Genomic DNA, 54,374 nt, shown 5'->3' with positions numbered 1-54,374 from the left:
AAACTCACGGCATATGGGGATACTATTTTTATAAGGGCTGTGATGCGGAGGTCGTCCACCAACTGCCAGAGGGTCTCACTGACGAGGATATCTCAAATGCGGTAATAATGCGCACATACAATAGAGGCGAAGCAAATGACTATGAGAATGCAGGCAAAAACGACTTTTTTGTGGAATCCCATTATCTTATGGGCGTGCAGAGTATCAACGATGAGACCTGCAAGGTCTATATACTGAGCAATGACGGACATTATAAAGGTGCGGGCAATATGTACAGCGGCGGTCTGGTCGTAAGAATGTTGGACTTTAAAAAGCAGGACGACAATTGGACAATGACCAAGATGTGGGAGCCAAGAGGCGGAGCAATGTATGAAGGCTCGATCAGGGAAACTATCCCCTCTGAGCTTGCTGATCTTATATTCAGCGATGAGGAAACAGAGATCAAAAAGACGATCACCGATGAAACGGAAGAGAAGGTCAAGGCGTACTATGACACTGACGAAGTGGCGTAATATAAACTTTGTATAACATGATACAGCAAAATGGGACGTCGAGGACGCTGTCCCCCTATACCATACCTCTTGTAAGGGCGACCTGTGGTCGCCCGTTCTTTTTGCGATAGCAAAATTATTGCGATAAATAGTAGCATTTTACCCTGCTAAAGCCCCGAAAAACCGACTTTTACAACGAATATGAATAAAATGTAGCGGCAAATGATACTCATAGTGAAATTTGTGCAATGTGCATATAAACACGTTGAGAAGTCAGTGAAAATTCTATATTGTAATTTGTCTGTAACCGCTTGCAAATGGGGTAAAAGTAGTGTATAATAATACTTGCGTGACTGCACAGTGTATTTAATGTACACGATGATGATATGCGATGAAGCGGAAGGTTGCTGACAGTTGGTCAGGTAATTTCCGTGGAGTATGTCCGATTTTAAACCGGGCGACTGTTAATACCGAACACAGTATGTGCTTATGCTTCTTGCGATAGCGGACAAGGTCTGCTTTAGCGTGAGTATGTGTGATGCTGTGTGCGCTGTTTTCTGAGTCCGAAAGCCTTGCGGGTTTCGGAATTTTTTATGAGAACGGCAGGGAACACACGGCAGAGTGTAAACGGGTATCAACAGAAAGCTTTTAAAGCTCGAACCTGTCAATTGCGTAAGCGATCGGCACGCCTCGATCATTTACGCAATTGACTGAGGCTTGAGTGAAAGAAAGCTGCCCCCTAAACTTTTTTAATTTGCACAAGGAGGCGATTTAAGTGGCAGTCAATGAAAAGATCAGAATCAAGATCAAGGGTTACGAGCATGCGGTTGTAGACGCAGCTGCAGCAAAGATCGTTGAGGCTGTTAAGCGTTCAGGCGCACAGGTTTCAGGTCCTATCCCACTTCCTACAGACAAAGAGGTAATCACTATCCTCAGAGCTGTACACAAGTACAAGGATAGCCGTGAGCAGTTCGAGATGAGAACTCACAAGAGACTTATCGATGTTCTGAGACCTACAAAGGAAACAACAGCAGCTCTTGAAAATCTTGAACTTCCTGCAGGCGTTAACATTGTTATGGAGATCAAGTAATCTCCAAATGAGATCGCGTGCGATCTCAAAAAACATTTAACACGCAGGTCACGTCGGACAAGTCCGACCAATAACCACATAGGAGGAAAACATAATGCAAAAGGGAATCATCGGTAAGAAAATCGGTATGACACAGATTTTCGATGAAGCAGGAAAAGTAATTCCTGTAACAGTTGTTGAAGCTGGTCCTTGCGTTGTCGTTCAGAAGAAGACAGTTGAGAATGACGGCTATGAGGCTGTTCAGCTTGGCTATGGCGACATCAGAGCGAAGAGAGTAAACAAGCCTCTTCAGGGTCACTTCAAGAAGGCTGACGTTGCAATGAAGAGAACTCTTAAGGAGTTCAGACTTGCTGACACATCAGCTCTTAATGTTGGAGATATCGTAAAGGCTGACACATTTGCTGCAGGCGACATCGTTGATGTCAGCGGTACAAGCAAGGGTCACGGATTCTCCGGTACGATCAAGCGTCACAACAACTCAAGACTTAAGGAAACTCACGGTACAGGTCCTGTACACAGACACGCAGGTTCTATGGGTGCTTGTTCATCACCTTCAAGAATCTTCAAGGGCAAGGGTATGCCTGGTCAGTACGGTAACGTAAAGGTAACTGTACAGAATCTTGAGATCGTCAAGGTAGACGCAGAAAACAATCTTATCGCAATCAAGGGCGCAATTCCTGGACCAAAGAACGGTACAGTTACAATTTGCGACTGCGTTAAGAAGGCTTAGTGGAAGGAGGAATCATAATGTCACAGATTTCAGTATTTGATATGACAGGCAAAAAGGTTGCCGACACTGAGCTTAACGATGCTATTTTCGGTATCGAGCCAAACAAGGCTATCATGCACGCTATGGTTGTAAATTATCTTGCTAACCAGAGACAGGGCACACAGTCAACTCTTACAAGAACAGAAGTAAGAGGCGGTGGTAGAAAGCCATGGAGACAGAAGGGAACAGGTCACGCAAGACAGGGTTCTATCAGAGCTCCACAGTGGGTACACGGTGGTGTTGCTCTCGGTCCTAAGCCAAGAGATTACAGCTATTCACTTAATAAAAAGGAAAGAAGACTCGGTATGAAGTCTGCACTTTCAACAAAGGTCGTTGACGAGAATCTCGTAGTTGTTGATTCAATCAAGCTCGAGAGCTACAAGACAAAGGCAGTTGTTGAGATGCTCAAGGCACTTGGTGCTGAGGGTAAGGCTCTCATCGTTACAGCAGAGTCTGACAAGACTGTTGTCAAGAGTGCAGCCAACATTCCTGGCATTAAGACAGCTACTGTAAATACTCTCAGTGTTTACGACATTCTGAACTATGATAAGTTTATCGTTTCTTCAGAGGCTGTAAAGAAGATTGAGGAGGTTTACGCATAATGAGAACTGCTCAAGATATAATTTTAAAGCCAGTTATCACTGAAGATTCTATGGACAGACTTCAGGCTAACAGATACACTTTCAAGGTCGCTAAGGACGCTAACAAGATCGAGGTCGCTAAGGCAGTTGAAGAGCTTTTCAACGTAAAGGTAGCTAAGGTAAACACGATCAGCGTTAAGGGTAAGCAGAAGAGAATGGGAAGAAGCGTAGGCTACAGACCAGACTGGAAAAAAGCGATCGTTACTCTTGAGGGTGACAAGACAATCGAATTCTTCGAGGGCTTGTTCTAAATCCTCTAAAAGAGGTGCAGCGTAAGGCTGCATTGCTCCGAAGAACTTCATGAATACCGAGAAGCCTTCGGAAAGGTCTTGCGAGGCGGCGAGGACCGCTCATCATTTCACCGCAGGACGTAAGTATGGAAGGGCGCTTGGCGTGAAAACGCTTTGACCTTTTCGCAAAACTCAGATAAGGAGTGAATTTCAAATGGCAATAAAGAGCTACAAGCCTACAACAGCCGGCAGAAGAGGTATGACAGTTACCGATTATTCCGAGCTTTCAAAGGTTGCTCCATGTAAGTCTCTGCTTGAGCCACTCAAGAAGAACTCAGGTAGAAACAGCTACGGTAGAATCACTGTTCGTCACAGAGGCGGCGGAGTAAGAAGAAAATACCGTGTAATTGATTTTAAGAGAAACAAACTCGATATGAACGCAACAGTTCTTACTATCGAGTACGATCCAAACCGTTCAGCATTCATTGCTCTTGTAGAGTATGAGGACGGCGAGAAGAGATACATCATCGCACCTTATGGTCTTAAGGTTGGTGACGTAATCAGAGCAGGCGCAGACGCAGACATCAAGCCTGGTAATGCACTTGCAATGATCAACATTCCTGTTGGTACTTTCATTCACAACATCGAGCTTTATCCTGGTAAGGGCGCACAGCTCGTTCGTTCAGCAGGAAACATGGCTCAGCTCATGGGTAAGGAAGACAACTACGCACTTGTAAGACTTCCTTCAGGCGAGATGAGAAAGGTCCCTGTAAACTGCATGGCTACAATCGGTCAGGTAGGAAACATCGACCATGAGAACGTAAATATCGGTAAGGCAGGTAGAAAGCGTCATATGGGCTGGAGACCTACCGTTAGAGGTTCTGTAATGAACCCATGCGATCACCCACACGGTGGTGGTGAGGGTCGTGCTCCAGTTGGTAGACCAACTCCAGTTACACCTTGGGGTAAGCCTACAATGGGATACAAGACCCGTGCTAAGCATCATCGCTCCGATAAGTTTATCGTAAAACGCAGAAACGGTAAGTAATGCTGAAAGGAGGCAGATGATCAATGGGTAGAAGTGTCAAGAAGGGACCATACGTACAGGAGGTCCTTTACAAGAGAGTTAAGGCAATGAACGATGCAGGCGAGAAGAAGGTGCTCAAGACATGGAGCAGAGCTTCTACAATATTCCCTGAATTCGTTGGTCACACATTCGCAGTTCACGACGGACGTAAGCACGTTCCTGTATATGTAACAGAGGACATGGTTGGTCACAAGCTGGGAGAGTTCGCTCCAACAAGAACATTCAAGGGTCATGCAGGTTCAAAGACCTCAAACAACGGTAAGTAGTGCGGAAGGAGGAATACAAATGGAAGCAAAAGCAATTCTGAGAAATGCTCGTATTGCTCCTCGTAAGGTACAGATCGTTCTCGATCTGATCAGAGGAAAAGACTATGATGTTGCAATGGCAACAGTAAAGCATACACCAAAGGCTGCAAGTGAATATCTTGAGAAGCTTCTGAAGTCCGCCGCTCACAACGCTGAGAACAACCATAACATGGATAAGAACAACCTTTACGTTGCAGAGTGCTATGTTTGTCCAGGACCGATAATGAAGAGAATCATGCCAAGAGCACAAGGCAGAGCATATAGAATCCTTAAGAGAACATCACACGTTACGATCGTTCTTAAGGAAAAGGAATAAGCTGAAAGAGGAGGTAAACTATGGGACAGAAAGTAAATCCACACGGACTTCGTGTCGGTGTGATTAAGAATTGGGACTCCCGCTGGTTTGCAGAAAAGGGTACTTTTGGCGATACACTGGTTGAGGATTACAACGTTCGTAACTTTATTCTTAAAGAGCTGAATACAAGATCAAAGAATCCAGCAGATAAGTGCGTATACGCCGGCGTTCCAAAAGTAGAGATCGAAAGATTTGCCGATAAGGACGGCGGTCAGAAGGTAAGAATCCACATCCACTGTGCAAAGCCTGGTATCGTAATAGGCAGAGGCGGCGCAGAGATTGAAAAGCTCCGTGCAAACGTTGAAAAGATGATCGGCAAGAGCGTTGCTATCAACATCGTTGAAGTAAAGCAGCCTGACATCAATGCACAGCTCGTTGCAGAAAAGATCGCACACGATCTTGAAGATAGAATCTCATTCAGAAGAGCAATGAAGCAGTCTATCGGCAGAGCAATGAAGCTCGGCGCTAAGGGTATCAAGGTTAGATGCGGCGGCCGTCTTGGCGGTGCAGAGATCGCTAGAGCAGAAACATACCACGAGGGTACAATTCCACTTCAGACGATCAGAGCTGACATCGACTATGGTACAGCTGAGGCACACACAACTTACGGTAGGATCGGCGTTAAGGTATGGATATACAGAGGCGAGGTTCTTAAGGGCGAAGTTGCTGCTTCAGACAAGAGAGAGTCAAACGACAGAAGACGCCAGAACAGAAATGGTAAGCGTGACTTCAATAAGGCTAAAAAAGAGGGAGGTAACAAGTAATGCTGCTTCCAAAGAGAGTTAAGTTCAGAAAACAGCACCGCGGCCGTATGACAGGCAAGGCTATGAGAGGTAACACAGTTTCTCACGGTGAGTATGGTCTTCAGGCTCTTCAGCCTGCTTGGATCACATCAAATCAGATCGAAGCTGCCCGTATCGCAATGACAAGATACATCAAGCGTGGCGGTCAGGTTTGGATCAAGATCTTCCCAGATAAGCCTGCAACAAGAAAGCCTCTTGGAACTCGAATGGGTAAAGGTAAGGGCGCACCTGAGTATTGGGTAGCCGTTGTTAAGCCAGGCAGAGTAATGTTCGAGATCGCAGGAGTACCTGAAGAGACAGCTAGAGAAGCAATGCGTCTTGCAATGCACAAGCTGCCTATCAAGTGTAAGTTCGTTAAAAGAGATACTCAAGAAACGGGTGGTGAGCAATAATGAAGGCTAATGAAATCAAGGATATGACAGTCGACGAGCTCAACAGCAAACTCGCTGAGCTCAAGCAGGAGCTTTTTAACCTTCGTTTCCAGCACGCTGTAAATCAGTTGGAGAATCCTAAGAGACTTCAGGCTGTGAAGAAGGATATTGCTCGTGTAAAGACATTCATTCGTAAGCAAGAGTCCAATGTTCAGTAATTTTCGAAGGGAGGATTAACTGTGAGCGAAGAGAGAAATTTGAGAAAAACCAGAGTTGGCGTTGTAGTTTCCAACAAGATGGATAAGACTATCGTAGTTGCTATCAAGGATAACGTACAGCACCCACTTTACAAGAAGATCATCAAGAGAACAGTTAAGCTTAAGGCACATGACGAAAACAATGTTTGCAATATAGGCGACAAGGTTGAAGTTATGGAAACAAGACCTCTGTCAAAGGACAAGAGATGGCGTCTTGTTAACGTTCTTGAGAAGGCTAAGTAATTAAAACGCAATAGTGCAGGTGGCAGATAACTTCTGCCGACCGCACGTTAAATTCTGAAAGGAGGAACGCACTGTGATACAAATGCAGACTTACCTGAAGGTAGCAGATAACTCCGGAGCAAAGGAGCTTATGTGCATCAGGGTACTCGGCGGAACACGCAGAAAGTATGCAAACATCGGTGACGTTGTAGTTTGTTCTGTTAAAAAGGCAACACCAGGCGGAGTTGTTAAAAAGGGCGACGTTGTTAAAGCAGTAATCGTTCGTTCAGCTAAGGGTCTTCGTCGTGCAGACGGCACATATATCCGTTTTGACGAAAACGCAGCTGTTATTATCAAAGAAGACAAGAACCCAAGAGGTACTCGTATATTTGGACCAGTAGCTAAGGAGCTCAGAGAGAAGGATTATATGAAGATCCTTTCACTTGCTCCAGAAGTTCTTTAATTGGAGGTGTCGTAACAATGAATAAGGTACACGTAAAAACAGGCGACACCGTCGTTATCCTCTCCGGTAAGGACAAGGGTAAGAAGGGCAAGGTCCTGGAAGTTTCCCCTAAGGAGGGAAAGGTAATCGTTGAGGGTCTTAACATTGCTACAAAGCACGTTAAGCCAAGACGTCAGGGCGAGCAGGGCGGCATAGTTGAGGCTGAGGCTGCAATGTACGCTTCAAAGGTACAGGCAGTTTGCCCTAAGTGCGGCAAGCCAACAAGAGTCGCTCATAAGTTCCTTGAGGACGGTACTAAAGTTAGAGTCTGCAAGAACGCAGACTGCGGCGAAGAATTTTAATTAGGAGGATATTACGATGGCTAGACTTAAAGAATATTATGTTAGCGACGTAGCTCCTGCTATGATGAAGAAATTCGAATACGCTAACGTTATGCAGATCCCAAAGCTTGATAAGGTAGTTATCAACGTGGGCTGCGGCGCAGATAAGGATAACAAGAAGGTTATCGACGCTATCATGACTGATCTGGCTGCTATCACAGGACAGAAGCCGATCGTTTGTAAGGCAAAGAAGTCCGTTGCTAACTTCAAGCTCAGAGACGGACAGATCATCGGTGTTAAGGTAACACTGAGAGCTGAGAAAATGTATGAATTCGTTGACAGACTTTTCAACGTAGCATTTCCTCGTGTAAGAGATTTCAGAGGTATCAACCCTAACTCTTTCGACGGCAGAGGCAACTACTCTACTGGTCTTAAGGAGCAGCTGATCTTCCCTGAGATCGAATACGATAAGATAGATAAGGTTCGTGGTATGGATATCAACTTTATCACAACTGCAAAAACTGATGAAGAGGCAAAGGAGCTGCTTTCACTTATGGGTGCTCCATTTGCTGATAAGTAAGAGGAGGATAAAAAATGGCTAAGAAGGCTATGATCAACAAACAGCAGGCTACGCCTAAATATTCCACTCGTGCTTACAACAGATGTAAGATCTGCGGAAGACCTCACGCTTATCTGAGAAAGTTCGGCGTTTGCCGTATCTGTTTCAGAGAGTTGGCTCACGAGGGTAAGATTCCGGGAGTTAAGAAGGCTAGTTGGTAAAAGGAGGTTAACACGCATGCAAATTACTGATACAATAGCGGATCTTCTTACAAGAATCCGTAACGCAAGTACTGCGAAGCACGCAACAGTTGACGTTCCTGCATCTAATATGAAGAAGTCGATCACACAGATCCTCGTAGACGAAGGATACGTTAAGGACTTCAAGATCATTGAAGACGGTAAGCAGGGTATCATTAGAATTACTCTTAAATATGACGAGAACAGAAATCCAGTCATCACAGGACTCAGAAGAGTATCAAAGCCTGGTCTGAGAATTTACGCAAGCTGCGAGGATATGCCAAAGGTTATAAAGGGTCTTGGCATTGCTATCGTATCTACTTCAAAGGGCGTTATCACAGACAAGAAGGCTAGAGAGCTGAATGTCGGCGGAGAAGTTCTCGCATTCATCTGGTAAGGAGGACTAAGTTATGTCAAGAATAGGTATTAAGCCAATTAGTGTTCCTGCAGGTGTAGAGGTTACTGTTGCAGACGGAAACGTAGTTACAGTAAAGGGTCCTAAGGGTTCACTCACAAAAGAGTTCCACAAGGATATGATAATAAAGTGTGCAGACGGCGTGATCACAGTAGAGCGTCCTTCAGAGGATAAGCTCCACAAGTCACTGCACGGTCTGACAAGAACACTCGTACACAACATGGTAGAGGGTGTTACAGAGGGTTTCGCAAAGAAGCTTGAGATCGTTGGTGTAGGTTACAGAGCACAGAAGCAGGGTAAGAACCTTGTTATGAACCTTGGTTTTTCTCATCAGGTAATCGTACCTGAAACAGATACTATCAAGATCGATGTACCTGACGCAAACCACATCGTAATTTCAGGTTGCGACAAGCAGGAAGTAGGTCAGTTTGCTTGTGAGATCCGTGAGAAGCGTCCACCAGAGCCTTATAAGGGTAAGGGTATTCGTTACGAAGGCGAGTATGTTATCCGTAAGGAAGGTAAGGCTGGTAAGGGCAGCAAGAAGTAATAAAAGGAGAGAATTACTATGGTTAAAAAGCTTGACAAGGCTAAGGCAAGAGCAAAAAGACATCAGAGAGTCCGCAACAAGATCAACGGAACAGCTGATTGTCCTCGCCTCAACGTATTCCGCTCCTCTAAGCATATTTATGCACAGGTTATCGACGACGTAAACGGCGTAACACTTTGCAGCGCTTCCTCAATGTCCAAGGACTTTGAAGGCAACGGCGGCAACAAGGAAGGCGCTCGTAAGGTCGGCGAAATGATCGCTCAGGCGGCTAAGGCAAAGGGCATCGAGAATGTCGTATTCGACAGAGGCGGCTACCTTTACCACGGACGTGTTCAGGAGTTGGCAGACGGAGCCCGTGAAGGCGGACTTAAGTTCTAAAGAGGAGGGTAAACATTGGCTTTAATAGATGCTTCAAACATGGAACTTACTGAAAAGGTCGTTGCAATTAACAGAGTATCAAAGACTGTTAAGGGCGGCCGTATAATGAAGTTCTCAGTCCTCGTAGTAGTAGGCGACGGAAACGGAGTAGTAGGTTTCGGAATCGGTAAATCAGGAGAAGTTCCTGACGCAATCAGAAAGGCAATCCAGGACGCCAAGAAGAACCTTATCAGAATTTCACTTAAGGGAACAACGATCCCACACGAAATTATCGGTAAGTTCGGTGCAGGCGAGGTTCTTCTCAAGCCTGCAGCACCAGGTACTGGAGTTATCGCAGGCGGCACAGTAAGAGCCGTTGTAGAAGCTGCCGGAATTAAGGATATCAGAGCTAAACAGCTCCGTTCAAACAATCCTTACAACGCAGTAAGAGCTACAATAAGCGGTCTTGCTAACATCAGAAGCGCTGAAACAGTAGCAGCTCTCAGAGGCAAGACAGTTAAAGAAATTACAGGCTAAGGAGGATAACAGTTATGGCAATAAACATCGAACTGATAAAGAGCCTTAACGGAAGAAGCGATAAGCAGGTCGCTACCGCTAATTCACTGGGTCTCAGAAAAATCGGGGATAAGACTTGTCAGCCTGACAATCCTCAGACAAAGGGAAAGGTAAAGGTTATCTCCCATCTTATTAAAGTAACTGAAGCATAAGGAGGTGCAATCTGAATGAAACTGCACGAATTATCACCTGTTGCAGGCTCCGTAAAGGAGAGCAAGCGCAAGGGCAGAGGTCACGGTTCTGGTAACGGAAAGACCGCAGGCAAGGGACACAAGGGTCAGAAGGCTCGTTCCGGCGGCGGAATAAGACCGGGCTTTGAAGGCGGACAGACAATGCTCGCAAGAAGAATCCCTAAGCGTGGATTCAACAATATTTTCGCAACAAAGTATGCTATCGTAAATGTATCTGATCTTGATAGATTTGTTGACGGCACAGTTGTTGATACTGAGCTTCTTAAAGCTTCAGGCATCATCAAGAAGGAACTTGACGGCGTCAAGATCCTCGGAAACGGCGAATTAACTAAAAACCTTACCGTTAAGGCTGCAAAGTTCTCAGCAGCTGCTAAGGAAAAGATTGAAAAGGCAGGCGGGAAGGTTGAGGTGATGTAATTGTGATAGAGACATTTCGTAATGCCTGGAGAGTTCCGGAATTAAGAAAAAAACTTCTATTTACTTTTTTCATCATCATCATCTACAGAGTCGGCGGTACAGTTCCTGTACCTTACCTTGACTCAGTCGCATTGTCAGCATGGTTTGAACAGAGTGCTTCGTCAGGTGACTTTTTTAGCTATCTGAACGTTCTGTCAGGAGGTAACTTTTCAAAAGCTACTCTCTTGGCGCTCTCCGTTTCACCTTATATCAATGCACAAATTATCATTCAGCTTCTGACCTACGCTCTCCCACCGCTGGAAAGACTCCAGAAGGAAGGCCCTGAGGGTAGAAAGAAACTTAACAAGATAACAAAATATGCGTCACTTGCTATTGCTATCTTCCAGGCGTGGGCTTATTACCTCACCATGAAGAAAGCGGGTGCTTGTGTTTACACAGAGGGCTTTAGCAAGATATTCGCAGAGATAGTTATTATCGCTTGCTTTACAGCAGGTGCGTCACTGACGATCTGGCTTGGTGACGAGATAAACGAGAAGGGTATCGGAAACGGTATCTCAATGCTCCTGTTCGCAGGTATCATTGCAAGAGGTCCTTCAGCAGTTATCGGTCTGTTCGATTACATGAAGACAGGCGAGGCTAAGAACATCATTCTCGTAATTGCTATCCTTGTTGTGTTCGTTCTGATGATAGGCTTTATCATCTTTATGAACGAGGCTGAAAGAAGAATACCGATACAGTACGCTAAGAGAGTAGTCGGCAGAAAACAGTACGGCGGTCAGAATACTTTTATTCCGATCAAGATCGCAATGAGCGGCGTTATGCCTATCATCTTTGCAATGGCTTTCATGTCACTGCCTTCAACACTCAAAATGTTCATTGAACCTAAGAGCGGAAGCTTCTACGATCACTTCCTTCACTGGTTCGAGTACACTCATCCGTTCTACGCTTGTCTGTACTTTGTGCTGATAATCGGCTTTAACTATTTCTATGTTTCAATGCAGTATAACCCACTTGAGATCGCAAACAACCTCAGACAGAACAACGGCGGTATCCCTGGTATCAGACCTGGTAGACCAACTTCCGATTATCTTAAGAAGGTTCTGTCAAAGATAACATTGGTAGGAGCTGTGTTCCTCGGAATAATCGCTATCTTCCCTATTATCTTCACTTCGATCACAAAGATGAATATTGCAATGGGCGGTACTTCGATACTCATCGTTGTATCAGTTGCTCTTGAAACTGCAAGAACTATGGAATCTCAAATGATGATGCGTCATCATAAGGGCTTCCTTGAATAAACCATAGGCTTTACGTTTGAGATAAAAAGGAGTTAAAAATGAATATTATTCTTTTAGGCGCTCCCGGTGCGGGAAAAGGAACTCAGGCTGAGGTTATCTGCAAGGCTCTGAACATTCCTACTATTTCTACAGGCAATATGCTCAGAGCGGCTGTTAAGGCTGGCACTGAGTACGGTCTCAAGGCTAAGGCTGCTATGGACGCAGGCGACCTTGTATCAGACGATATCGTAATTGGTATCCTTAAGGACAGGATCGCTGAGCCTGACGCTCAGAACGGTTTCATTCTGGACGGTTTCCCAAGAACAGTTCCTCAGGCTGAGGCTCTTGACGCTATGGGCGTTAAGATAGACAAGGTCATAGAGATATATGTTCCTGACGAGACTATCCAGCAGAGACTTTCAGGCAGAAGAGTTTGCCTCGACTGTGGCGCTACTTACCACACAGCTTTCAAGCCTTCAAAGGTAGAGGGCGTGTGCGATGTTTGCGGAAAGCCGATCGTTATCCGTAAGGACGACGAGCCTGCAACAGTTATCAGCAGACTTCAGACATATCACAAATCAACCGCTCCTCTTAAAGATTACTACGGTAAGCAGGGTAAGCTTGTTACTGTTGAGGGACAGGATAAGGTAGAGGACACTTCAAAGCTTGTTCTCGAAGCTGTTAAGGCATAGATCCGAGGCGTTTTTAATGATATGCGTTAAATCCAATAAAGAGATCGAGAAAATGCAGAAGGCGGGCGCAATAACCGCCGGAGCATTGATCGCTGCGGGCGAGGCTATCAGACCAGGTATGACTACCTACGAGCTTGATAAAGTCGTTCACAGATATATCACTTCTCATGGTGCAAAGCCAAGCTTCCTTGGCTACGGCGGATTTCCAGGCTCAGCCTGCATTTCCGTCAACGATGAGATAATCCATGGTATCCCCGGTCCACGCAAGCTTTGCGAGGGCGACATAGTTTCAGTAGACGTTGGTGCTTACATTGACGGCTATCACGGAGATTCCTGCAAGACCTTTGCTGTAGGCAAGATTTCCCCTGAGGCAGAGGCTCTGATGAAGTCCACCGAAGAAAGTCTGTATCTTGCAATAGATATGGTAAAGCCAGGCGTTAGACTTGGCGACTTGGGTGCGGCCATTCAGAAATACAATGAGGACAACGGCTACTCCGTTGTAAGACAGTTCGTTGGTCACGGTGTGGGCAAAAACCTGCACGAAGATCCAGAAGTTCCAAACTATGGCAAGGCTGGTCACGGCATCAGACTTGTGGCAGGTATGGTAATAGCCATAGAGCCTATGATAAACATGGGTACGGCTGATATCAAGACAATGCCTGACGGTTGGACTGTCAAGACAAAAGACGGAAAGTGGGCGGCTCATTTTGAGCATACAATCGCAGTTACTCCTGACGGGGCAGTTATCCTGACCAAAGTATGACGGAGAAAAGCGTTGTAGATATACCGATCGGTTCAGTGGTGCTTGCGAACGCAGGCCGTGATAAGGGCAGATATTTTGTTGCGGTAGCTGCCAGCGGCGGTTTTGTGTATATCGCAGACGGCAAGGAGCGTAAGCTTGAAAAGCCAAAGCGTAAAAACATAAAACACATTTCACCTGCGGGCGTCAACATCAGCACTGATGAGCTGACAAACAGGAAATTAAGACGGCTGATACAAGGTTTTGACCCAAACCGTGTTACAGCAGACCAAAACCTTTTAGATGGGGAGGTTTTTTAATGTCAAAGGAAGACGTTATCGAACTTGAGGGAACGGTAATTGAGGCTAAGCCAAATGCAACGTTTCTGGTAGAACTTTCAAACGGTCATAAAATCCTTGCTCATATTTCGGGTAAGCTGCGTATGAATTATATTCGTATCGTACCCGGAGATAAGGTAACGGTCGAAATGTCACCGTATGACTTGACAAAGGGAAGAATCACATGGAGAGCTAAGTAAGCTTTCCCGTAAGTTTAAGAATTTTTAATTCTTGTCGCTAAATTCAAAGGAGGTATTTCAATGAAAGTAAGACCTTCAGTTAAGCCTATCTGCGAGAAGTGCAAGGTAATCAAGAGAAAAGGCAAGGTTATGGTAATCTGCCAGAATCCTAAGCACAAACAACGTCAGGGCTAACAAACCAATAATGGAGGTGCAGCTAAATAATGGCTCGTATTGCTGGTATCGACCTGCCAAAGGATAAGAGAATTGAAATTGCTCTTACTTATATCTATGGTATAGGTCAGAAAACTGCTACTAAGATTCTTAATGAAACAGGCGTAAATCCTGACACAAGAGTTAAGGATATGTCTGAGGACGATGTAGCTAAATTGCGTGAATATATTGACCATAACATCACTGTTGAGGGTGACCTCAGAAGAAATGTTGCGCTCAATATCAAGAGATTGACAGAAATCGGTTGTTATCGTGGTCTTCGTCACAGAAGAGGTCTCCCAGTTAGAGGTCAGAGAACAAAGACCAACGCAAGAACTCGTAAGGGTCCTGTAAAGACAATCGCTAATAAGAAGAAGTAAGGAGGGTGTGAACAATGGCTCAGGCTAAGAAGAAGACTACTATTCGTCGTCGTCGTGAAAGAAAGAACATTGAACAGGGACAGGTTCATATCCAGTCTACTTTTAACAACACTATCGTAACTATTACAGATATGCAGGGCAATGCTATTTCTTGGGCATCTGCCGGCGGACTCGGCTTCAGAGGTTCTAAGAAGTCTACTCCATTCGCTGCTCAGACAGCTGCTGAAACTGCTGCAAGAGCTGCTAAGGAGCATGGCCTTAAGACAGTTGAAGTTTTTGTAAAGGGACCTGGTGCTGGCCGTGAGGCTGCAATCAGAGCTTTGCAGTCTGAGGATCTTGAAGTTAGACTTATCAAGGATGTAACTCCGATCCCTCACAATGGATGCCGTCCTCCAAAGAGAAGACGTGTATAGTTTATAAGACAATTTGAGTTTGTAGTTTACTCAAAGTCGGGTAAGCAATTCGGCTAAGACCCGATAACATTTAGAAAACGGAGGTATTTACCATGGCAGTAAATAGAGAACCAATACTCAAGAGATGTAAATCTCTCGGAATCAGCCCAGCAGTTATGGGTATCGCTAAGGAAACAAAGCGTGATCCTAACGCTAACAAGAGAAAGAAAGTTTCAGAATACGGTATGCAGCTTAAGGAAAAGCAGAAGCTCAAGTTCATCTACGGCGTTCTTGAGAAGCAGTTCCGTCACCTGTTCGAGCTTGCTGAGAAAATGGAGGGTCAGGCCGGTGCTAACCTCATTACTCTTCTCGAGTCAAGACTTGACAATGTTGTATACAGAATGGGTCTTTCAATGACAAGAAGAGAGGCTCGTCAGCTCGTTGTTCACGGTCATTATCTTGTTAACGGCAAGAGAGTTGACATCCCTTCTTACAGAATCAAGGAAGGCGATGTTATCTCACTTAAGGAAAACAGCAAGAAGAGCGAGAAGTTCAAGCAGATCATTGAGGCTAACGCTTCAAAGGCAGCTCCTACATGGCTTGATGTAAACAAGGACAACCAGACAGCTAAGGTTCTTCGTATGCCTGTTAAGGAAGACCTTGACTATGACATCGAGGAGCACCTCATCGTCGAGTTGTATTCTAAATAATGTATTGATAGTGGTTCTTACGGTATGCACTCTTCAAGAGTGCGTATCGGAGAAATACTTGATATGTTTTTGGAAGTGTATGTGTTATTGATCATATAAAACAATCGAGTTTGAAAACAGGAGGGTCTTAAATGCTTGAAAAAATAGAAAAGCCTGAAATCGAAACAGCCGAGCTAAAGAGCAACGGAACATACGGCAAGTTTATTCTCGAGCCTCTGGAGCGTGGCTATGGTATTACGCTCGGAAATAGTCTGAGACGTGTACTGCTCTCCTCTTTGCCAGGCGTCGCCGTTACATCGGTAAAGATCGACGGTGTACACCACGAACTATCAACAATTCCCGGAGTTAAGGAAGATGTTACTGAGATCATTCTTAACCTCAAGGGTTTAACTGCAAAGCTTTACGGCGAGGGTCCTAAGACTATCTACATTGAGGCCGAGGGCGAGTGCGTTGTCACTGCCGGCGACATCAAGACAGATTCTGAGGTGGACATTCTTGTTCCTGATATGCACATTGCAACTTTGGGACCGGGCGCAAAGCTTTATATGGAAATTGTCATCGACAGAGGTCGTGGATATGTTTCTGCGGAAAAGAACAAGGCGCTTATGCCTAACGCCCCTATTGGTGTTATTGCAGTAGACAGTATTTATACGCCTGTATTAAAGGTGAACTTCACGGTTGACAACACCCGTGTTGGACAGATCACCGATTTTGATAAGCTTACATTGGAGGTTTGGACCGACGGTACTATCTCCGCTAAGGAAGCTGTATCAATGGCAGCCAAACTCCTCAACGAGCATCTGAATCTCTTTGTTGATCTCTCAGAAGAGACTAACGTTGTAGAGATGATGGTTGAAAAGGATGAAAAGGGCAAGGAAAAGATCCTTGAGATGACCATTGAGGAACTTGACTTATCTGTGCGTTCATTTAACTGTCTGAAGCGTGCAGGAATTAACACGGTTAACGATTTGATTGAAAAGTCTGCTGAAGAAATGATGAAGGTAAGAAACCTTGGTAAGAAGTCATTCGACGAGGTCAAGGAAAAGCTTCATTCATTGGGTTACGACCTTAATTCAGAGGACGATAATTAAAGTAAGGAGTGAAAATCTATGCCAGGCACAAGAAAGCTGGGAAGAACTAGCGACCAGAGAAAAGCAATGCTCAGAGCTATGGTTACTTATCTTCTCGAAAACGGTAAGATTGAAACCACTGTAACAAGAGCTAAGGAAGTTGCTGCTATGACTGAGAAAATGATTACTCTCGGCAAGGCAGGCGACCTTCACTCAAAGCGTCAGGTACTTTCTTATGTAACTAAGGAAGACGTAGCTAAGAAGCTGTTTGACAACATTGCACCTTCATATGAGGGCAGAAACGGCGGCTATACAAAGATCATCAAGATCGGACCACGTCGTGGCGACGCTGCTGAAATGGCTATCATTCAGTTGGTTTAATAAATTTTGCATAGCATTCAAGGCTGTATCCGTAAGGGTACAGCCTTTTTTATGTGCTTATATTTGGGCATTGGTATCAAGATATGCGGGCGAACGCTGTTCGCCCCTATGTTTGTTGCGGTTGCTTGTGGTTATTATAGAAGCTCTTTGCCTAAAAGGTCAATGAATTTCTTGCCTGCTATTCCGTTTTGTGAATAGCTGTGGTTTTTGAGTATATTGTTCACGGCTTTCTGAGTGCCTGCACCGAAAATATCGTTTTTATCAAGGTTGATATTGTGCATACCCTTTTTCTTTGAAAGCATAAGAAGATATTTCAGTGCAAGGACACCATTGCCTTTATCACCTTTTTTGTAGCCTGTGGTATCGAGATTTTTTGCGTTGGAAGGGTAAAGGTTAAGGCACTTTTTCTTCATTATGGCAGGGTAGTCTTTGTAGGCGTAGTTGCAATCACAGCGGTCGTAAACACCGTTTACAGTTCCTTTGCTTGTATACTGCCACATTCCATAGTTTGATATGGCAGGCTTTGCAACGTCAAAGTGTGCCACCCAAATGTCGTAGCGGTTTTTTACGGAGTCTGATACCTTGCGCTTGAAAAAGTTTGCGTAGCTGTAGACAGCCGCATAGTAGCCGTTGCTTTCGAGATAGTCGCAGAAGGCTTCTATAATTTTGTTTATGGCAGCGTTTGGAAGTTCGCTTTGGGAAGCGTCCTCAATATCAAAGGCGAGGGGATATTCAAACTTCTTGCCTTTGACCGATTCAAGAAAAGTTTTCGCTTCCGCAAGTGCATCGGCTTCTGTAAGGGCGTAGGAATACCAGTATGTGCCGATATTAAGACCAGCCTTTCTGGCGGCGGCATAGTTCTTCTCGAAATTTTCGTCTTTTTGACTGATGTACTTGCCGTAGCCTGCGTTTATCATCACAAAGCTGTAACCCTGTGACTTCACCTTGTCAAAATCTATTCTCCCCTGCCAATGGGAAACGTCTATGCCCTTAGCTTTTTTCATTGCCGTCACCTCCAGATTTTTTTGCCGTCTGTACGCCAAAGTAAAATGATATCACCACGGTGAAAACTGTGATGAACTGCTCTCCGCTGACTATCCCTTTCAGCGTGAGGATACAGAACACGCTTGTCATAAGCAGTGTGACAAGCGATTTTACGTCAATGAGCTTTGCGAGTTTTTCTTTCATGAATATCTCTCCCTTTCCATGTCTGTTATCTTTTGTTCCGCTGCCGCCATTCTTGAGATGAGTGCGTTATGCTCGGAAACTGTTTGTTCCAGCCTATCTATTCTATATATAATAAGCCGTTCGGTGGCTTCCTGTGATTTTTTGTTTTGTTTAGCTCCCGAACGAGCTATTATAAGCTGGCAGGCTATGCTGGCGGCCGCCGCTATGAACGCCGCTATTACTGCTTCCATGTTTATCACCTCCTACTTATCCCGAAAAAGAGGTGTTTTGTTGCATAAAAAATGCAACAATTGCAGAATTGTTGCCAAATTAAAATATAAATCATTTGTTTGCACAGTTTTGGTGCGGCAATTTTGTGCATTTGTCACATACTTTCATGAACAGAAAAGATATTTGTTAAGACGTAAAAAAACACGGCTGAGTTTACATTCAGCCGTGGTTTTTGTTTTTAGTACGGTCTTATTTCTCAGGCAGAAGCATTGCAGCCGCAATATATGCGATAACTCCTGCACCGCCTGCACAGCCTATAAGCACTGCACAGATACGGACTATGTTCACGTCGATGTTGAAATACTCCGCTAGTCCTGCGCAAACGCCTGAAATTATCCTGCCTTCTCTTAATTTGTAAAGTGGCTTTGCCATTTCTATCACTCCTTATCTGAAATTAAGCGAAATTTCGCCTATACCATTGTCAATGTCAAGTTTTATTTTGTAGAGTAGCTCGTTCTCTTCTGTTGTGCTATTTATTTTCACTTTGCTGTTTGATTTTATTTTATAATCGTTTTTATAGCCGTCGATATCAAAATTTATACTTCCTATGCCGCCGTCTATCTCAGCGTCGCCGAGAAGCTTTCCTGAAAAGTCTGTTTCGCCTACTCCACAGTCAAAGTCGGAATCGTTGAAAGTGCAGTCTTTGAAAACTGTTTTTCCTACCCCAAGGTCAAAGTCGGCTTCATTTTTGCAGGTGACGTTAATGACCTCTGAGCTTCCTGCACCGAAATCTATGTCGAGGTTTTCACAGGTCAGATCTGAAAGCTTCATTTGTCCTGCGCCTGCGTCTATTTTTACAGTGTCAAACGCTTTTTCAGGAAGCTCTATAGTCAGCGTAGGCTGACTTCCGTCAAAGGAGATATATCCGCCTTTAAGGTGCAAAAGGCTGTCGGCGGTCTTGACCTGAAGCTTGCTGTTTGATGACGAAAAATTTATCTTCTCTGGAAGATTTTCTCCCGTGACGTGGATATTTTCGTCACTGCTCATTTTGATGTTGAGATCCCCTGCGGAGAAGTCGATCTCCATATTATCTATAGCGGCAACGTCAAAAGTTTCGTTGTAGGAATAACGCTTGCCAAGGCTTTTGGTGTTTGTGACCTTGATAAGCACCACGCCAACAATGAAAAGCACTATGCCGATAATAAATATCGTCAAAAAAAATGGGAAACGTCTGCGTTTTACGTCGCCTGTATTATCATATTTTGCCATTACGCCACCGCCTTTGAGCTTACAAATCTATGGACAAAGTTTGTGAATTTGTTGAAGAGGCTTACACAGCCACGCCATATGCACCTTATAACAGGCATTACAATCATGCCTCCAAGTCCGATACAAATAAGTCCTGCACCGATCAGGGCAATGCCTGCGGGATAGACCGTGAAAAGTGTTACTATACCGCCTATTGTAAGGGAGAAGCCTGTTGCGAAAACTGCAATTATTATGCTTAAAAGTGCGCAAAGTATCGCCAGGGCTATTGCGGCAAAGGCACACATAAGGCTGAACCATATTGGGCTTGTGATGATGATAACAAGAAGCTTTGAGAGAGAATTGCCGTTCTGTGGCACATTATTGTCAGTATCACGAGCCTGTGATGGGTCAGCGGCGGCTTCCATTTGAAATACCGAGTCGCCCTGTGGGTGTATGCCGCTGTCCTGCAAAATTTTGTTGGCAAGTTCTTCGGGCGAGCCGAGGTTTGCGGCAGTTTCAGCTTCATGGGCTGCACCTGCATCAAGGAATATCTCCTCATAAAACCCCATTGCGTCATTTATTTCATCTTCGGCAAGTCCGCCGTCTTCAAGCAATCTGCGTAGTTGGGTAAGATACTCAAGTCTGTTCATGTGTTTTCTCCACCTTTTTCTAATAATATACGGTCTACCATATTTTTATGCTTCTTCCACTCTCTGCGGTATTCTTCAAGAGCTTTTTCTCCCTTTGGGGTAACATGATAATAACGTCTGTTCCTGCCCATATATTCCTTATCGTAGGTTTCAAGCAGCTCGTTTTTTTGAAGCCGTTTCAGTACAGGGTACAATGTGGATTCTGAAACGTCCACCGCACTGCGTATGAACTGCGTTATCTCATATCCATAGGTATCCTCTCTGTCTACCACCGACAGTACCATGGAATCAAGCAGTCCTGCACTTATTGGAAAGCCCATTTACTCTCTCCTCTCTTTAGTCAGCTCAGTTATTATATAGATCTATAATACTATATCGCTGAATATATTATACGTCATATAATATTATTTGTCAAGGGGTAAAATCAATTTTTTTGTTATCATCACTTTATGTGAGTTAGTTTAGAATAATTGTTTGTTGAAAATTCCTAGACAGCCTTGAAGAAGCGTCAGCCCTCAGGGATATTTCCCATATGCCTGCAAGAGTAAAGTGTGCAATGCTTGGCTGGCGGACGCTTTCTGAGGCGCTGAAAGATAAATAGGGTATAAAAATGCCGCTGAGAAAGCTCTCAGCGGTTTTTTTTAAGCTTCGTTTTTAATGCTTTCCCTGATTTTATCGCAGACCTTTTTCAAGTTCTCGATGAAAGTGCTGTGCCACTCCTCATAGGTGGTATCATCACTGCTTTCTGGAACTATTACTGCGTGCATATAAAAATATTTTTTGCCGATAATACAACACTGTTTGAATATCGTTTCAATATCTTTATGTGCGGGGAAAATGACTCCTGTGCGATCAGTCTCAAATATTACCATGTCACGAAGGCATTTGTTAAAGTCGTTGTCATCAAAATCTTTATAATTAGGCGGACTTTTCATACACTCTCCCCAACTAGGTTTGAACTTTGCATCAAGTATCATAAAAGGCTTTTTGTCTTTCTTGAACACAAAGTCAGGTTTTGAGGTGAGCCTTCCGTTCTTGGAAGGGTCTAGAACTTCGTGAGGATCTGAAAGCTCACAAAGATATTTGTGTTTCTCCTGCGATTTTACCACGCCAAGATCATATCGGGCAAACTGATTTTTGAGATAATTTTCCCAAAGGGTCGGGATATAAAGCAGGATAGTATCAGCTTCGCTGTCTTGATCAGGGTCAAAGAGGGTGAGATACTCGTCATGGAAAACTTTCAGGCATACCTGTCGGAGCTTTTCATACTCGGTGTAATATGGGTGTGCGATAGGCTGTAAATTCTGCGGAAGAATGGTCTTTACGTTGGTGGAATAGAGATCCATTGACGAGTGGAGAATGTTAAGATAGCTTGTTATCTCACTGCTGTCAAGAAGCGCCGTCATGACGGAGTTGTTGCTAAAGCGTTCTTTCAGGCGTTTGTGTGCGGCATAGATAAGGCGGTTAAGAGGGTTGTCTATGGTGTTTTCACGATAAGAATAGGCTATCCTGCCGTTTTGCATACCCATGTTTAGCCTTATGTGCCGTGCGATATCGATACTGCCCTTTAGGCGGCTGTTATTGCCCTCAAAGCGGCAATATTTTCTGTATACGCCTTTTCTTGAAGCTTCCGTAACGGCGTTTTTGAAAAGATAGACAAGAAGAAAATCGAAGAAATTATCGTCATTTATTCTGAGGTCATTCTCTTTTATATACTCATCTTCAAATGTATCGAGGAGCATGGTTTCCAGAAAATATGGCTTTGAGTCTTTGTCAAAGCGTGATTTTATTTGCAGTGTGATGTCATATTCTTTTTCAGCGTATCTATAGATACGGTTTCTCACTACGCCGACACTTCCGCCGATATAGTTCTTTCCATTGAAAGTTCTACATAGGTGGTGAATTTTTCCCTCATAGGTGTAATTATAGCTGGAGATAAAATCCCGCACCACGTCTTTGTAGTTAATGCCTTCGACTATTTCTATTTCATCAAACTTTGAATAGTCATAGACTGTTGCGGTTATTTTTATAGCTGACATTATTCTTCGTCCTCGGCAGTGGTTTGTGGCTCGTTGGTGTCTTTATCACCGCTTTGGTCATTCATCAAAGCTTTATGACAATCGTTTATGAATTTATCTACGCCGTTCTTGCCACGGAGATATTCCCTAAGTATAGACTCTATATTGCGCTTCCAAATATCATCAAGATTTTCGCCCATGCTCTTGGCTTTATCATAGTCCTTAAAATATGCAGGTCCGATATGATAATCTTCATTAAGACCAAATCTCTTGCCGCTCTCGCCTGAAATGACTTCGTTCATTCTTATGGCTCTCTGTGCAAGGTCTTTGCTGACTTTTTCGTCGTTAAGCATAGACCTGAGCGAGGTTTCCATAAAGTCATTTGCTTTTATAGGTATCCAATCAAAACGGCGGCGGAGTGCAAAGTCAAAGGTCTCAACATTTCGGTCGATATCGTTCATTGTGCCTATTATCACAACATTTTCAGGCACATAGAAGCCGTCATTAAAAATATCATTGTCCAGCTTTTCTATACCGTTTTCTGTTTCTCCATATGTAGGCAGATTGTGATACTGTGTCTGAACTTTATGTTCACTGCCACGCTTTTCAAAGCAATACATAAGCTCGCCAAAAACCTTAGAAAGCTCGGCTCTGTTTATTTCATCTATGACAAAATAGTAGATTGGTGCTTCTATTTCTTCGTCCATTGCGCTTTGTTCAGCCTCAGCCGCTTCACGGCAAAGCGCCTTGAAAGTGCCGTCCATGCGGACAAATACCATTTGATCTGCACGCTCTATAGGGCGCAGACCCTCCACAAAGTCGGTGTAGTCATATGAGCCGTGGAACTGAACGAATTTGAAGTACCTGCTGGAATAACTACATATTGAATCTAGCTGTTCACTATTTTGTTCGTTGACATACTTCTCAACAGAATATGTCTTTCCTGTTCCTGGTGCACCTGTGAAGATTATGTTTTTCTTGCGGGAGGTTTTGATACAATGACCTATGTATTGTGTAACTTCGTTTGGGTCATAGGGTTTTACTTGAGGCTGTTGGATTGGGGCTTGGGCTGGGAGTGCAGGTGTCGGTTGACTTATGAAATATGGGATAATATTATTAATTTTTAGCCTGAGTGGAGCTGGATTTTGTGAAGTTGGGTTATCACAATATTTATGCAGTGTTGGATAAGTTGTCGGGTCAAATAAAGAAGTTGTGCAAGCTTGGCTAAGTTGAGATAATGTAGTATGGGAAGGTAAATCTCGGCAAAATGTTGAAAATTCCTGCCTCATTAGTGCTTTATCATTTTTTAATGATTTGACTTCGGCTGCATCATCATATTTTTTTATTTGGTTTGAAGATAGCCCCATAGATGCTTCAAATGCAATGCCCCAAGGATTTCCACTTTTTGAGTTTGGAAAGAAAGTCATATTGTAGTTAACAATTTCCTTGTTGTCATTTACAGATCTTTTATAACCACCAAGAATAATAGAAATAAAAAAATCAAATTCTTGGTTAAGAATCTTACCATTGTTCTTAGTGTTATTTCTTGCTTCTTTCATTTGCAAGGCAAATTCGTCATGCTCAATATCGTCTGCATTAATATTTGCAAAAGCGTCCCTTATTTCCTGAAACGTAGTATCCATTGTAATTTTCATATAATTTCCTCCGCCTAAAATCTTATTACTTCCCCATTGTAACAAAATTCTTCAAAATTGTCAATAAAAAGTTAAAACCCGACAGGCTTTTTTTGCCGTGTCGGGTCGATATTATTCTGCTTTAGAAGTATTTTCTTTCTTCGCTTTGCTGTCAGCCTTTGAGCTATCATTCTTTTTGCTCTCAGCGGATTTTTCTTCCGTGTCCTTTATGGAGCTTGCAAGGTGGGTGAAGTCGGGGAGCTTATCCCTTGTTAGAGTGAGATTGTTGTTATACATCTTGATAAGCTCGGCGGCGGTGTTGTTTTCTTCAGCAAGCTTGCCGTCATCGGTCATAAGATAATTTCCACCCCATTGACCTATGAACGCCCACATGGCTTTTTCGTCTGCAATGCTCTGTATGTCAGGGAAGCTTCCACATTCGCTCATTGCGATAGGCTTGTTCTTTGATATGCTTTGCAGGAAAAGCATTATGTTCACCTGTGCGTCCTTATTGCCGTCGTCATAAACATCGCAGGAAAGCACGTCGCAGTATTCGTCGCCCACATACCAATCGGCATTCTGTGCTGACCATACCCATATGAGATTGTTCAGCTTGTGGTATTTCGTCTGACGCTCGTACATAAGCTTCCAAAGCCATTTGTAGGCTTCCTTGTCATTGCCCCACCAGAAATCGCCGTTGCTGGCCTCGTGGAGCGGTCGCCAAAGCACTGCTATTCCCTCATCACGGAGGGTGGAGAGTTTCTCAGATACGGTGTCGATATCCTGAACGACAGCAACACATTCTTTGCTTACCTTGCCGTCCTTTTGAAGCTTTTTGATATCCTCAAGGCTGAGTTCTGCGATATTTTCCTTTGTAACTGCCTTTTTGATGTCAAAATCCGTCTGGTCGGCATAATATTCACGCTTGTCGTCAGGGGCAGCCCAGTGCCACATATAGCCCACTATGCCGTCCTTTGAAGCCCAATCCATGGCGATGTTCATCTCGGTGTCGGTGGTGATGCTGTCCTTTTCAGTGGCAAGCATAAGGTCGCCAAAACGTATTGCAGGGTATTTTCCTGTGGTTTTGTATATCATGTCTGTTTCAGCAGATGTGCCGATGGTGTCATGCTGACCCAAAAGCACCTGCTTGCCGTAGCTTTCGCAAAGATACTGATAAAGCGCTTTTGCGTTGTAGTCGGAGTCTTTGTTTGAAAGAGCAGGCTTTGACATAGTAAGGTCAAGTTTTGATATATCCTCGCTTGCGGTGAGGGTCAGGCAGTCAACGTCAAGTCCGCCGTCCACAGGGATAACGGATATTGCCGTCTTGCCTTTTTCTATGTAGATGTTCTTGAAAGTCACCTTTTCAAACTTGCCCGAGCCGCTGGCTGAGAAATCCTGAAGCTTTTTGCCGTTCACAGCTATGCCGTTCACGCACGGCACATCGGAAGCCACTGTTATGGTAAGGTTATAATACTGTGAGTCGGTAAGCTCGATCTCTCTTGACCAATCTTCCTCAGCGGAAATGTTCGTCACATAACCCTTGCCCTTGTAGCCCTTGCGGTCGCTTTTTACTTTCGCCTTGCCTGAAACTGAGCCTGTTTCGGCTTCAACGCTTTTTGAAAACTTCACATAAGGTATGGCGTTTGCCACTATCTTTGTTTCTTCATAGCTTTTTAAAGCCTGCTCGTCAGCCTTGCTGTCATCGTTTGTCTGTTTCTTTGTTGTGGTTACAACAGATGTTTTTTCGGGGGCGGTCATGCTCTCGTTTCTGCCTATCTGCACTCCGCAGCCTGACAGCGTGCAAATTGCTGCAACAGCCGCTGCCATTATCCGATAATGTCTCATTTCAATATCCTCTCAAATTTTGTCTTTTGCTCAGAATGTGAGCGTGTATGTTTTACCTGTTTCCGTGTCAAACTCTGCTGCGCCGTCTGTGTACAAGGTCTGTACCTCGCTGCTTGCAGTGTGTACCTTTACACTGTCACACACTATCCTGCACTTCTTTCCGCACCTTGAGTGAATGTGGCAGGCTGTTATCTTTGAGTCTTTCCACTCAAGGTCGATAACAAAGCCGCCTCTTGCACAAAGTCCTTTGAAGCTGCCCTCCGACCATTCTTTCGGCAGCGCAGGCAGGAGAATTATCTCGCCGTTCTCGCTTTGCAAAAGTGCCTCCGTGATACCGGCTGTGCCACCGAAGTTTCCGTCTATCTGGAAAGGCGGGTGCATATCGAACATATTCTCGCTTGTGGAATTTGAAAGAAGTGCTATAACATTTTCGTACACTTTTTCGCCGTCAAAAAGTCTTGCCCAGTGGTTTATTATCCATGCCCTTGACCAGCCTGTGTGTCCGCCACCGTGTGAAAGACGTCTTTCAAGGGTAGTCCTTGCGGCTTTGGCAAGCTCAGGGGTCTTTCGCATTGTTATGATGTCAGCAGGATAGAGTGCGAAAAGCTGTGAGATGTGCCTGTGACCAGGCTCTACCTCGTCATAGTCCTCTGCCCATTCCATTATCTGACCGTATTTGCCTATCTCAGGTGCAGGAAGTCTGTCTCTGGCTTCAAGGACTTTCTTTCTGAAACCTCCGTCAGTTTCAAGTATTTTTGAAGCTTCCGCAACGGCAGTGAAAAGCTCATAGATTATCTGGCTGTCCATAGACGGACCTATGCAGATAGAGCCTTTTGAGCCTGAAGCTGTGAGATAGGTATTCTCAGGGGAAACTGACGGGCAGGTAACAAGTCTGCCTTTTTTGTCCTCGATAAGGAAGTCGAGGAAAAATTCTGCCGCTTCTTTCAGGGTGTCATATTTCTCGCTGAGAAACTCTCTGTCCTGAACATAGAGATAATGCTCCCATATGTGCAGGCAGAGCCATGCCGCACCCATTGGCCATTGTGTTCCGGGTATCCACAAGTCCTGCGGTGCGGTGTCGCCCCATATGTCGGTGTTATGGTGACAGACAAAGCCACGGCAGCCATACATATTCCTTGCGGTCTTTCTGCCGTTTGGACGGAGCTTCTCGATATGGTCGATAAGAGGCATATGAAGCTCTGAGAGATTACAGTTCTCTGCACACCAATAGTTCATTTCGGTATTGATATTGATAGTGAATTTACAGCCCCAAGCAGGCCACATATCCTTGTTCCAAATGCCTTGGAGATTTGTAGGCAGGGTCTTTTCTCGGCTGGCTGCAATAAGAAGATATCTGCCGAAATTGTGATACATTTCAATAAGCTTGTTGTCGGGATCGCCCTCTTTCACAAGTGCAAGTCTTTCGTCTGTAGGCAGGGTGGAATTACCTGAGCTGTTGTCGCAAAGGGAGATATTCGCACGGTCATAGTATGACTTGTAGTCTGCGATATGGTCAGCTTTAAGCTGTGCATAGGTTTTTTCCTCGGCTCTTTCAACGTCAAAGACAGCCTGTCCCTTGTAATCTTCACAGCGGTAGCTTGTCTGTGCGCCAAGGAGGATAGTCACCTCGTCGCAGTCCTCACAGGTTATGAAGCTTCCATATGGGTAGACCTTTCCGCCCTTGTGGAGTACCTTTATATAAGCGGCAAAGTTTATGCCGTCCTCTGAGCCACATCCACCGTAAAAGAGGATATCGTTGTCATGAACGGGCGAGTTATCATCAAAATAATCATCTCTGCCGTCAATGCGTACACGGACGCTTATCGCTTTTTTCTCGGAAGCCGTTATGTGCATAACAAGCACCTGATCGGGCTGTGAGATAAACACTTCTCTTGTGTAGTCAACGCCGTTTATGGCATATTCTGTGGTGCAGACAGCGGTGTTAAGGTCAAGGCTTCTGCTCTTGAAGTCACATTCGCTCTCTTTATAATGTATAACGTTCATGTCGCCAAGTGGCATATAGTGCCTTTGATTTACAGGCGTGCCACAGAAAGCGCCATAGATTATTTTTTCAGCCTCGTTTATTTTCTCCTCAAAAAGCAGTTTTCTCACTTTTTCGAGATTAGGCAGTGCGGACTTATTATTTCTTTCACGGAAGCCGCCCGACCAGACGGAGTCCTCATTGAGCTGAATCCTCTCTTCAAGTGGCTGAGAGAACACCATTGCGCCTATCCTGCCGTTTCCAAGGGGCAGTGCTTTGTTCCAATCGTCTGCAGGGGTCTTATACCAAAGAAGTGCGGAAGTATCCATAGCTAATCCTTTCGTTATCTGTATATATCTGTATTTTAATATGGTTGTAGGTTACAATCCCTTATATTATAGCATATTTTGTTTTGGTTGACAAGGGGGAGATCGTGGCTCTTGTGAGATGTGAGAAATAATAAAACCAGTGTAAGCCTACAGCAGGCTTTCACTGGTTTTGTTTATCATTTATGAAAAGTTTAACAATATTTTATCCGCTGCTTTTTATGTGCAAATTTTTTCTGCAATGTTCTGAAAAGCGTCAAAGATCTCTTCTCCCGAACGTCCCAAGGCTCTTATGGCTATGCCATGTTCCGTGTGAGTGGCGCAAAGCTGTGCGCTGTCAGGGTCGCCTGTGTAGTCGGCTTGGTAAATGCTTTCCAGCATTGTCTTGTCAGGGGTGTAGATATACATAAATCCCGTGTGGGTGAAGCTCTCGAAAAAGCCTTTTTGCCGTATGGGCAGTGCGGCGGGGTCGATAAGAGTGTTGTCGATAAAATCCGCCCTGCCGTCAATTGCTATCTCGGTGCGTGAGCGAAAGCGCTTCAAGCCGAACTCCTCACCCATTGCAGTTCTGCCACAGCAGTATATCTCAGAGAAAATAAGCTCAGAGCTTTCTGTGATGTTCACCTTGCCCATGGAGATATGCTCACAGCCTGTGAAGGTCATAATAGGGTGGGGCATATAGCAAAGCCTTGCGTTTTTGCGCACAACAAGCTTTATGCTCTGTTTTGATACGCCGCCGTTTGTGTTGAAAAGCTTTTGATAGCCCTGATCTGTGAAAATGACCTTGCAGTTTTCCCCCACAAAAAGCTTTATCTCGTTTTCGTCACCTGCCAATACTCCTGCTGAGCCGCACATTGAGATATATTTCGCCCAGCCTTTATGGTCATAAAATGGTGAATACACCTTGAAAGGGGGAGCAAAATATAAGTCCTCAGTAACGGTTTTTTGTCCGTCAAAGGCTGTTGACAGGCTTAGTCTGCCGTTCATTTCAAATCCTCAAAAAGCACTGATTTTTTTATCCAGTCTATGACCTGAGAAACGCCCTCACGGCTCATGAGATTTGTGAAAAGAAACGGTCTGTCGCCCCTCATGCGCTTTGAGTCGGAAGCCATTACTTCAAGGGAAGCTCCAACAAGTGGCGCAAGGTCTGTCTTGTTGATAACAAGCAGGTCGGAACGTGTCACGCCAGGGCCGCCTTTTCTTGGTATCTTTTCACCCTGTGCAACGTCGATAACATAGATAGAAGCGTCTGCAAGGTCAGGGGAGAATGTGGCGGAAAGATTGTCGCCGCCGCTTTCAATGAAAACGATCTGCGTGTCAGGGTGCTTTTTCACCATTTCGTCAACGGCTTCCAGGTTCATTGAGCAGTCTTCTCTTATGGCAGTGTGAGGACAGCCGCCTGTTTCAACGCCAACTATCCTGTCAGCAGGCAGGCATGAGTTTTTTGTAAGAAATTCTGCGTCCTCTTTGGTGTAGATATCGTTTGTTACAACGCATATGGAATATTCTTTTGACATTTCTCTTGTAAGGCGTTCGATAAGTGCGGTTTTTCCCGATCCCACAGGTCCGCCTACGCCTATTTTTACATAGCTCATTTTTGGTACTCCTTATTATATTATATAAATCATAGCTTATGACATATACTGTCTTGAATACAGCCGTTCGTGCTGCATTGCACGCAGGTCAAAGCCTGCACCGCTTATGCCGATATCGTTTATATCAGTGAAAAGGGCTTCTTCTGAAGCGGAGGATATAAGTTCAAAGCTCTCTCCGAGAATTTTCTGCCCTGCAAGCTGACTAAGAGGTACAAGCTTCACGCAGTTTGTGACTATGGCGGAGCATATGGAATAGCCGTATACCGCAAGCCCCTCTGAAAGCTCGATGCCATTGTCACGCATATAAAGCCCATAGGCGATGCACTGATGACCCTTGCATATGCCCTGCTCCGTCAGGCTTTTATAAAGCCCTGTGAAGCTTTCCCGACCATTGTTGAATATTTTGAAAAAACGCCTTGTGACCTTTTCTGAGCCGCTTCGTATCTCAAATGGTGTTTTCACCGCAGAGTATATCTCATCAAGACGGCAAAGCTCCTTTTCGTCAGCATTGTATGCCGCTGCCGCCGCACCAAGCTCATTGTAGGGCAGCACTGAGATGTAAGAATGGAGATATTCTTCAAGCCCTTTTGGGGAAGTGATGATATCATGCTGAACGTAGGTTTCAAGCCCGTTTGAAAGCGTGAACGCACCCACTGGGAAAAGGCTGTCGCATATTTGCAGAATGTGCATAAGTCCTGCGGTATCGGTCATTTTTTATCAGCTCCGTTTAGTGTGAATGTTCGTGGTGATGATGTTCTCCATGCTCGTGGGAGTGGCTGTGTGAGTGTCCGTGAGCTTTGCAGACGATAAAATCGTCAAATCTGCCTATGATGTTCTCGCACTCAAAGCCGAGGTTTTTCAGGTGCTTTTCTGTAGGCTCGTCATGTGGGATAAGCACGTTGTCGTCAGATATTTTAAGTGACAAATGCCTGTTGCCTATCTCAAAGCAAAGCCTGCCCATTTCCTGCATAGTGTGAACGTTTATCTTGATAAGGGGACAGCTTGTGAGCTTCACTGCTACGCAAAGCTTATCGTCAAGATAGATGATATCCCCGTCCTTTAGGCTTTCGTCAATGGCAATGCCTATGTCACGTCCTCCTGCGGTGGTTTTTCTTATGCGCTTTTTCTCGGCTTCAAACCAATCAAGCTCAACTGTGTCTACTTCTACAGAGGGGGTGCTTTCAGAGAGATTGCCTAATATTTTTTCTGCTATCATTTTTGTTTCCTCGCTTTAGAACATAAAGTAACGCTGTGCCAGTGCAAGCTCGTCAAAAGGCTCGCAGGTAATAACTTCGCCGTCAACTGTAACGGTGTAAGTCTCAGGGTCTACTCTTATATCACCGCAGACGTTGTTGTATACCATATCAGCCTTTGAGATGTTTCGGCAGTTCTTCACAGGAAGCACCTGCCTTTTAAGACCAAGCTTTTCTTTTATGCCGTCCTCGTAGGCGTATTTTGATACGAACGTGATACAGGTGCTTGAAAGGGCAAGCCCGTGACCACCGAACATTTCTGTGTAACACACAGGCTGAGGGGTAGGGATAGAAGCGTTTGCGTCGCCCATTTTTGATGCGAAAATAAATCCGCCCTTTATTATCATGTCAGGCTTTGCACCGAAAAATGCAGGATTCCAAAGAACAAGGTCTGCCACCTTGCCAACTTCCACTGAGCCTACATATTCTGATACGCCGTGGGTTATAGCAGGGTTGATAGTGTATTTTGAAATGTAGCGTTTTATTCTGAAATTGTCGTTTCGCTGGCTGTCCTCAGGGAGTGCGCCACGCTGTTTCTTCATTTTGTCAGCGGTCTGCCATGTTCGTGTGATAACTTCGCCTACACGTCCCATTGCCTGAGAGTCGGAACTCATCATTGAGAATATTCCCATATCGTGCAAAACGTCCTCTGCGGCAATAGTTTCAGGACGTATCCTTGAATCCGCAAAAGCAATGTCCTCCGGTACGTTCTTGTCAAGGTGATGACACACCATGAGCATATCCAGATGTTCGTCAAGAGTGTTTGCGGTGTAAGGCATTGTAGGGTTCGTTGAGGAAGGGAGAACATTCGGGAACGCTGCTGCTCTGATAATGTCAGGAGCGTGTCCGCCGCCTGCGCCCTCTGTGTGATAAGTGTGGATAGTCCTGCCCTTGAAAGCATTGACGGTATCTTCAACAAATCCGCCCTCGTTAAGAGTGTCGGTGTGGATAGCCGCCTGAACGTCATACATATCCGCAACAGTAAGTGCGTGGTCGATAACGTCAGGGGTAGAACCCCAGTCCTCGTGTATCTTCAAGCCTATACAGCCTGCCTTTATCTGCTCCTCAAGAGTTGTGATATCGCTTGAATTTCCCTTGCAGAGATAGCCGAAATTCATTGGCAGGTCTTCGGAGGCTTCCAACATTCTGTGGATATTGAACTCGCCGGGTGTACAGGTGGTGGCATTGGTGCCGTCGGCAGGACCTGTACCACCGCCTATCATGGTGGTGATTCCGCTGTAAAGGGCTGTTCTCACCTGAGTTGGAGAGATAAAATGAATGTGCGTGTCAAGTCCGCCAGCGGTGAGGATAAGTCCCTCGCCTGCGATAGCTTCCGTGGAAGCGCCTATTATCATGTTTTTGTCAACGCCATTCATGATGTCGGGGTTGCCTGCTTTGCCTATTCCTGCTATTCTGCCGTCCTTTATGCCAACATCAGCCTTTATAATGCCTGTGCTGTCGATGATAAGAGCGTTTGTGATAACAGTGTCAAGGCACTCCTTGTCAGTGGCTTTGCAGGATTGCCCCATGCCGTCACGGAGAGATTTTCCTCCACCGAACTTTGCTTCATCGCCATGAACTGTCAAATCTTTTTCCACTTCTGCAATAAGAGAAGTGTCGCCCAAGCGCACCCTGTCGCCAACTGTCGGACCATACATATCGCAGTAAGCTTTTCTCGATATCTCGATCATTTCCTACACCCCCTTGAAGCCAAGCTTTTTAGCCTTTTCAAAGGCTGCCTGCTTGATGTTTTCGTCGTCCATTTTTCCGTTTACAAGACCATTCAGACCATAGCCTATGCGGTCGCCGCCGATAGGTATAAGACGGACGGTCTTTTTCTCTCCCGGCTCAAATCTTACCGCTGTGCCTGCGGGGATATCAAGCCGCATACCATAAGCCGCCTTGCGGTCAAACTCCAAAGCCTTGTTTACCTCAAAAAAGTGGAAGTGGGAGCCTGTCTGGATAGGTCTGTCCCCTGTGTTTGAAACTGTAAGCTCAATGCTTTCTGTTCCCTCGTTGAGCTTGACAGTGCCTTCCTCAACGATAAATTCCCCTGGGTGAAGCTTGCTTGCACCCTTGATAGGGTTGTGTACTGTCACAAGCTTTGTGCCGTCGGGCATTGTGGATTCTATTTGTATTTCGTGTATCATTTCAGGAACGCCGTCCATGACGTCATCAGCGGTAAGAAGCTTTGTGCCGTATTGCATAAGCTCAGCGGCTGACGCTCCTGCTCTTGCTTTTTCCATTACTTCCATGCTTATGTATGCCACAGCTTCAGGGTAGTTGAGCTTTAATCCCTGTGCCTTTCGGTCACGGGCAAGCATGCCCGCATAATGGAGCATAAGCTTATCCTGCTCTCTTGGAACAAGTCGCATTATTATTCCTCCTATTTATATAGTATAGCGTATCTACTGCTTTTTCTCTGTAAGGACTTTTCTTACTACTCCCTCAGGGTCGCTTATGAGCATAGTGCCGAGCCATACGACGGTGCCGAGTGCAACAACGCAGATCCCTAAAAAGCTGTCGTTTATCATGTCTGCGGTGGCAGGGGTGAAATATCCTGCGCCCTGCTCTTTGTATTCAAAAAGTGCGTCCACGAGCCACATTATAGATGCGCCCCAGTACATATAGCACATCAGCCCCACTTTAAGCTTTCTGGCTTTTGGTGATGTGTACCATACTATAGTAACGATAACGGCTGCTATGAGTGTGATAAGAAGTGTCATACGGCATCACCTCCCAGCTTTGCAGTCTCTTTTGGCTTACGTTTCAGTATCTTGTCAGACACCACAGTCAGTACAGCCCATACCGCTGTCACAAGAACAGCCATTGATGTTCCGACAGTCGCCATTTCGTGGAATGCTACTGCCATTTCCGAAGGGTCGTTAGCCGCTGTCAGGAATGGGAAGAACGGAGATATCTCGCCATGCCACAGATGTTCAAATGCCAAAAGTCCTGAGCCGCCCCACAGAAAGCCTGAGAGCCTTGTTATCTTTTTAGAAAGAGGAAGCTTGTCCTCTGAAAGAGTTTTGACCTTTGTCTGCTCCTCTGTCTTTGCCTCGTGAGACTTTACTGCCTTTGCCACAATAGTTGTAACGATCGCTTCTGTTGCTGGTACTAAAAAACAAGCCATAATAAAACTTCCTTTCAAAATTGTTTTCTGAGTTTGACCTAGTAATAATAAAAAAACAACGCCCTTATAAACCGACAGGCATTGCCGTATCGGTTATAAGAGCGTCATTGCTTTGATTATCAGTATAGCACAGAGCTTTTTATTTGGCAATAGTGTTAATGAAAAATTCTTATTTTATTCAGCTTTGAATAAAAAATAGATGTGAACAAAATGAAAGTCTGACATCTGAATATTGCATTATTGCCCTTTGTAAATTTGCACAAAGAAACTATTCAAAAATGAATAGTTTCGACTTTGATATGGGTGAAATGGCGTAAATACGCTGTATAAGTGATAACAAAGATTATTCCAAAGTGAATAATTTTCAGAAAAATTGAAAAATAGCTCTTGACAACTTGCAGGAATGGTGATATAATTCTGCACATAGAGCAATTCAGAAATGACTTGAACGGTCATGCGGATATGTTTCTCAGTGATTTTGAAAGGAAAGTGACCTCAAATGATCAACAACAATTGTCAGCCACCGAGTGCCTCAGGCTCTCCTCGTTTTTGTAATATGGGTAATTTCATGAGGCTTCCTCACGCGACCTCAGCAGAGGGATTGGATTTCGCTATCGTTGGTATACCGTTCGATACCGCCGCTTCTTTCAGAGCAGGCGCAAGATTTGGTCCTAACGGTGTAAGAAACATCTCGGCAATGATAAAGCCTAACAATGTTGCAATGGGCGTCAACATTATGGATTCACTCAAGGGCGCAGACCTTGGCGACGTTCCTGTGATCCCTGATTATATCCACGAAACATATGCAGCTATCGAGCAGACCTTGGACGGTGTTCTTGAATGCGGTGCAGTTCCAATAAGTATTGGCGGCGACCACGCTATCACCCTTGGCGAACTTAGAGCTATCGCAAAGAAGCATGGAAAGGTAAGCCTTGTGCATTTCGATTCACACCTTGACCTGTGCGATACGGTTTTCGGTCAGAAATACAATCACGGCACACCATTCAGAAGAGCAATGGAGGAGGGTCTTATTGATCCTGAGAAGTCAGTTCAGATCGGCATGAGAGGTTCTCTTTACGATCCTGACGATTTCAAGATCGCCGCAGACCTTGGCTTCACGGTTATCCCAGGGGACAAGCTCCACACATATTCTCCTGAAGATCTTCTCAAGGTCATAAAGGAAAAGGTGGGCGACAATAAGGTGTTCCTTACATTCGATATTGACTTTGTTGACCCGGCTTATGCACCAGGTACAGGTACTCCTGAGGTGGGCGGATTTACTTCATTTGAAACACTTCAATATATAAGAGCGCTGAAAGATCTGAACTTCACAGGCTTTGATGTAGTAGAAGTTGCTCCTCCATATGACCACTCAGAGATAACAGCTTATATGGGCGCAAATATCATTTTTGAGTTCATGTCTATCCTTGCTTATCAGAAGAAGATCGGCAAGAGAAAATAAAGATAGAAAAATAATTCACCTTCCAATAAATATAATATAAAACGCAACGGAGCGTTGACGGCGGCACTAGGGTGTCCGGCTTGTCAGCGCTCCGAATTATTTAGAAAAGTAAGTGAAAGGTTGGAATCAGTTATGAAAAGCGGAAGAAGATTTGGAATGTTAAGAAAAGTTTGTGCAGTGGCAGTGGCTTCAGTACTTGCGGCAGGATGTCTTACAGCCTGCGGAAGCAGCAAGAACACAGGTCCGCTCACACTGGACCAGATCAAGAAAAACGGTAAGCTCACAGTTGCGACAGAAGCCGCTTATGAGCCTTTTGAATACATGGACGGCGATAAGATCATAGGCTACAACGCAGATCTGTTCGCTAAGATCTGCGACGATCTGGGGGTAGAGCTTGATTATATCGACCTGCCGTTCCAAGGGATACTTGCAGGACTTGAAGCAAAGAAATATGACGTTGTTGGAGCAACACTCGGCGTAACTGCTGAACGTGCAGGCAAGTACACGATGACTTATCCTATCCAGAACGGAACTACAGTTTTCGTAAAGAGAAAGGGCGATGACAGCATCAAGTCTATCGAAGATATGTCAGGCAAAAAGGTCGGCACACAGACTTCTTGCTACAATGAGGACGATACAAAGAAATTCAACGAGAAGCTAAAGTCAGAGGGCAAGGACGGCTATGCTGAACTGCTCAAATACGACTCATTCCCTGAGGCTTTTGCAGAGCTTAAGAACGGCAAGATAGACCTTGTTGCTCAGAACTATGCAAGCTGCGCTGCAGTTGTAATAAAGAATCCTGACGATTATGAGATAGTGGCTGACGATTCAGGCAAGGCTGAAATGGTCGGTACAGACACTTGGGTATCATGGGCTGTTCGTAAGGAAGACACAGAGCTTTCTGACTATATCAACTCTGAGATACACAAGTTCAAAGAGGACGGAACTCTTGCAGAGCTCCAGAAGAAATGGTTTGGTGAAGCCGTTGACCTGCCTGAGAGCGATTATATCCCTGCCGAGTAAAAAGCACCTTTGAAAGGAGGAAATGCTCCGTCGCAAACGGCGGAGCATTATATATCAATGGAGAATTTCAACATAGTATGGCATTATAAAGACCTGCTGCTGAAAGGTCTTGGCTATACAGTATTCGTATCCGTTGCAGCGATACTTATAGCGCTTTGCGTTGGTATGCTGCTTTCGGTGATGAGAATGGGCGGCGACTCGCTTCCTTCAAGGATACTGAAAAAGATAGTCGCAGTTTATATAAGCTTTGTCCGTGGCACGCCTGTGCTGGTGCAGATATACATTATATATCAGGCGCTTGCAGTGATGGGTCTGAACCTTTCAAACCTGGCGTCAGGCATAATCGCTCTTAGCCTTAACAGCGGCGGATTTATTGCAGAAATAATCCGTGGCGGGCTTACGGCTGTGCCAAAGGGTCAGACGGAGGCGGCTAGAGCCTTGGGCATGAGCGAGCCAAAGATACTAATGAGGATAGTTTTCCCGCAGGTATTCAAGGTAGCTTTGCCGCAGCTAACAAGCGAGTTCATAAACGTTATAAAGGTGTCGCCAATGCTTTCTGTATTGGCAATCGTAGAGCTTACAAGAACGGCTCAGCGTCTTGTTACGCAGACATACATAAACCTGCCTTTCTATATTGCTATCGCAGTTATGTATTTTGTTATCTGCGCAGGACTTGAAGAACTTGTAAAGCTTCAGAAGAAAAGACTTGAAAGAAGATAAGGAGGCGCAATAATATGGACGAATTTATGCACGTTGCAGAAATAGCGCTTCCGCTGCTTTTGCAGGGTCTTGGAACAACGGCGGCAATATCGGTGCTGTCTATCCTTATTGCAATGGTGTTAGGCTCGGCGGTAGGCTATATGTGCCTTTCAAAAAACAAGGCTGTTGAGCTTATCGCAAGGGCGTTTATAAAGATATTCAGATGCACCCCTTTTATGGTGCAGGTATATCTCGCATATTACGGACTCCCTGCTCTTGGTCTGAACGTTTCAGCGTTCTCAACAGGCGTTATAATTCTTGGAATGTACACAGCGGCTTATACCGCAGTTATCCTTGAAAGCGGCGTCAGCGCTATCCCAAAGGGACAGTTTGAAGCTTCATATGCAATGGGAATGTCAAGATTTAAAACAATGGTGAGAATAATTTTCCCGCAGACTTTGAAAATAATCGTTCCGTCACTGACAGGACAGTTTGTTCAGACTGTTAAGGACTCATCTATCCTTTCTATCATCACAGTTGCAGAAATGACAATGATGACAAAAGAGGCTATCGGTATAACTTTCAGCCCTCTGATAGTTTATATCTGTGCAGGCGTTCTTTACTGGGCGCTGAACCTTGTTATCGAGTTCGCATCAAGATGTATAGAAAAGCACAACAACCGTGTTGTTATCTGACGAAAAAGGAGTGTAAAATACAATGGCTGAAAGCAGAAAGCCTGTTATATCGGTTCACGATCTGGCAAAGAATTACGGGGAGCTTAAGGTCCTCAGAAAAATAGATATGGATATTTACAAGGGCGAGGTGGTAAGCGTTATCGGCCCTAGCGGCTCTGGCAAAAGCACTTTTCTCAGATGTCTTAACTATCTCGAGGAGCTGACATCAGGCGAGATAGATATAGGCGGAGTTTCCCTAAAGGGCATCGACGAGGACAAGCACAACAAAAAGCTTAACGAAAAGGCTGCAAAGGTCATAAGAAAAAACGTTGGAATGGTGTTCCAGCAGTTCAACCTTTGGCCGCACAAAACAGTGCTTGAAAACGTCATGGAGTGTCCTGTTCAGGTTAAAAAGGCTAACAAGGAAGAAACAAAGAAGAAAGCCATGGAGCTTCTTGCGAGAGTTGGAATGGACGGCAAGGCAGACGCTTATCCTACTCAGCTTTCAGGCGGTCAGCAGCAGCGTGTGGCTATTGCGAGGACCCTTGCAATGGAGCCTGAGGTCATACTCTTTGACGAGCCTACTTCCGCCCTTGACCCTGAGTTCGTTGGCGAAGTTCTGAACGTTATGAAAGACCTGGCTCAGGCAGGAATGACAATGATAGTTGTCACACACGAAATGGGCTTTGCGGCAGAGGTGGCAAACAGAGTCTGCTTTATGGACGGCGGCTATGTTATCGAGGACGGCACTCCTGAGGAAGTGTTCAAGCACCCTAAGAGCGACCGTGCAAAGCAGTTCTTCTCAAAGATACTTAATGTGTAAACTATAAAGCCGCAGAAAGGAGTGCAGACAAATGGATTATGAGCAGCTAGGGCACATTCTCGAAAGTATCCACCCAGGAGTGACTATTGCCGACAGCAGCGGAGTGTTCAGATTTGTTTCAAACTCCTATCTCAGCGGCAGAAGCGTAAAAGGCTCTGACATAATAGGTAAATTCGCAGGCTCAGAGGAAATGATGAAGATGTTTTCCCCTTGCGTGACGCAAATGGTTTTTGAAAGCCACAAGCGTGTTACAACAGTGCAAAAAGGCGTTGACAATGAGGAAACTTTCGTCACGGGAATACCGGTATTCAAGGACGGAGAGCTTGAGATGATAATAAGCTATTCCTCTTGGGAGATAACAGGCTTTGACGACCTGCGGGAGCGTTACAATGTTTTGCAGTATCAGAACAAAAAGCTTCTTGATGAAATAGAGCTTATGACAGGACGTGACGGCGGACAGCGTTATATCGCCCAAAGCAGCCGTTCAAGAGACGCAAGGCGGCTTGCAGGAGTTTTCTGTGACGCAGGCTGTCCGTGTTACATCTATGGTCCGACAGGAAGCGGCAAAAGCTATCTTGCTTCCACTATATACGGCAAAAAAGGAACGCTTTACACCTATGACTGCGCACCTGTCGGGGAAGAAGTCATAGAAAAGGAGCTTCTTGGAGAGGGGTCGATGATATCGCCGCTTTCGGGCATTTACGCTGTGATAATAAAGCATATAGACAGGCTGTCGCCTAGACTTCAAAGGGCAGTTCTTGAAAAATGCGCAAAAGCAGGCATCGTGCCTGTGGGGCTTTCTGAACATTCAGTGGAGGAGTTTAAAGGTGCTGACAAGCTGTCGGAGGAGTTTATAAGCGAGTTCGAGCCTTATCAGGTACAGATGTATTCTCTTGGCGAGCGTGCGGAGGATCTTAAAAGCTTTATCGACTATTATCTCGGCTCGGCAAACAAGAAATACTCACGGAGCGTTGAGTTCACCCCTCGTGCCATGGGCTGTTTGTTGGGATATGATTGGAAAGAAAATATCGACGAGGTGCATAGGACTATCGAGCGTATCGTTCTTACTACCGAGAAGAAAAAGGTGGACGTTTTCGACTTGCCTGACAGGATAACGGGCGGTTCGTCTGAGGTGTTTGCGCAGAATGCTTCCCTAAAGGATATGCTTGAATTTTACGAAAGCGGACTTGTGATGAGAGCCTATGAAAAATACAGAACATCTGTGGCTGTGGCACAGAAGCTTGGCATAAGTCAGGCGACGGCTGTGCGGAAGATACACAAATATGCAGGCAGGGACGTTGAATGAACGAGCGTTTTGATGTTATCGTTACGATACTTGAACTTATCGGCACTGCAGCGTTTGCGGCAAGCGGTGCGCTGACAGCGATAAAAAGGCGTTTTGACCTTTTCGGCGTTATAATAATAGGAGTGACAACGGCTGTGGGCGGTGGGATAATGCGTGATATCGTCATCGGAAGTCACCCTGTGGCGGCGTTTCGTGACCCCCTTGCAATGAGTGCGGCGGCTTTGATATCGGTGCTTGTGTTTGCTGCCTTGGCTGTAAAAGGCGACCTGGGGGGCAAGGCGTTGAAGCTTTATGATACTGCAATGCTCATGCTCGATACTATAGGGCTTGGCATTTTCACTGTTACAGGTATAACAGCGGCAATGAGGAGCGGCGTGTCTGACAACACTTTTTTGCTTGTGTTTTCGGGAGTTATAACAGGCGTTGGGGGCGGAGTTCTCAGGGATATTTTCGTTAACAAGAAGCCTGAGATATTTGTGGGCAACATTTATGCCTGCGCTTCTGCCACAGGTGCAGCGGCTTTTCTGCTTTGCTATGGCATGATGTCGTTCATGCCTGCCTGCATGGCGAGCCTTGCGGTGACGTTTTCCCTAAGGCTCATGTCGGTGAAATTCGGTTGGAATTTGCCGAAAATTCAGATAAAAGCCAGACAGGAGCGGAGGATAGCCGCCGCGAAAGAAAATCTCATAAATAAAAAAAGGAGCATAGACTATGAAAAAGTTTATTATTACCATAAGCCGTGAGTTCGGCTGCAACGCAAGAGAGGTCGCAAGAAAGGCGGCGGCTGAGCTTGGCGTGGAGTTTTATGACAAGGACCTTGTAGATATGGCGGCAGAGCGTGCAGGCATAAGCCGTGACTCGTTTCTTGACAGTGAGGAAATGCTTGACAAGAACGCTGACCGCCTGCTGAAGTCATTTGGCTACGGCTCATCAACGCAGTTTTATTCCGACAAGGCTGTAAAAGCGCAGGTGGATATCATCAGAGATCTTGCAAACAAGCGTATATCCGCCATATTCTTCGGCAGGTGTGCAGACTATGTTCTCAGAGAATATCCGAACCACATGAACGTTTTTCTCTATGCGCCTTTGGAAGCAAGGATAAAGCATATGTGTGAAACTTATGACCTTTCATGGCCGGAGGCTGACAAGCTCATAAAACGTGTTGACCGCCAGCGCCACAACTATTATAAATACGTCACAGGCAAAAATCGTGGTGACCGTGACAACAAACATCTTATGATCGACGTAAGCGAATACGGCACTGATCTCACTGCCGAGATGATATGCTTCGCTGCAAGAAAGATGTTCGAGGACTAAGCTTTCTACTGATTACCAAATCTTCATTTGTGGGGTGCTTCTGCTTTGGAGCGCCCCTCTTTTTTTACATTTGTGAATATGAACAAAATGCAGGATATAAAACTTCTTTATTCATACAACATTTTATGTAAGCTTAAAAGACAGTTTGCGTTAATAAAAAGTTTATATATAAAATATAAAATGACTGATTTTTAGTATTGCAGTTGTAGTTGCTACAGGATATATCATAGGTATATCGAAAGAAAAGTTTCGTGAAGTAAATTATTTTCAAAAAGCAAAATGAAAGTTAAACAAGAAAATCCTGCAAAGTGCAGCTGTAAATATAGGAGGAATGTAAAGTGAAGAGGTTCAGATTTATAATCAAACGGCTGCTTTCAATGATAGTCATAATGTTTTTGGTATCCTTTCTGGTGTTCGTTGTTCTGAGAATGTCAGACGCAGACCCTCTCACAGTAATGATAGGAAACAATCAATCCACTCCTGAACTCAGGCAGGCTCTTACAGAAAAATATCACCTTGACGACCCTGTGCATATACAGTATCTCAGGTGGATAAAGGGAGTTCTTTCAGGCGACTTCGGTACAGACTATGTTGACGGTCAGGACGTAAAAGGTCTTATAATGTCAAGGCTTCCAATAACATTCGGACTTGTGATAATGAGTTCCGTCATAGGCTCAGTGATAGCTGTTATAATGGGAGTTGCAGCGGCGCTGAGAAAAGGCAGACCCTCAGACGCAGCAATTTCAGGACTTATGCTTGTGCTTTCAGGTGCGCCGTCATTTTTGGTAAGCATACTGATACTTATTTTCATGACAAAGTACGTTCCTGGATATTCGTTTATCGGAACATATACAAATTTCGGAGAGTTCTTACAACGTATAATGATACCGAGCCTGATAATGGCGCTGACGTTCGTTGCGATGCTTGGACGTATCACACGAAGCAACATGATAAGTCAGCTTCAATCCCCTTATATCGCAACAGCAGCTGCAAAGGGATTAAAGCAAAGCAACATAACCTACAAGCACGCTTTTCACAATGCCGTTATTCCTGTTATAACAGTTGCAGGATATATGATAGCAGGCTCTATAGGCTCGACAGTAATAGTTGAGCAGGTCTTTTCTCTTCCCGGTATAGGCGGTCTGCTCATATCGGCGATAGAGGAAAACAATTTTCCAATAGTTCAGATACTTGTGCTTTTCATGCTTGGAGCTTATCTTGTAATGAGTTTTGTTATCGACATACTTTATACCGTTCTTGATCCGAGAGTTGATCTTAAATAAGGTGGGATTTTTAATGAAGAAGAAAAATAAAGCAGGAACGTTTTTCACACCTGTTGTGGCGGTGACGGGAATATTCCTTGCGGTAATAGTTTTCGTATCGCTCTTTGCAAGCGTTATCGCACCGTATGACCCTCTTGCCACAGACGTGAATGCCATATATGCACCCGCCTTTTCTGAGGGACACATTTTCGGAACTGACGGACTTGGCAGAGATATTTTTTCAAGGCTCATATGCAGTGCAAGAACTTCCATTCTGAATGCCTTTCTTATAGTTGCCATAGAGGTAGTCATAGGTGTTCCTCTTGGGCTTATCTGCGGATACTACAGAGGTCCTCTTGACAGTATCGTAATGAGGGTGTGGGACGTTATAAGCGCAATACCGCCACTTCTTCTTTCCTTTATCCTTATTGCGGTAATGGGAAAGGGCATGATGACAGGTATCATCGCCATAGGCATTTCTTATATCCCTCTTACAACAAAGACCGCAAGATCAATGATAATGACAGAGAAAAAGGCGGTGTATGTTGAAGCCTGCAAATCAATGGGCTTTTCAGACGCAAGGATAATTTTCGTGCATATCCTGCCGAACATCATCACACCTATGATATCGCAGTTCACACTTGATATCGGTACAGCTATCACATCAATGGCTACTCTGAGCTTTCTGGGACTTGGCGTTCAGGCTCCGAATGCCGACTGGGGAACGCTTCTCCGTGACGGCATGGGCAACCTTTATAATAGTTCGGCACTGCTTTTTATACCTGCAATATGCGTAATACTTGTAACAGTATCCATAAACCTTTTCAGCGACGGTGTTCAGAACTATCTCGATCCGTCATCAAGAAAGCTTCCGTCATTCAAGAAATACGAAAAGAAACACAGAATAAAGAAGCTTTCAGCAGTTAAGGCAAACGGGGAGGCGTAAAAGATGAAAAAAGGAAACGTTCTTGAAATAAAAGACCTTTCTGTAGACTTTATGACAGTTAGAGGTATCGTATACGCCGTTCAGGGCGTTGACCTTGAAGTGAAGCAAGGGGAGATACACGGTATCGTAGGCGAGAGCGGCTGCGGAAAAAGCGTAACATCAAAGTCGGTCATAAGGCTTCATAACGAGGAGACCACCAGATATGCAGGGGATATCTACATAAGAGATGACAGCGGCGAGAAAGATGTTCTTGCAATGAGCAAAAAGCAGCTCCGTGATTTCAGGGGCAGCACAGCCGCAATGATATTCCAAGACCCTATGACTTCCCTTGACCCTATCATGAAAGCAGGCGAGCAGATAGCAGAAATGCTAAGGGCGAAGAAAAACTTAAATCGCCGTGAAGCAAGAGAAAAGGTCATCGAGATGTTTGAAAAGATAGGCATAACACCTGCTGAGAAAAGATACGAGCAGTATCCGTTTGAAATGAGCGGAGGAATGTTACAGAGAATAATGATAGCAATGGCTCTTATATGCGAGCCGAAGCTTCTTATTGCAGACGAACCTACCACGGCGCTTGATGTTACTATACAGGCGCAGATACTAAAGCTTATAAAAAAGCTCCAGCAGGAAAGCGGAACGTCGGTAATATTCATCACTCACAACCTTGGTGTTGTGGCTGAGATTTGCGACAGCGTAACTGTAATGTATGCAGGAAAGGCTGTTGAGACCGCAAGCGTTGTGGATATTTTCGACCACCCTGCTCACCCATACACAAAGGCGCTCCTTGAAAGCAATCCAAGAGAGAGCGACACAGAAAAAAGAATGAAAAGCATACCTGGCAGTCCTCCGCTTCTGTATGAAAAGTTCAAGGGCTGTGCCTTTGCACCAAGATGTAAGTATGCTGACGATAAATGCAGAAGCTGCGTGCCTGTTACAGAAAATGTGTCTGAGGGACACAGCACAGCTTGCTTCAAGTGGCGGGAGGTGACATCACAATGAGCAATGAAAAAGACAGACAGCCTTTTATAAGCGTCAGAGATCTGAAAAAGTATTTCTGCCTTGACAATTACAAGCTTGCAAAGGCAAAGACAAGATATATCCACGCCGTTGATGATGTTAGCTTTGATATCTACAAAGGCGAGATATTCGGCATAATAGGCGAGAGCGGCTCGGGCAAATCAACCATAGGAAGATGCGTTCTGAAGCTTATCGACGTTGATTCAGGCGAGATATATTTTGACGGCAAAAACATAACTCATGTGAGCCGCAAGGAACAGCAGGAGCTGCGTTCAAGAATGCAAATGGTCTTTCAAAACCCTCTTGCTTCCTTTGACCCGAAAAAGACTATACGCTTTAGCCTTGAAGAATCTGCAAAGGTGCATAAGATAAAGCCTGAGGTCTACAAGGCGAGGATAAAACAGCTTATGGAGTATATAGCGCTTCCGGAGGACTTGCTCACAAGATATCCTAAAGACCTTTCGGGCGGTCAGCTCCAAAGGCTTGCAATAGCAAGGGCGCTTATGCTGGAGCCTGATTTCATTCTTGCAGACGAGCCTGTTTCGGCACTTGACGTTTCTGTGCAGGCGCAGATATTGAATCTTATGCTCGACCTGAAAGAGGATAAAGGGCAGACGATACTTTTTATCTCCCATGATCTGAACGTTGTCCGTCACGTTTGCGACAGGATAGCGGTGGTATATCTGGGAGCGGTAATGGAAATGGGTACGGTGGAGCAGGTATATAACAGCGTTGCTCACCCTTACACTCAGGCACTTATTTCAGCAAAGCCAAAGGAACATCCTCTTGAAAATAAGAAGCATATCCTGCTGGAGGGAGATATACCGAACGCAGTGGATATCCCCGAGGGCTGTCGCTTTGCAGGCAGGTGCAGATATTTCAAAGAGGGCTTGTGCGACAACCGCACGCCAAAGCTCAAAGACATTGGAAACGGGCATTACGTTGCCTGTCATTTCCCGCTAGGCATTGACCGCAGCAAGACTGCTTCGGATATGTAATAAATCTTTTGAAGAAAGGAAAGTTATCATGAAAAAATTCTCACGCAAGATCGCGGCCGCTGCTGCATTGGCAATAACAGTTTCAAGCTGTATGACAGGCTGCTTCAACAACACAGGTTCCGGTTCAGGCTCAGGTTCTTCAGGAGGAAATTCAGAGACAGTTCTCAGAGTAGGCTATACTCAGGAGCCGTCATCATTTGACCCTGCCGACTTCACTATCGTGGCAGCAACTCTCACAGGTTATGACTGCTATGACACGCTTCTTAACTTCTCACATGACGGCACAACAGTTGAGCCTGCCCTTGCAGAATCTTGGGAGCAGGTTGACGATACTACATACACATACAAGATAAGACAGGGAGTAAAGTTCTCAGACGGCAATGAAATGACAATGGACGATGTGCTTTATTCTCTTAACAGAGTAACAGAAGACAACTATTATATGAGCTATCTTTTTGCAAACGTTGACAGCTTTGAAGCCGACAACGATACTTGGACGCTGACAGTTCATCTTAAGCAGCCTGACTCATCATGGCAGTATGTTCCTGCGACATCAGCCTGCACTATAGTCGAGAAGTCTGTAACAGAGGAGCAAGGCGACAAGTACGGCACTGCTGACGGAAAGACTGTCGGCACAGGTCCTTACAAGCTTTCTTCATGGTCATCAGGAAGCGAGATAGTTCTTGAAAAGAACGAAAACTGGTGGGGCGACCCTGATACTCTCGATATCGACAAGGTAGAATATTACGTTATCGAGGACGAAAGCGCATTAGCACTTGCGGCAAAGGGTGGACAGATAGACTTTGTCGAGGGTATGTCAAACAGCGTTATGTCTGTATATCAGAGTTGTCAGAACTTCAATATCCTCTCATGCGAGGGAACAACTTCAAACTATATCGCATTCAACACAGCTTCAAAGCCGTTTGATGACGAGTGGGCAAGAAAGGCTGTTGCATATTGTATCGACCGTTCCCAGATAACAACAACTATCGGCGGCGATTATGCAAAGCAGTCGGCTGTTGTTCCAATGAGCGAATCCATGATGTATATGGATAAGGACAAGTGGGATTCAACTATCGCCGAAAGCGATGTTTATACTCAGGATTATGACAAGGTAAAGGAATGTCTTGCAAAGTCAAAGTATCCTGACGGCTTTGAGTTTGATTTCTATACGACTTCACAGACGCAGAAGCAGGCTGAGCTTCTCAAGTCAATGGTAGACGCAAGTGGCTCTATCACAATGAATCTTGTGGAAGTGCCTGACAGCGATATCTTCAGCTATATGTTCGGCTACAAGACAAAGGATAACGGCGAGAGATATTACAACGCAGTCGGCACATACATGATGTCAGACTTCCTTGACCCTATGGGAATGTTAAAGACATTATATGCAGGCTCTAACGCTTGCGAGGGCGGAACGAATGAAACACTTTGGTCAAGCACAGAAGCAGACGGACTTCTTGATAAAGCGGCTCAGACAACAGACGACGCTGAGAAAATGGGTTACTATACTGACGCATATAAGATATTTGCTGATGAGTGCCCTTACCTTGGACTTTACACATCATCTGATGTTTACGCAGTAAGCGATAAGTTCACATATGACCCAAGCCCGATGTTCTGGTATAACTTCAGTTACGCAGACGTTCATGTGGCAAAATAAGAAATAATATGAAAAAGGAAGTGCGATAATGTATTCATCTCTGGATACCGTGTGGGTTCTTCTCTGCACAGCTTTGATATTCTTTATGCAGGCAGGCTTTGCAATGCTGGAAACAGGCTTCACCAGAGAAAAAAATGCAGGCAACATAATAATGAAAAACCTTATGGATTACTGCATAGGCTCTGTTCTTTTCTGGGTTATCGGCTTCAGCTTTTTGTATGGCGACTCCATAGTAGGATTTATCGGAACGCCAAGCCTGTTCGCAGCAGGAAAGTTTGCAGCCGCAGGAGATCTGCCTAAGCGAGTGTTCCTTATGTTCGCAACGGTCTTTTGTTCAACTGCCACGACTATAGTTTCAGGAGCAATGGCAGGCAGAACAAAGTTCAAGGCTTATCTTACATATTCGGCTGTTATGAGCGGAATAGTTTATCCTATAACAGGTCACTGGATATGGAACAGTGCAGGCTGGCTCAAAAGTATAGGCTTCCACGATTTCGCAGGCGGAACTGCCGTTCACGTTGTTGGCGGAACTACCGCACTTATAGGTGCGCTGCTTGTGGGAGCAAGGATAGGCAAGTTTGATAAAAACGGCAAGGCGAGAGCCATACCGGGACATAATCTCACTATCGGAGCTTTGGGCATATTCATTTTGTGGATAGGCTGGTTCGGATTTAACGGTGGCTCGCTTCTCGCCGCTCAGGGCGACAATGCGGCGGCAAAGCTTGGGGATATCTTCTTTAACACAAACATATCTGCGGCGGCTTGCGCAATAGCTGCAATGTTCATCACATGGGTGCGCTACGGCAAGCCTGACGTGACAATGACCCTTAACGGAGCACTTGCAGGACTTGTGGCTTCAACCGCAGGCTGTGACACAGTTTCGGCAGGAGGAGCATTCTTTATCGGCATAACAGCAGGCTTTGTAATGGTGTTTGGTGTTGAGCTTATAACAAAGCTAAAGGCTGACGACCCTGTGGGTGCGGTAAGTGTTCACGGTTTGTGCGGAGCATGGGGAACGCTTATGACGGGCGTTTTCGCAAAGAAAAGCGGTCTTATATATTCAGGCAGCCCGAAGGATCTGCTTATACAGCTTGCAGGCGTGCTTTCAGTGGCGGCATGGACAGCGCTTATTATGGTGATAGTGTTCACCGTGATAAAGAAAACAATGGGTCTGAGAGTTAGCGAGAACACAGAGATAGTTGGTCTTGACAAGTGCGAGCATGGACTTTCAAGCAGCTATGCGGACCTTCTCAACACTGCTCAGTTCATCACCGCTGCCGCTGACGAGCCTTCAAAGGTGAGGGCTATAGACGAAGCCTCAGAGCTTAACGCTTCTGACTACAAGGCGGACGGAAAGATGCACAAGGTGGTCGTTCTTATGAACGTCGCAAAGTTCGAGATGCTGAAAAATGCTTTGGATAAGCTTGATATAACAGGCATGACAGTTACGCAGGTGAGCGGCTGTGGAATACAAAAAGGAAGCACTGAGCTTTACAGAGGCTCTGAGCTTGAATCAAGGCTTCTGCCTAAGATAAAGGTGGAGATAGTTATAAGCACTGTTCCTCTTGGACTTCTTATTGACACTATCAGAAAGGTGCTTTATACGGGCAAGATAGGCGACGGAAAGATATTTGTTTATGACGTTGCAAACGTTGTGAAGATAAGAAAAGGGGCAGAGGACGAGCAGGCTCTTGAATAAGCTGTCATAATAATTGGAATGGGGGACAAGATATGACTGATGATATGAAATACACTGTGTTTTATACAGACGAAAACGGACAGCTTGTCCCGAATGGGGAAAAGCTTCTGAGCATAACCGAGATAGCAAAGTATCGAAACATACCTACAGAACGGCTTAGATATTACGATAAGATAGGGCTTTTAAGACCTGACTATGTTGACAAGCTCACAGGGCGGAGGTTTTATTCGGCACAGCAGTGTGAAAAGCTTGGCACTATAAAAGAGCTTCGCAGGCTGAACTTATCACTGAAAGAAATAGAGGACTATTTCAGCGACAGAAACCTTGAAAAGTCCGAGCGTGTTCTCAGACAGCGTTATGAGCTTTTACAGCAGGAGATAGCGGATAAGCTTGAAATAAGCCGTGTGCTGAAAGAAAAGCTTAAATTTATCAGAGAGCTTAACAACACAGATTTCAAGCTTGATGACCCTGTTATAAGGGAGCTTCCTGAACGATATGCCCTCAAAGGGGAGAGCAACAAGTTCAGAACAAATCTCACCGGTATAGAGTTTATGAAGCTTGAGGAGGCTATAGGCGGAACTTCACCTGTGCTTGCCACTGATAAGGTGGCAATGACCATAAAAAACTCAGTTGACCCTGACGATATGGATTCCGAGGTCTGCCCTATGGTGTTCTGCTCGGCAGATCAGGCTGACAAGGAAAGCTTCACAACAGTGGCAGGAGGAAAATACGTTTGCGCTTTTCACAGGAATTGCTACAGCTATTTCGGTGAGCTTATAATGAAAATGCGCTGTCTTGCACAGGAGCATGGCTACACCCTTGGAAACGTCGGGGTGATGATATACCGTATAGACATAACCCTTACGGACAACAGTGATGAAACTATAGCGGAGCTTCAGTTTCCGCTTATAAAAGAAAGCAGGGAGAAATGATCATGATAGACAGAAATGAACTGCACGCCATGAAAACGGCGGCAAGATTTGATGAATTTGGCAACACAAGATTTCCTACAATGGCAAAGAGAGCCGTTGAGTTTGGATTAGAGCCTGCGGACAGCATTAAAAGCGAGGGCATGAGCTGTTTTGCAAGAACAAATCTCGGCCCTACATACACAAGCCACGAAACTTTTCTCAGAAGTCCTTTCTGCGAGGATATCCATAAGGTGTCGGAATATGACGTTGCAGTGGTGGGTATCCCATATGACAGCGGAGCGTCAAACCGCTCAGGCACAAGACTTGGCCCTGCCGGCATAAGACACGCTTCTTCGCAGATATCCCCTTTCAACCCTGACTATGGCGTTGACCTATACGAAAACATAAAGCTTTGCGACGCAGGAGATATCTACACACTTCCTGCAAATGCCGAAAAGACTTTCGACCAGATAACAAAGGGCATAGGATATATATTCTCTCAGGGAGTAACGCCTATCGTTCTTGGAGGCGACCACTCTACCACTTTCCCTACGCTCAGGGGCATTTCAAAGTATATCGACGGCAATATCGGCGTTATCCATATCGACCGCCACAGCGATTGCGACGCTATCCAAATGGACGAAAAAATGCACGGCACAGAATGGTATCATTCCACTCACCTGCCTAACCTCAGCGCAAAAAATCTTGTGCAGATAGGCATAGGCGGAAACTGCTGCAAGTCATGGTCAAAATTCACCCGTGACAGCGGCTGTACTGCGATCTCAATGGAGGATATAGACAAGTATGGTATCGACAAGGTGGCAGAGCTTGCCCTCGATATCGCATGGAAGGGCTGTAAGGCAGTGTATGTGAGCCTTGATATAGACGTTCTGGAAGCTGCTTTCTGCCCGGGTACTGGCACACCTGATTTTGGTGGTATGCTCCCGAGAGAGCTTTTAAGGCTTCTCAAGCTCGTGACAGCTCCCGGTATCTGTGGAATGGACGTTGTGGAGGTATCTCCTCCGTTTGATGTGAGCGAGATAACTTCACTTGCGGCGTCAAGATGTATAATCAATGTGCTTTGCAATCTTGCGCTGAACAAGTCGCTATATAAACACTGATAATATTTGTATCTGAAAGAGGCAGCTTATGAATGATCGGCAGCTAAAGGAACTTATACTGGCGGCTAAGGGTAAGCTGCCTTTTGATATTTATTTTTACAACGCAATGATAGTTGACGTTTACAGAGAACGGATAATAGACAGCGGCTCGGTGGGGATAAAAAACGGCATTATCGCCGCAGTTTGCCCTGACTTTGAGCCTAGAGCAACAGAGTTTATTGATTGCAGAGAAATGTATCTTGCGCCTTCTTTTATCGACGCTCATATGCACATAGAGTCCTCAAAGCTCACGCCTTTTGCATACTGCGAGGGCGCAGTGCCACACGGAACGGGCTGTGTATTCTTTGACCCTATGCAGATGTCGAATACTCTTGATCTTAAGGGCATAAAAGCTATATGTGAAATGCTTGGGGAAATGCCCATAGAGAGCTTTTTGCAGCTTTCTTCGCAGTATCTTTCTACTCTGAAAACGCAAGACGATATCACCAATGTTATCAAAGAGTGCAGGGCGAAAACTGTGGGTGAGATAAGCGGTGCTGTGGTGGGGAATGAGGAGATAATAAAGCTTCTCGGTGCGGCAAAAATGGCAGGTGTAAAGGTGAACGGTCACTGTCCGTCAATGGGATTTCGTGACGTTCAGCAGGCGGCTTGCGCCGGGCTTTGTGACGACCATGAGTGCGAAAGCATAAGCGACCTTGAGCAGCGGCTAGCCTGCGGAATGGCGGTGTTGGTAAGAGAGGGAACTATAGAGCCGAACTGCCGAACTCTTTGCCAGGGGATAGTAAAAAATCATATCCCAACGGACGATATAATGTTCTGCACTGATGACAAGTCTGCGGAGGATATAAAGGAAAACGGCTGTATAGATAATGCTCTGCGCATTGCAGTGAAATGCGGTGTTTCCCCTGTGTCAGCAATAAAAATGGCAACTCTCAACGTCGCAAGGCACTATGGTGTTGACGATATCATAGGCTCGGTGGCTCCCTCAAAAAAGGCGAATTTTCTGCTTATGGATAGCCTTGAAAATATGACAGTGAAAAAGGTCTTTCACCAGGGCAGGCTTGTGGCTGAAAACGGCGAGTTTCTTTGCAGGCATGAGTTTGACATAACTTGCTATCCTGAGCTTAAAAACACTGTGATATTGCCCAGAGGGCTTGACAGCCATTCTTTTGAGATAAAAGCAGGCTTTGAGAGGGGCTATGTTACTGCAAATGCAATTGAAATGCCCGAGGGTGGCATAGTCACAAGGCTTGTAAAAGGCAGGCTTGAAGTCAGCAACGGCATTGTATGCGGTGATACAAAAGCCGATATTCTGCCCATATTCGTTGTGGAGCGTTTCGGCAGGAGCGGTGAGATAGGCAATGGCTTTATAAAAGGTCTTGGCATTAAAAGGGGAGCTGTTGCCGCAAGCTTTGCTCAGGAGAGCAATAATGTCGTTGTATCGGGCGTTGACCCTGCGGATATGCTTTGCGCTGTGAAAGCTGTTGAAGCGAATGGCGGCGGTGCGGCTATGGCTATTGACGGCAAGGTGGCAGGGCTTTACTCCCTTCCTGTGGCAGGCATACTAAGCGGTGAAAACATCATAGGCGAGATAAAGGCACAGAAAGCTTTCAGAGAAGCCCTTGCCCTCACAGGGGGAAACATACAGCGTATGACGGTGGTGCTTACAGTGTCGCTGTGTCAGACTATCCCAGAGGTGGGGATGACGGAAAAAGGGCTTTTTGACGTAACCCAGCAAAGATACATACCCACATTCACAGGCGGTGAAGAATTTGAAGAATAAGCCAGAAAATGTAATAATGACAGAGGGCGACCCTAAGAAAATAATATTCCGATTTGCACAGCCTCTTATATTTGCAAACCTTTTTCAGCAGCTTTACAACACCATGGATACCATAATAGTGGGCAAGATAAATGGTGACGAAGCTCTTGCGGCGGTGGGAGTTTCCTTTGCAGTGACAATGGTCATGATAGCCGTTGCAACTGGTACGGGCATAGGAACATCGGTGCTTATAGCGAAATACTGCGGTGCCGGGAACAAGTCAAAGGTCAAGACGGGCATTTCCACTGTGCTGATATTTTCACTTATGGTCGCAGCGTTGATAGCGGTTCTTGGGGTGGTGCTTAGTATGCCGCTTTTAAGACTTCTGAAAACGCCGCAGAATATCATAAATGACGCTGCAGACTATCTGCGGATATATTCCTTAGGTATGCCGTTTATGTTTCTTTACAATGTGCAAGCGTCGGTATTTAGTGCTCTTGGCAACTCAAAGACGCCTTTTCATCTGCTTGTGATGTCCTCTTTGCTGAACATAGGGCTTGACCTTTTGTTTGTAGGGGGATTTTCCATGGGCGTATCAGGTGCGGCATGGGCGACTTTCATTGCTCAGGGAGTATCGGCAGTGATATCGTTTCTGCTTCTTACTGACAAGGTATACATAAAAGACCATGAAAGAGCAGAGTTCAGCTTCTTTTCGGGGGCAGTGTTAAAAGAGATGTCGTCCTATGCGGCAGTATCGGTGATACAGCAGTCAGTGGTGTCGGTGGGAATGTTAATAGTGCAGTCTGCCGTCAATCCCTTTGGCTCGGACGTGCTTGCAGGGTACACGGCGGCTTCAAAGATAGACTCCTTTGCCATAATGCCGTTCATAGCTTGCGGAAATGCGGTATCCACCTACACGGCACAAAATCTTGGGGCAGGCAAAAAAGATCGTATCAGAGAGGGCTACAAGGCGAGCGTACTGTTATGCGCAGGCATAGCGGTGATAGAATTTGCAGTGATAATGCTTCTCAGACGGCGATTCTTGGGCTTTTTTATGGACTTGTCAAGCTCCTCAGCTTCCGCCATAGAAACAGGCATGGGCTACATGACAGACCTTGCGTTTTGTTATATAATAATGGGAATAAATTCAAGCTTCAACGGAATGTTAAGGGGGCTTGGGTGTTTGAAGCTGTTTTTATCCGGAAGCATAATAAATCTCACGTTCCGAATCATTTTTACCTACGCTCTAGTATCGGTCATAGGCGTATCGGCAGTATGGCTGTCGATGCCGGCAGGCTGGGTTCTGAGTTTTATTTACGGGAGAGTGGGGTATAGGATCATGTGCAAGAAGAAAGATAGTGCAGGGATAAGCGATATATGATAGGTAAAGCATTAGCTTCCGAGCAGTTGTCAGCGGCTGTTCGGAAGCTGTTTTTATTGTAAAACAAAAAACTTGCAAACCCTCGTAAATAAAGGATTTGCAAGCTTTCTAACTTGTGTTGTGACTATGAAATAGATGAATTGTTTAAGCGTT

The 54,374-nt window shown here is 45.1% G+C and carries 70 protein-coding genes; 51 read left to right on the top strand and 19 right to left on the bottom strand.

What is annotated here, in order from left to right; all coding sequences use genetic code 11:
* The 33 genes from QVO88_RS02745 to rplQ all read left to right on the top strand — a co-directional run.
* Positions 1-512: hypothetical protein (locus QVO88_RS02745; RefSeq protein ID WP_288177734.1), on the top strand; the 512-nt coding region annotated here is incomplete at its 5' end.
* A gap of 754 nt (positions 513-1,266) precedes the next feature.
* The gene (gene rpsJ, locus QVO88_RS02740) at positions 1,267-1,581 is read left to right on the top strand and encodes a 30S ribosomal protein S10 (RefSeq protein ID WP_022286999.1); all 315 of its coding nucleotides are present in this window, start codon (positions 1,267-1,269) and stop codon (positions 1,579-1,581) included.
* A gap of 94 nt (positions 1,582-1,675) precedes the next feature.
* Complete coding sequence (rplC, locus tag QVO88_RS02735; protein WP_022286998.1) at positions 1,676-2,311, top strand: 50S ribosomal protein L3; 636 nt, start codon at positions 1,676-1,678, stop codon at positions 2,309-2,311.
* Positions 2,312-2,328: 17 nt separating this feature from the next.
* Entirely contained in the window at positions 2,329-2,952 is a 624-nt protein-coding gene (rplD, locus tag QVO88_RS02730) for a 50S ribosomal protein L4 (RefSeq protein ID WP_022286997.1), read from the top strand.
* Complete coding sequence (rplW, locus tag QVO88_RS02725) at positions 2,952-3,242, top strand: 50S ribosomal protein L23 (RefSeq protein ID WP_022286996.1); 291 nt, start codon at positions 2,952-2,954, stop codon at positions 3,240-3,242. The genes rplD and rplW overlap by 1 nt, the downstream gene beginning before the upstream one ends.
* A 193-nt stretch (positions 3,243-3,435) precedes the next feature.
* Positions 3,436-4,269 carry a 50S ribosomal protein L2 gene (gene rplB / locus QVO88_RS02720; RefSeq protein WP_022286995.1) on the top strand — a complete coding sequence of 278 codons (834 nt, stop codon included), beginning with the start codon at positions 3,436-3,438 and terminating at the stop codon, positions 4,267-4,269.
* Between the two features lie 23 nt (positions 4,270-4,292).
* Positions 4,293-4,574, top strand: a complete 282-nt coding sequence (gene rpsS, locus QVO88_RS02715) for a 30S ribosomal protein S19 (RefSeq protein ID WP_022286994.1) — start codon at positions 4,293-4,295, stop codon at positions 4,572-4,574.
* A gap of 19 nt (positions 4,575-4,593) precedes the next feature.
* A complete protein-coding gene (gene rplV, locus QVO88_RS02710) occupies positions 4,594-4,929 on the top strand; it encodes a 50S ribosomal protein L22 (RefSeq protein WP_022286993.1) in 336 nt (111 codons plus the stop codon).
* Positions 4,930-4,949: 20 nt separating this feature from the next.
* Positions 4,950-5,732, top strand: a complete 783-nt coding sequence (rpsC, locus tag QVO88_RS02705) for a 30S ribosomal protein S3 (RefSeq protein WP_022286992.1) — start codon at positions 4,950-4,952, stop codon at positions 5,730-5,732.
* Positions 5,732-6,163, top strand: a complete 432-nt coding sequence (gene rplP, locus QVO88_RS02700) for a 50S ribosomal protein L16 (protein WP_022286991.1) — start codon at positions 5,732-5,734, stop codon at positions 6,161-6,163. The genes rpsC and rplP overlap by 1 nt, the downstream gene beginning before the upstream one ends.
* The gene (rpmC, locus tag QVO88_RS02695; RefSeq protein ID WP_022286990.1) at positions 6,163-6,360 is read left to right on the top strand and encodes a 50S ribosomal protein L29; all 198 of its coding nucleotides are present in this window, start codon (positions 6,163-6,165) and stop codon (positions 6,358-6,360) included. The genes rplP and rpmC overlap by 1 nt, the downstream gene beginning before the upstream one ends.
* 21 nt (positions 6,361-6,381) lie before the next feature.
* Positions 6,382-6,642, top strand: a complete 261-nt coding sequence (gene rpsQ / locus QVO88_RS02690) for a 30S ribosomal protein S17 (protein ID WP_022286989.1) — start codon at positions 6,382-6,384, stop codon at positions 6,640-6,642.
* Between the two features lie 73 nt (positions 6,643-6,715).
* Entirely contained in the window at positions 6,716-7,084 is a 369-nt protein-coding gene (gene rplN / locus QVO88_RS02685; protein ID WP_022286988.1) for a 50S ribosomal protein L14, read from the top strand.
* A gap of 17 nt (positions 7,085-7,101) precedes the next feature.
* Complete coding sequence (gene rplX / locus QVO88_RS02680) at positions 7,102-7,425, top strand: 50S ribosomal protein L24 (RefSeq protein WP_022286987.1); 324 nt, start codon at positions 7,102-7,104, stop codon at positions 7,423-7,425.
* A gap of 16 nt (positions 7,426-7,441) precedes the next feature.
* The gene (rplE, locus tag QVO88_RS02675) at positions 7,442-7,984 is read left to right on the top strand and encodes a 50S ribosomal protein L5 (RefSeq protein WP_022286986.1); all 543 of its coding nucleotides are present in this window, start codon (positions 7,442-7,444) and stop codon (positions 7,982-7,984) included.
* 14 nt (positions 7,985-7,998) lie between these two features.
* A complete protein-coding gene (locus tag QVO88_RS02670; RefSeq protein ID WP_022286985.1) occupies positions 7,999-8,184 on the top strand; it encodes a type Z 30S ribosomal protein S14 in 186 nt (61 codons plus the stop codon).
* Between the two features lie 16 nt (positions 8,185-8,200).
* The gene (rpsH, locus tag QVO88_RS02665; RefSeq protein ID WP_022286984.1) at positions 8,201-8,599 is read left to right on the top strand and encodes a 30S ribosomal protein S8; all 399 of its coding nucleotides are present in this window, start codon (positions 8,201-8,203) and stop codon (positions 8,597-8,599) included.
* 13 nt (positions 8,600-8,612) lie between these two features.
* Positions 8,613-9,164 (top strand): 50S ribosomal protein L6, encoded by a 552-nt coding sequence (rplF, locus tag QVO88_RS02660; protein WP_022286983.1) that lies wholly within the window; start codon positions 8,613-8,615, stop codon positions 9,162-9,164.
* Positions 9,165-9,182: 18 nt separating this feature from the next.
* Positions 9,183-9,542 carry a 50S ribosomal protein L18 gene (gene rplR, locus QVO88_RS02655; protein ID WP_022286982.1) on the top strand — a complete coding sequence of 120 codons (360 nt, stop codon included), beginning with the start codon at positions 9,183-9,185 and terminating at the stop codon, positions 9,540-9,542.
* Between the two features lie 15 nt (positions 9,543-9,557).
* Positions 9,558-10,058, top strand: a complete 501-nt coding sequence (gene rpsE, locus QVO88_RS02650; protein WP_022286981.1) for a 30S ribosomal protein S5 — start codon at positions 9,558-9,560, stop codon at positions 10,056-10,058.
* 14 nt (positions 10,059-10,072) lie between these two features.
* Positions 10,073-10,249, top strand: coding sequence for a 50S ribosomal protein L30 (gene rpmD, locus QVO88_RS02645; protein WP_022286980.1), 177 nt, complete (start codon positions 10,073-10,075; stop codon positions 10,247-10,249).
* A gap of 15 nt (positions 10,250-10,264) precedes the next feature.
* On the top strand, positions 10,265-10,705 hold the full coding sequence (gene rplO / locus QVO88_RS02640) for a 50S ribosomal protein L15 (RefSeq protein WP_022286979.1): 441 nt from the start codon (positions 10,265-10,267) through the stop codon (positions 10,703-10,705).
* Between the two features lie 2 nt (positions 10,706-10,707).
* Positions 10,708-12,003 carry a preprotein translocase subunit SecY gene (gene secY, locus QVO88_RS02635; protein WP_022286978.1) on the top strand — a complete coding sequence of 432 codons (1,296 nt, stop codon included), beginning with the start codon at positions 10,708-10,710 and terminating at the stop codon, positions 12,001-12,003.
* 38 nt (positions 12,004-12,041) lie between these two features.
* Positions 12,042-12,674: an adenylate kinase gene (locus QVO88_RS02630; RefSeq protein ID WP_022286977.1), complete on the top strand. Its 633-nt coding sequence runs from the start codon at positions 12,042-12,044 to the stop codon at positions 12,672-12,674.
* A 16-nt stretch (positions 12,675-12,690) separates the two neighbouring features.
* Positions 12,691-13,437 carry a type I methionyl aminopeptidase gene (gene map / locus QVO88_RS02625; RefSeq protein WP_022286976.1) on the top strand — a complete coding sequence of 249 codons (747 nt, stop codon included), beginning with the start codon at positions 12,691-12,693 and terminating at the stop codon, positions 13,435-13,437.
* Positions 13,434-13,733 (top strand): KOW domain-containing RNA-binding protein, encoded by a 300-nt coding sequence (locus QVO88_RS02620; protein WP_022286975.1) that lies wholly within the window; start codon positions 13,434-13,436, stop codon positions 13,731-13,733. Before map ends, QVO88_RS02620 begins: the two co-directional genes overlap by 4 nt.
* Positions 13,733-13,951, top strand: a complete 219-nt coding sequence (gene infA, locus QVO88_RS02615) for a translation initiation factor IF-1 (RefSeq protein WP_022286974.1) — start codon at positions 13,733-13,735, stop codon at positions 13,949-13,951. The genes QVO88_RS02620 and infA overlap by 1 nt, the downstream gene beginning before the upstream one ends.
* 60 nt (positions 13,952-14,011) lie before the next feature.
* A complete protein-coding gene (gene rpmJ / locus QVO88_RS02610) occupies positions 14,012-14,125 on the top strand; it encodes a 50S ribosomal protein L36 (protein ID WP_022286973.1) in 114 nt (37 codons plus the stop codon).
* A 29-nt stretch (positions 14,126-14,154) separates the two neighbouring features.
* Entirely contained in the window at positions 14,155-14,523 is a 369-nt protein-coding gene (gene rpsM, locus QVO88_RS02605) for a 30S ribosomal protein S13 (RefSeq protein WP_022286972.1), read from the top strand.
* Between the two features lie 14 nt (positions 14,524-14,537).
* The gene (gene rpsK / locus QVO88_RS02600; RefSeq protein ID WP_022286971.1) at positions 14,538-14,936 is read left to right on the top strand and encodes a 30S ribosomal protein S11; all 399 of its coding nucleotides are present in this window, start codon (positions 14,538-14,540) and stop codon (positions 14,934-14,936) included.
* 92 nt (positions 14,937-15,028) lie between these two features.
* Entirely contained in the window at positions 15,029-15,625 is a 597-nt protein-coding gene (gene rpsD, locus QVO88_RS02595; RefSeq protein ID WP_022286970.1) for a 30S ribosomal protein S4, read from the top strand.
* 131 nt (positions 15,626-15,756) lie between these two features.
* Positions 15,757-16,716: a DNA-directed RNA polymerase subunit alpha gene (locus tag QVO88_RS02590; protein WP_022286969.1), complete on the top strand. Its 960-nt coding sequence runs from the start codon at positions 15,757-15,759 to the stop codon at positions 16,714-16,716.
* An 18-nt stretch (positions 16,717-16,734) separates the two neighbouring features.
* Positions 16,735-17,076 carry a 50S ribosomal protein L17 gene (rplQ, locus tag QVO88_RS02585; protein WP_022286968.1) on the top strand — a complete coding sequence of 114 codons (342 nt, stop codon included), beginning with the start codon at positions 16,735-16,737 and terminating at the stop codon, positions 17,074-17,076.
* A gap of 134 nt (positions 17,077-17,210) precedes the next feature.
* Here the strand turns inward: rplQ and QVO88_RS02580 are convergent, their stop codons facing one another.
* From QVO88_RS02580 to QVO88_RS02485, 19 genes are all read right to left on the bottom strand, one after another.
* Positions 17,211-18,080 carry a glycoside hydrolase family 25 protein gene (locus QVO88_RS02580; protein ID WP_022286967.1) on the bottom strand — a complete coding sequence of 290 codons (870 nt, stop codon included), beginning with the start codon at positions 18,078-18,080 and terminating at the stop codon, positions 17,211-17,213.
* A complete protein-coding gene (locus tag QVO88_RS02575; protein ID WP_022286966.1) occupies positions 18,067-18,264 on the bottom strand; it encodes a hypothetical protein in 198 nt (65 codons plus the stop codon). The genes QVO88_RS02580 and QVO88_RS02575 overlap by 14 nt, the downstream gene beginning before the upstream one ends.
* The gene (locus QVO88_RS02570) at positions 18,261-18,494 is read right to left on the bottom strand and encodes a hypothetical protein (protein WP_022286965.1); all 234 of its coding nucleotides are present in this window, start codon (positions 18,492-18,494) and stop codon (positions 18,261-18,263) included. The genes QVO88_RS02575 and QVO88_RS02570 overlap by 4 nt, the downstream gene beginning before the upstream one ends.
* A gap of 229 nt (positions 18,495-18,723) precedes the next feature.
* Positions 18,724-18,906, bottom strand: coding sequence for a PspC domain-containing protein (locus tag QVO88_RS02565; RefSeq protein WP_022286964.1), 183 nt, complete (start codon positions 18,904-18,906; stop codon positions 18,724-18,726).
* A 12-nt stretch (positions 18,907-18,918) separates the two neighbouring features.
* Positions 18,919-19,743, bottom strand: coding sequence for a DUF4097 family beta strand repeat-containing protein (locus QVO88_RS02560; RefSeq protein ID WP_022286963.1), 825 nt, complete (start codon positions 19,741-19,743; stop codon positions 18,919-18,921).
* Complete coding sequence (locus QVO88_RS02555; RefSeq protein ID WP_022286962.1) at positions 19,743-20,372, bottom strand: DUF1700 domain-containing protein; 630 nt, start codon at positions 20,370-20,372, stop codon at positions 19,743-19,745. Before QVO88_RS02555 ends, QVO88_RS02560 begins: the two co-directional genes overlap by 1 nt.
* Positions 20,369-20,692 (bottom strand): PadR family transcriptional regulator, encoded by a 324-nt coding sequence (locus QVO88_RS02550; protein WP_002851767.1) that lies wholly within the window; start codon positions 20,690-20,692, stop codon positions 20,369-20,371. The genes QVO88_RS02555 and QVO88_RS02550 overlap by 4 nt, the downstream gene beginning before the upstream one ends.
* 321 nt (positions 20,693-21,013) lie before the next feature.
* The gene (locus QVO88_RS02540) at positions 21,014-22,411 is read right to left on the bottom strand and encodes a 5-methylcytosine restriction system component-like protein (RefSeq protein WP_022286961.1); all 1,398 of its coding nucleotides are present in this window, start codon (positions 22,409-22,411) and stop codon (positions 21,014-21,016) included.
* Positions 22,411-24,045, bottom strand: a complete 1,635-nt coding sequence (locus QVO88_RS02535; protein ID WP_022286960.1) for an McrB family protein — start codon at positions 24,043-24,045, stop codon at positions 22,411-22,413. Before QVO88_RS02535 ends, QVO88_RS02540 begins: the two co-directional genes overlap by 1 nt.
* Positions 24,046-24,156: 111 nt before the next feature.
* Positions 24,157-25,869 (bottom strand): glycosyl hydrolase, encoded by a 1,713-nt coding sequence (locus tag QVO88_RS02530; RefSeq protein ID WP_022286959.1) that lies wholly within the window; start codon positions 25,867-25,869, stop codon positions 24,157-24,159.
* A gap of 30 nt (positions 25,870-25,899) precedes the next feature.
* On the bottom strand, positions 25,900-28,179 hold the full coding sequence (locus QVO88_RS02525; protein ID WP_022286958.1) for a glycoside hydrolase N-terminal domain-containing protein: 2,280 nt from the start codon (positions 28,177-28,179) through the stop codon (positions 25,900-25,902).
* 216 nt (positions 28,180-28,395) lie between these two features.
* On the bottom strand, positions 28,396-29,163 hold the full coding sequence (locus QVO88_RS02520; protein ID WP_022286957.1) for an urease accessory protein UreD: 768 nt from the start codon (positions 29,161-29,163) through the stop codon (positions 28,396-28,398).
* Entirely contained in the window at positions 29,160-29,771 is a 612-nt protein-coding gene (gene ureG / locus QVO88_RS02515) for an urease accessory protein UreG (protein ID WP_002851818.1), read from the bottom strand. The genes QVO88_RS02520 and ureG overlap by 4 nt, the downstream gene beginning before the upstream one ends.
* Positions 29,772-29,807: 36 nt before the next feature.
* Entirely contained in the window at positions 29,808-30,482 is a 675-nt protein-coding gene (locus tag QVO88_RS02510; protein ID WP_022286956.1) for an urease accessory protein UreF, read from the bottom strand.
* Positions 30,483-30,498: 16 nt separating this feature from the next.
* Complete coding sequence (locus tag QVO88_RS02505) at positions 30,499-30,987, bottom strand: urease accessory protein UreE (protein WP_022286955.1); 489 nt, start codon at positions 30,985-30,987, stop codon at positions 30,499-30,501.
* A 15-nt stretch (positions 30,988-31,002) separates the two neighbouring features.
* Positions 31,003-32,715 (bottom strand): urease subunit alpha, encoded by a 1,713-nt coding sequence (gene ureC, locus QVO88_RS02500; protein WP_002851786.1) that lies wholly within the window; start codon positions 32,713-32,715, stop codon positions 31,003-31,005.
* Between the two features lie 3 nt (positions 32,716-32,718).
* The gene (gene ureA / locus QVO88_RS02495) at positions 32,719-33,399 is read right to left on the bottom strand and encodes an urease subunit gamma (protein WP_002851772.1); all 681 of its coding nucleotides are present in this window, start codon (positions 33,397-33,399) and stop codon (positions 32,719-32,721) included.
* Between the two features lie 33 nt (positions 33,400-33,432).
* A complete protein-coding gene (locus tag QVO88_RS02490; protein WP_022286954.1) occupies positions 33,433-33,750 on the bottom strand; it encodes a hypothetical protein in 318 nt (105 codons plus the stop codon).
* Complete coding sequence (locus tag QVO88_RS02485) at positions 33,747-34,157, bottom strand: hypothetical protein (protein WP_022286953.1); 411 nt, start codon at positions 34,155-34,157, stop codon at positions 33,747-33,749. Before QVO88_RS02485 ends, QVO88_RS02490 begins: the two co-directional genes overlap by 4 nt.
* Before the next feature lie 499 nt (positions 34,158-34,656).
* On the opposite strand from QVO88_RS02485, the gene speB (QVO88_RS02480) reads away from it, so the two are divergent.
* From speB (QVO88_RS02480) to QVO88_RS02395, 18 genes are all read left to right on the top strand, one after another.
* On the top strand, positions 34,657-35,619 hold the full coding sequence (speB, locus tag QVO88_RS02480) for an agmatinase (protein ID WP_022286952.1): 963 nt from the start codon (positions 34,657-34,659) through the stop codon (positions 35,617-35,619).
* A gap of 156 nt (positions 35,620-35,775) precedes the next feature.
* The gene (locus tag QVO88_RS02475) at positions 35,776-36,642 is read left to right on the top strand and encodes a transporter substrate-binding domain-containing protein (RefSeq protein WP_288177728.1); all 867 of its coding nucleotides are present in this window, start codon (positions 35,776-35,778) and stop codon (positions 36,640-36,642) included.
* 57 nt (positions 36,643-36,699) lie between these two features.
* Entirely contained in the window at positions 36,700-37,362 is a 663-nt protein-coding gene (locus QVO88_RS02470; RefSeq protein WP_022286950.1) for an amino acid ABC transporter permease, read from the top strand.
* Positions 37,363-37,376: 14 nt separating this feature from the next.
* On the top strand, positions 37,377-38,036 hold the full coding sequence (locus QVO88_RS02465; protein ID WP_022286949.1) for an amino acid ABC transporter permease: 660 nt from the start codon (positions 37,377-37,379) through the stop codon (positions 38,034-38,036).
* Between the two features lie 22 nt (positions 38,037-38,058).
* Positions 38,059-38,838, top strand: coding sequence for an amino acid ABC transporter ATP-binding protein (locus QVO88_RS02460; protein ID WP_022286948.1), 780 nt, complete (start codon positions 38,059-38,061; stop codon positions 38,836-38,838).
* A gap of 31 nt (positions 38,839-38,869) precedes the next feature.
* Positions 38,870-40,144, top strand: a complete 1,275-nt coding sequence (locus QVO88_RS02455; RefSeq protein WP_022286947.1) for a sigma 54-interacting transcriptional regulator — start codon at positions 38,870-38,872, stop codon at positions 40,142-40,144.
* A complete protein-coding gene (locus QVO88_RS02450) occupies positions 40,141-40,887 on the top strand; it encodes a trimeric intracellular cation channel family protein (RefSeq protein ID WP_022286946.1) in 747 nt (248 codons plus the stop codon). The genes QVO88_RS02455 and QVO88_RS02450 overlap by 4 nt, the downstream gene beginning before the upstream one ends.
* Positions 40,856-41,461, top strand: coding sequence for an AAA family ATPase (locus QVO88_RS02445; RefSeq protein WP_022286945.1), 606 nt, complete (start codon positions 40,856-40,858; stop codon positions 41,459-41,461). Before QVO88_RS02450 ends, QVO88_RS02445 begins: the two co-directional genes overlap by 32 nt.
* A gap of 338 nt (positions 41,462-41,799) precedes the next feature.
* The gene (locus QVO88_RS02440) at positions 41,800-42,744 is read left to right on the top strand and encodes an ABC transporter permease (protein WP_022286944.1); all 945 of its coding nucleotides are present in this window, start codon (positions 41,800-41,802) and stop codon (positions 42,742-42,744) included.
* A gap of 13 nt (positions 42,745-42,757) precedes the next feature.
* Positions 42,758-43,669, top strand: coding sequence for an ABC transporter permease (locus tag QVO88_RS02435; RefSeq protein WP_022286943.1), 912 nt, complete (start codon positions 42,758-42,760; stop codon positions 43,667-43,669).
* A gap of 3 nt (positions 43,670-43,672) precedes the next feature.
* Complete coding sequence (locus QVO88_RS02430; protein ID WP_022286942.1) at positions 43,673-44,668, top strand: ABC transporter ATP-binding protein; 996 nt, start codon at positions 43,673-43,675, stop codon at positions 44,666-44,668.
* On the top strand, positions 44,665-45,684 hold the full coding sequence (locus QVO88_RS02425) for an ABC transporter ATP-binding protein (protein WP_022286941.1): 1,020 nt from the start codon (positions 44,665-44,667) through the stop codon (positions 45,682-45,684). Before QVO88_RS02430 ends, QVO88_RS02425 begins: the two co-directional genes overlap by 4 nt.
* Positions 45,685-45,712: 28 nt before the next feature.
* On the top strand, positions 45,713-47,347 hold the full coding sequence (locus tag QVO88_RS02420; protein WP_022286940.1) for an ABC transporter substrate-binding protein: 1,635 nt from the start codon (positions 45,713-45,715) through the stop codon (positions 47,345-47,347).
* A 28-nt stretch (positions 47,348-47,375) separates the two neighbouring features.
* Complete coding sequence (locus QVO88_RS02415) at positions 47,376-49,046, top strand: ammonium transporter (protein ID WP_022286939.1); 1,671 nt, start codon at positions 47,376-47,378, stop codon at positions 49,044-49,046.
* Positions 49,047-49,078: 32 nt separating this feature from the next.
* Complete coding sequence (locus QVO88_RS02410) at positions 49,079-49,978, top strand: MerR family transcriptional regulator (RefSeq protein WP_022286938.1); 900 nt, start codon at positions 49,079-49,081, stop codon at positions 49,976-49,978.
* Positions 49,979-49,980: 2 nt separating this feature from the next.
* Complete coding sequence (speB, locus tag QVO88_RS02405) at positions 49,981-51,078, top strand: agmatinase (RefSeq protein WP_173333830.1); 1,098 nt, start codon at positions 49,981-49,983, stop codon at positions 51,076-51,078.
* A gap of 28 nt (positions 51,079-51,106) precedes the next feature.
* On the top strand, positions 51,107-52,861 hold the full coding sequence (locus tag QVO88_RS02400; RefSeq protein WP_022286936.1) for an adenine deaminase C-terminal domain-containing protein: 1,755 nt from the start codon (positions 51,107-51,109) through the stop codon (positions 52,859-52,861).
* Positions 52,851-54,221 (top strand): MATE family efflux transporter, encoded by a 1,371-nt coding sequence (locus tag QVO88_RS02395; RefSeq protein ID WP_022286935.1) that lies wholly within the window; start codon positions 52,851-52,853, stop codon positions 54,219-54,221. The genes QVO88_RS02400 and QVO88_RS02395 overlap by 11 nt, the downstream gene beginning before the upstream one ends.
* The last annotated feature ends 153 nt before the right edge of the window (positions 54,222-54,374 follow it).

Source organism: Ruminococcus sp. CAG:57 (assembly GCF_000435935.1).
Taxonomy (GTDB): Bacteria; Bacillota; Clostridia; order Oscillospirales; family Ruminococcaceae; genus Hominimerdicola; species Hominimerdicola aceti.
Note: the sequence above shows the minus strand (reverse complement) of the source record. Positions and strands in the feature narration are given on the sequence as shown.

Coding starts and splice junctions, on each gene's coding strand:
- rplC (WP_022286998.1), top strand. CDS start 1,676: ATGCAAAAGGGAATCATCGGTAAGAAAATCGGTATGACACAGATTTTC.
- rplD (WP_022286997.1), top strand. CDS start 2,329: ATGTCACAGATTTCAGTATTTGATATGACAGGCAAAAAGGTTGCCGAC.
- rplW (WP_022286996.1), top strand. CDS start 2,952: ATGAGAACTGCTCAAGATATAATTTTAAAGCCAGTTATCACTGAAGAT.
- rplB (WP_022286995.1), top strand. CDS start 3,436: ATGGCAATAAAGAGCTACAAGCCTACAACAGCCGGCAGAAGAGGTATG.
- rpsS (WP_022286994.1), top strand. CDS start 4,293: ATGGGTAGAAGTGTCAAGAAGGGACCATACGTACAGGAGGTCCTTTAC.
- rplV (WP_022286993.1), top strand. CDS start 4,594: ATGGAAGCAAAAGCAATTCTGAGAAATGCTCGTATTGCTCCTCGTAAG.
- rpsC (WP_022286992.1), top strand. CDS start 4,950: ATGGGACAGAAAGTAAATCCACACGGACTTCGTGTCGGTGTGATTAAG.
- rplP (WP_022286991.1), top strand. CDS start 5,732: ATGCTGCTTCCAAAGAGAGTTAAGTTCAGAAAACAGCACCGCGGCCGT.
- rpmC (WP_022286990.1), top strand. CDS start 6,163: ATGAAGGCTAATGAAATCAAGGATATGACAGTCGACGAGCTCAACAGC.
- rplX (WP_022286987.1), top strand. CDS start 7,102: ATGAATAAGGTACACGTAAAAACAGGCGACACCGTCGTTATCCTCTCC.
- rplE (WP_022286986.1), top strand. CDS start 7,442: ATGGCTAGACTTAAAGAATATTATGTTAGCGACGTAGCTCCTGCTATG.
- QVO88_RS02670 (WP_022286985.1), top strand. CDS start 7,999: ATGGCTAAGAAGGCTATGATCAACAAACAGCAGGCTACGCCTAAATAT.
- rpsH (WP_022286984.1), top strand. CDS start 8,201: ATGCAAATTACTGATACAATAGCGGATCTTCTTACAAGAATCCGTAAC.
- rplF (WP_022286983.1), top strand. CDS start 8,613: ATGTCAAGAATAGGTATTAAGCCAATTAGTGTTCCTGCAGGTGTAGAG.
- rplR (WP_022286982.1), top strand. CDS start 9,183: ATGGTTAAAAAGCTTGACAAGGCTAAGGCAAGAGCAAAAAGACATCAG.
- rpmD (WP_022286980.1), top strand. CDS start 10,073: ATGGCAATAAACATCGAACTGATAAAGAGCCTTAACGGAAGAAGCGAT.
- rplO (WP_022286979.1), top strand. CDS start 10,265: ATGAAACTGCACGAATTATCACCTGTTGCAGGCTCCGTAAAGGAGAGC.
- QVO88_RS02630 (WP_022286977.1), top strand. CDS start 12,042: ATGAATATTATTCTTTTAGGCGCTCCCGGTGCGGGAAAAGGAACTCAG.
- map (WP_022286976.1), top strand. CDS start 12,691: ATGATATGCGTTAAATCCAATAAAGAGATCGAGAAAATGCAGAAGGCG.
- QVO88_RS02620 (WP_022286975.1), top strand. CDS start 13,434: ATGACGGAGAAAAGCGTTGTAGATATACCGATCGGTTCAGTGGTGCTT.
- infA (WP_022286974.1), top strand. CDS start 13,733: ATGTCAAAGGAAGACGTTATCGAACTTGAGGGAACGGTAATTGAGGCT.
- rpmJ (WP_022286973.1), top strand. CDS start 14,012: ATGAAAGTAAGACCTTCAGTTAAGCCTATCTGCGAGAAGTGCAAGGTA.
- rpsM (WP_022286972.1), top strand. CDS start 14,155: ATGGCTCGTATTGCTGGTATCGACCTGCCAAAGGATAAGAGAATTGAA.
- rpsK (WP_022286971.1), top strand. CDS start 14,538: ATGGCTCAGGCTAAGAAGAAGACTACTATTCGTCGTCGTCGTGAAAGA.
- rpsD (WP_022286970.1), top strand. CDS start 15,029: ATGGCAGTAAATAGAGAACCAATACTCAAGAGATGTAAATCTCTCGGA.
- QVO88_RS02590 (WP_022286969.1), top strand. CDS start 15,757: ATGCTTGAAAAAATAGAAAAGCCTGAAATCGAAACAGCCGAGCTAAAG.
- rplQ (WP_022286968.1), top strand. CDS start 16,735: ATGCCAGGCACAAGAAAGCTGGGAAGAACTAGCGACCAGAGAAAAGCA.
- QVO88_RS02580 (WP_022286967.1), bottom strand. CDS start 18,080: ATGAAAAAAGCTAAGGGCATAGACGTTTCCCATTGGCAGGGGAGAATA.
- QVO88_RS02575 (WP_022286966.1), bottom strand. CDS start 18,264: ATGAAAGAAAAACTCGCAAAGCTCATTGACGTAAAATCGCTTGTCACA.
- QVO88_RS02570 (WP_022286965.1), bottom strand. CDS start 18,494: ATGGAAGCAGTAATAGCGGCGTTCATAGCGGCGGCCGCCAGCATAGCC.
- QVO88_RS02565 (WP_022286964.1), bottom strand. CDS start 18,906: ATGGCAAAGCCACTTTACAAATTAAGAGAAGGCAGGATAATTTCAGGC.
- QVO88_RS02560 (WP_022286963.1), bottom strand. CDS start 19,743: ATGGCAAAATATGATAATACAGGCGACGTAAAACGCAGACGTTTCCCA.
- QVO88_RS02555 (WP_022286962.1), bottom strand. CDS start 20,372: ATGAACAGACTTGAGTATCTTACCCAACTACGCAGATTGCTTGAAGAC.
- QVO88_RS02550 (WP_002851767.1), bottom strand. CDS start 20,692: ATGGGCTTTCCAATAAGTGCAGGACTGCTTGATTCCATGGTACTGTCG.
- QVO88_RS02540 (WP_022286961.1), bottom strand. CDS start 22,411: ATGTCAGCTATAAAAATAACCGCAACAGTCTATGACTATTCAAAGTTT.
- QVO88_RS02535 (WP_022286960.1), bottom strand. CDS start 24,045: ATGAAAATTACAATGGATACTACGTTTCAGGAAATAAGGGACGCTTTT.
- QVO88_RS02530 (WP_022286959.1), bottom strand. CDS start 25,869: ATGAGACATTATCGGATAATGGCAGCGGCTGTTGCAGCAATTTGCACG.
- QVO88_RS02525 (WP_022286958.1), bottom strand. CDS start 28,179: ATGGATACTTCCGCACTTCTTTGGTATAAGACCCCTGCAGACGATTGG.
- QVO88_RS02520 (WP_022286957.1), bottom strand. CDS start 29,163: ATGAACGGCAGACTAAGCCTGTCAACAGCCTTTGACGGACAAAAAACC.
- ureG (WP_002851818.1), bottom strand. CDS start 29,771: ATGAGCTATGTAAAAATAGGCGTAGGCGGACCTGTGGGATCGGGAAAA.
- QVO88_RS02510 (WP_022286956.1), bottom strand. CDS start 30,482: ATGACCGATACCGCAGGACTTATGCACATTCTGCAAATATGCGACAGC.
- QVO88_RS02505 (WP_022286955.1), bottom strand. CDS start 30,987: ATGATAGCAGAAAAAATATTAGGCAATCTCTCTGAAAGCACCCCCTCT.
- ureC (WP_002851786.1), bottom strand. CDS start 32,715: ATGATCGAGATATCGAGAAAAGCTTACTGCGATATGTATGGTCCGACA.
- ureA (WP_002851772.1), bottom strand. CDS start 33,399: ATGCGACTTGTTCCAAGAGAGCAGGATAAGCTTATGCTCCATTATGCG.
- QVO88_RS02490 (WP_022286954.1), bottom strand. CDS start 33,750: ATGACACTTCTTATCACACTCATAGCAGCCGTTATCGTTACTATAGTA.
- QVO88_RS02485 (WP_022286953.1), bottom strand. CDS start 34,157: ATGGCTTGTTTTTTAGTACCAGCAACAGAAGCGATCGTTACAACTATT.
- speB (WP_022286952.1), top strand. CDS start 34,657: ATGATCAACAACAATTGTCAGCCACCGAGTGCCTCAGGCTCTCCTCGT.
- QVO88_RS02475 (WP_288177728.1), top strand. CDS start 35,776: ATGTTAAGAAAAGTTTGTGCAGTGGCAGTGGCTTCAGTACTTGCGGCA.
- QVO88_RS02470 (WP_022286950.1), top strand. CDS start 36,700: ATGGAGAATTTCAACATAGTATGGCATTATAAAGACCTGCTGCTGAAA.
- QVO88_RS02465 (WP_022286949.1), top strand. CDS start 37,377: ATGGACGAATTTATGCACGTTGCAGAAATAGCGCTTCCGCTGCTTTTG.
- QVO88_RS02460 (WP_022286948.1), top strand. CDS start 38,059: ATGGCTGAAAGCAGAAAGCCTGTTATATCGGTTCACGATCTGGCAAAG.
- QVO88_RS02455 (WP_022286947.1), top strand. CDS start 38,870: ATGGATTATGAGCAGCTAGGGCACATTCTCGAAAGTATCCACCCAGGA.
- QVO88_RS02450 (WP_022286946.1), top strand. CDS start 40,141: ATGAACGAGCGTTTTGATGTTATCGTTACGATACTTGAACTTATCGGC.
- QVO88_RS02445 (WP_022286945.1), top strand. CDS start 40,856: ATGAAAAAGTTTATTATTACCATAAGCCGTGAGTTCGGCTGCAACGCA.
- QVO88_RS02435 (WP_022286943.1), top strand. CDS start 42,758: ATGAAGAAGAAAAATAAAGCAGGAACGTTTTTCACACCTGTTGTGGCG.
- QVO88_RS02430 (WP_022286942.1), top strand. CDS start 43,673: ATGAAAAAAGGAAACGTTCTTGAAATAAAAGACCTTTCTGTAGACTTT.
- QVO88_RS02425 (WP_022286941.1), top strand. CDS start 44,665: ATGAGCAATGAAAAAGACAGACAGCCTTTTATAAGCGTCAGAGATCTG.
- QVO88_RS02420 (WP_022286940.1), top strand. CDS start 45,713: ATGAAAAAATTCTCACGCAAGATCGCGGCCGCTGCTGCATTGGCAATA.
- QVO88_RS02415 (WP_022286939.1), top strand. CDS start 47,376: ATGTATTCATCTCTGGATACCGTGTGGGTTCTTCTCTGCACAGCTTTG.
- QVO88_RS02410 (WP_022286938.1), top strand. CDS start 49,079: ATGACTGATGATATGAAATACACTGTGTTTTATACAGACGAAAACGGA.
- speB (WP_173333830.1), top strand. CDS start 49,981: ATGATAGACAGAAATGAACTGCACGCCATGAAAACGGCGGCAAGATTT.
- QVO88_RS02400 (WP_022286936.1), top strand. CDS start 51,107: ATGAATGATCGGCAGCTAAAGGAACTTATACTGGCGGCTAAGGGTAAG.